This is a genomic window from Streptomyces armeniacus (assembly GCF_003355155.1).
GTDB lineage: Bacteria > Actinomycetota > Actinomycetes > Streptomycetales > Streptomycetaceae > Streptomyces > Streptomyces armeniacus.
The window spans coordinates 7,081,276-7,138,946 of record NZ_CP031320.1 but is presented as its reverse complement, the minus strand read 5'-3'; the positions used below and the strand labels follow the sequence as shown (position 1 = coordinate 7,138,946).

The following is a 57,671-nucleotide window of genomic DNA, read 5'->3' as shown; positions in this document are numbered from 1 at the left end:
TCGAGCCCCGTGTTCGCGGGCGCGACCGGCGGCACCGGCTTCAGCGGTGCCTCGGTCCGCTGCACGGTGATCCAGGCGCGCTCCACCTCGTACGGCACGAGGTTCACGAGGGCGGCGTCGCTGATGATGCCGAGCTGGCCCTTGGGCAGCCCGCCCGGCTGGGCGCCCGCGGTGCCCTGCGACTCGGGCGCCTGGAGCGCGCCCTCCACGGTGACCTCGCCGCGCGGCGGCGCGGGTACGCGGGCGGGGTCGGGGCTGCCGGGGAGCCAGCCCCGTACGACGGGGAGCGCCTTGCCGGAACCGGACCCGGGCCCGGAACCGGAACGCGAAGCGGAGTCCGGCCCGGAGCCCGAGGCGGAGTCCGGTGCGAGCAGGTTCAGCACGTAGAAGCCGCGCTCGCCGTCCAGCCGCCGGTCCGGGACGAGCAGTTGGTGCCGGGTGTCGTACCGTCCGGTGACCCGCGCCGTACGCCCGCTGGTCTCCTGCGTGACGGGCAGCAGCCCGGCCAGCGGCTCGGCCCGCGCGCCGGCGGCCTCCGAGGCGGAGCGCTCCTGCTGCTGGTGGTTCTCCACGCGCGCGTCGAAACGGCTGAGCTGCCAGCTGCCCATGAACAGGCAGACGGGGATCGACAGTACGGCGAAGAGGTTGATCCCCCACCACCGAGGGGTCAGCAGGAACCGGTACACAGGTCAACCGTACGGCGCCACCGCCCGCCGCCCGCCGCCGGGGCGGCCGTACGTACGGGCGCGGGGCGGGTCCGCCAGTGCCGGGCCCGCCCCGCGATCTCCTCCCCCACCGAGGTACTCGGTCGCTCGGGTACTCAGAGCTCCCGCGTCTTCGCCGCCGCCCTCATTGCCCGGCGAGCACTCCCGTGCGGTACACGGTGCCCGCGCACGCGCCCGGCAGGACGGTGCTGGCGGCGGCAGTGTTGCCGACGTCCGGCGTGTGGCTGAGGGCGACGCTGGCGCCGCCCGTCTCGCCGCCGCCACCGGTGTCCGTACCGGTGCCGGAGCTGGCGCCGCCGGTGGTCCCGGAGTCGCCGCCGCCACCGCCCGTGTCCGCGGTGCCGTCTCCGCCCTCCGCCGAGCCGCCGGGGTCGGGCGTGCCTTCGCCGCCCTCCGTGGTGTCGCCGCTGTCCGGCGGCGGCGTGGTGGAGGTGGAGCAGCCGGTCGGGCCGCCGCCTTCGCGGGGCACCCAGGCGAACTTCACGACGTACGAGGCGCCCGGCTCCAGTACGAGCTCCTCGGCCGCCATGCCGGGGTCGGGCAGCCCCGTCCCGTCACCCGGGGTGTGGTCCATGACCTGGATGTTGCTGCTGCTGGCCCGCCCGCGCGCGCTCGCGCCGACGATGCCCTCGCCCTCGACCGAGCACGGCTCCGCCGAGGTGTTGGTGACCTCGAACGAGCCGTAGATGCGGCCTTCGCCGTCCGGCTGCCCGACGTTCGCGGTGCCACGGCCCAGCTGGTCGCCGGCACAGGTGGGCGCCGAGGCGTACGTGTCGTCGCTGGGGCCGGGGCCCTTGGTGTCACCGCCCGCGCTCGGGGAGGAGGTGTCGCCGCCGCCGGACTTCCTGCCGTCCTTGCCGGCGTTCTCCTTGCCCTGGTGCGCGTCCTCGTCGTCGTTGCCGCCGTTACGGCCGCCCTGCTCGTCGTCCGGGCCGTGCGACTCGGAGTGGCTGGCCGCGTGCATGGGCTTGTTGCCGCCGCCGGGCACCAGGTCCGCGTGCAGCAGGGCGGGGATCGCCGCGCCGCCGAGCACGACGGCCGCCGCGGCGCCCACCAGCGCCTGCCGCTTGCGCGCCCGGCGCCGGGGCACGGCGCGGCGCAGGTGCTCGAGGGTGGCGGGGGACGGCTCCAGGTCACCGACGGTCTGGTGCAGCAGGCGCCGCAGTGTGTCCTCGTCGACGACGGGTGGGGTACCGGCAGAGCCGGAGTCCGTACCGGAATCGGCGTCCGCCGCGGCCGGTTCCTGCCCCGGACGGCCCGCTTCCGGGTCCCCGTCCTGGCCCTGGCCCTGGCCGGGGCTCAACGGCTCGCCCGGCTCACGGAGTTCATTCTCATCGCCCGACATGTCCCGTTCCCGGTCATGCCTGTTCGGGTCTTCACCACGGGCACTCACGACGCCGCCTCCATGGCAACTCTGAGCGCGGCGATACCGCGGGAACCGTATGCCTTCACCGAACCGAGGGAGAGCCCCAGCACCTCTGCGACCTGCGATTCTGTCATGTCCGCGAAGTAGCGTAGCACCAGCACCTCGCGCTGCCTGCGCTGCAGACCGCCCAGCGCCTTCTTCAGTTCGTCACGCTCGATCCGGTCGTACGCGCCCTCCTCCGCGCTCGCCATGTCCGGCATCGGCTTCGACAGCAGCTTCAGGCCGAGGATGCGGCGGCGCAGCGTGGAGCGGGACAGGTTGACGACGGTCTGGCGCAGGTACGCGAGGGTCTTCTCGGGGTCGCGGACGCGCTTGCGGGCGGAGTGCACCCGTATGAACGCCTCCTGGACGACGTCCTCGCAGGACGCGGTGTCGTCGAGCAGCAGGGCGGCGAGCCCGAGCAGGGAGCGGTAGTGGGTGCGGTAGGTCTCGGTGAGGTGGTCGACTGTGGTGCCCGCTGTCATCGCGTCGTCAGCGCCCCCGCGTTCCGTCGACACCGACGCGGGTTGCGCTGGGCGCGCCGCCGGCCACGGCGCGATCACGGGCATGCCTCCGCTGCCGACGCGTACGCCGTGCCCAGGAGCTGTCGCGAACTCGAGTACCTCTGCCACGCCTGTTTGACACACATCCCCCCGTCAGGGTTGTACGCGTGAGCGCCCTGATTGCTCTTCGCATTAAATGCCCTCATGCGTACCAGCTCTTCCCCAATGCCCCAAAACTCGCGGCGGCTTCGTGCCCTGACAACGGAGATTCCGGCGATACCAAAGACGCTCCCCCGCGGACCGCCGGTTGCGGAGTGGAGGAGCGAAATTCTCGTTCAGAGTACGCGTCGCCAGCCAGCGGCCTGGACCTTTGAACTGATTACAGTTCCTTCACAACTGGACGCGGTCCGCCACCGGCTTCCGACTCAGTGCCCGGATACGACGGCCTCGGCGATTTGCACCGTATTGAGCGCCGCGCCCTTGCGGAGGTTGTCGCCGCAGACGAAGAACTCCAGCGCCCGCGGATCGTCCGGCGAGCGCCGCACCCGCCCCACCCACGTCGGATCGGTGCCCACCACGTCGGCGGGCGTCGGGAACTCCCCCTCGGCCGGGTCGTCGCACAGCACCACGCCCGGCGCGTTCGCCAGGATCTCGTGCGCCGCCCCCACCGACACCTCGCTCTCGAAGCGCGCGTGCACCGACAGCGAGTGCCCGGTGATCACCGGCACCCGTACGCACGTCGCGACCACCCGCAGCCGCGGCAGGTCCAGCACCTTGCGCGTCTCGTCGCGCAGCCGCTGCTCCTCGGAGGTCCAGCCGTCCGCGGCGAGTTCGCCCGCGAACGGCACCACGTTGAGCGCGATCGGAGCCGGAAACGGAACGGTCCTGCTGACCGCGCGCCGGACATCGCCCGGCTTCGTCCCCAGCTCCGTGCCCGCCACCAGGGCGAGTTGCTCGCGCAGCACCCGTACGCCCTCCGTACCGGAGCCGGAGACCGCCTGGTACGAGGACATGATCAGCTCGTCGAGGCCCCACTCCGAGTGCAGCGCGCCCACCGCGACGATCATCGCGAGGGTCACGCAGTCCGGGTTCGCGATGACGCCGCGCGGCCGCACCCGGGCCGTGTGCCCGTTGATCTCGGGCACGACCAGCGGCACGTCCGGGTCCGTACGGAACGCCGCCGAACTGTCCACCACCACCGCACCCTTGGACGCCGCGATCGGCGCCCACTGCGCCGCCACCTCGTCCGGCACGTGCAGCAGCACCACGTCGGCGCCGTCCAGCGCCTCCTCGGTGAGCGCCAGCACCTCGACCTGCTCGCCGCGGAGCGTGAGCTTCGTACCGGCGGAACGGGCCGAGGCGATCAGCCGGATCTCGCCCCAGACGTTCTCCCGTTCGGACAGCAGCCCGCGCAGCACCGACCCGACGGCGCCGGTCGCACCGACGACCGCCAGGGTCGGCTTGCCGTGGAAGGCGTCTGAGCCGTCGGCGCGGACCTGGCCGCTGCCGCCGGGGCCGGAGTTCACCGGCCGGTGCCCCCATAGACGACGGCCTCGTCGCTGTCGCTGTCCAGGCCGAACGCGGTGTGCACGGCGCGCACGGCCTCGTTCACGTCGTCCTCGCGGGTCACCACGGAGATACGGATCTCGGAGGTGGAGATCAGCTCGATGTTGACGTCCGCGTTGGACAGCGCCTCGAAGAAGGTCGCCGTGACACCGGGGTTGGTCTTCATGCCCGCACCGACGAGCGAGATCTTCGCGACCTGGTCGTCGTAGCGCAGCGAGTCGAAGCCGATCTCGCCCTGCGCCTTCTCCAGCGCCCCGATGGCCTTGCGGCCCTCCGTCTTCGGCAGCGTGAACGAGATGTCCGTCAGACCCGTCGTCGCCGCGGACACGTTCTGCACGACCATGTCGATGTTGATCTCGGAGTTCGCGATCACCCGGAAGATCATCGCGGCCTCACCCGGCTTGTCGGGCACCCCGACCACCGTGACCTTCGCCTCCGAGGCATCGTGCGCGACGCCGGAGATGAGCGCCTGTTCCATCGACTGTTCCCCTTGTCCGCTCTGTCCGCCGCGGCCGCCCGGCGGCTCGCTGCTTACCCATGTGCCCCGCATGCCGGAGAACGACGACCGTACGTGAATCGGCATGTTGTACCGGCGCGCGTACTCCACGCAGCGGTGCAGCAGCACCTTGGAGCCGGAACTCGCCAGCTCCAGCATGTCCTCGAACGAGATCCAGTCGATCTTCCGCGCCTTCTTCACCACGCGCGGGTCCGCGGTGAACACACCGTCCACGTCGGTGTAGATCTCGCAGACCTCCGCGTCCAGCGCGGCGGCCAGCGCCACCGCGGTGGTGTCCGAACCGCCGCGGCCGAGCGTGGTGATGTCCTTGCTCTCCTGCGACACGCCCTGGAAACCGGCGACGATCGCGATGTTGCCCTCGTCCACCGAGCTCTGGATACGGCCCGGGGTCACGTCGAGAATCCGCGCCTTGTTGTGCACGGAGTCGGTGATCAGACCGGCCTGGCTGCCGGTGAACGACTGCGCCTCGTGGCCCAGCGATTTGATCGCCATCGCCAGCAGGGCCATGGAGATGCGCTCTCCGGCGGTCAGCAGCATGTCGAACTCGCGGCCGGACGCGACCGGGGACACCTCTCCAGCGAGATCGATCAGCTCGTCCGTCGTGTCACCCATCGCCGAGACCACGACGACGACCTGATGGCCGTTCTTCTTGGCTTCAACGATCCGCTTGGCAACGCGCTTGATGCCCTCGGCATCGGCAACGGAGGAGCCGCCGTACTTCTGCACGACAAGGCCCACGTGTGCTCGCTCCTCGAAACTCTCACCGGGACCCGTTTCGGCCGGGGTCCCGCGTTCGGCCCAGTTTACCGAGCGGGCGGGACAGTCCCCGCCGCTCTCACGCTGTGAGACGTACCGCGGCGCCGCTCGGATGACACCGCGCCCCCGGCCGCTCACCGGCCGGCGGCACAACCGCGGCCACGGCCCCGCGGGCCGGCCCCGGCACTCCGGGCCGAAGGCCCCACGGGCCTGGCTCCGGCCCGGCACGGCCCGGCACGGACTGCTCCGCCGTACGCCGGTCGGCCGGCCTCGGCCCATCCCTGGGCCGGCCCGCCACAGCGCGGCAGGCGAGCGCCACATCGCACCCGCCCAGCAGCCAACCCTGCCCGCTCCCCGGCCCGGCCCACGGAAACGTGCGACACCTCACAGGTGGCGCGGGGCGGGGGCGCGGGGCGCGTACGGCCGCGGCGCGGGGTCCCGTACGGCGGCGGCCCGGGGCGCGTACGGCGGCGGCGCGGGGTCCCGTACGGCCGTGCCCGTGCGGCGGCGCGCTGGCACAGACCGGCCCGTTCCGCTTCCCGTCCGGGCCCTTCGGCGACCCGAGGGCGCGGGCGCGTACGGGGCGGCGCGCGCGGGACCCACGTACGGAGGAGCAGGTCAGCGGCGTGCCTTCACCCGAATGGCCCTGCCTGGATGGCTGCTCCCGTGAATGGGGCGAACCGTGGCATTGGAGTGAAAACCCCGAAACTCCGGGAGGTTCCCATGCGTCTCCGTGTAGCCGCCGCCACCGGCGTACTCGCAGTTGCCGCCCCGCTGTCGCTGTCGGGGGTGGCGTACGCCGCACCCGAGGCGCCCGCGGCACCCGCCGAGAAGGACTGCAAGGACTACGGCTCCCAGCAGAAAGCCCAGAAGACGTACGACTCGGACAGCTCCGATCCCAACAACCTCGACACCGACAAGGACAAGAAGGCGTGCGAGGAATGGCCTCCCGGACCGGGCGACCCCTCGAACGCGGACAGCGGCGAGAAGCCCAAGGGCTCGGTCGACGCGGGCGGCGGCGGCACGGCCGGGCAGGACCCGGCCGGTGTCACGCTGCCGCTGGGCATCGCGGCCGGCGCGTCGCTGGCCGCGGCGGGCAGCGTGATCGTCGTACGCCGCCGCCGGGCAGGCTCGGATTCCTGAGCACCGCGCCCGCCTCCGGCCCCGGGACCCGGTCCGGTCCCGGGGCCGGACCGGCGCGCGTTCCCCCGCCCCGTACGGGTCGCCGCCCCGGCCCCCCTCCCGTGGCGTCACCGCGCTGTGCGCGTGGGTGTGCGCGGCCGCCTGCGCGCTGGCCGCCGCCGGCTGCGGCGCGGGCGGGGGCGCGCGGGGCGGCGGGCCGCCGGACGCGGCGGTACGTACGGAGGCGCCGGCCCCGGAGCCGCAGGCGGAGTCGGGCGACGGCGGAGGCGGGGACCGCGCGCACCGCCCGGCGCACCCGGAACACCGGGCAGCCGACCCCGTACGCGTCCGCATCCCCGCCATCTCGGTCAGCGCCGCCGTCGGCCCGCTCGCGCTCGGCACGGACCGTACGCTGGCCACCCCCGAGAACCCGGCCCGTACGGGCTGGTGGCGCGACGGCCCGGAGCCGGGCGAAGCGGGCCCGGCGGTGATCGTCGGCCACTACGACTCGGACACCGGCCCAGCCGTCTTCCACCGCCTGCGTGACCTCCGCGCCGGCGACCGCATCTACGTCGACCGCACCGACGGCACCACCGCCGCCTTCCGCGCGGCCGAGATCACCAGCCACCGCCAGTCCGCCTTCCCCACGGCCCGCGTCTACGGCGACACGAACGGCCGCGCGGCCCTCCGCCTCATCACCTGCACCGGCCCGTACGACCGCGCCGCGGGCCACTACCTGGAGAACCTCGTGGTGTACGCGGACCTCACCGCGTCCGGGGACGCCCGATCGCGGTGAGATCGACATCGACGGCGAACGGCACGGTCACCTTCAACTGCTCGTGGTGGATGCCGGTGACGGCGTACGTACGGGTGGCGGGCTCCAGCTCGAAGACGTACACGACCGGCCGACCGCCGTCGTCCTCCACCCGCCAGTAGTGCGCGATGCCCGCGGCCGCGTACTTGCGGGGCTTGGTCTCCCGGTCCCGGTCCACGGAGTCGGGGGAGACGACCTCCACGGCGAGCAGCACGTCCTCGGGCTGAAAGCTGGTCTGGTCATGCCGAGTGAGCGCCTCTGCCCGCACGACAAGGACGTCCGGCTCCGGGCGGTTCCGAGGCCCGAGAATCACCGTCATCTCCCGGAAGACATCCAGCTCCGGGGGGGCTGCCTCGAGCAGCCGATTCTCCAGTAGGCGCATGGCACGAACGTGGAAGGCAGACTGCGGACTCACGAAGACGAGGCTCCCGTCGATCAGCTCCGTGTGCGGAGGCAGATTGGGGAGCCGGTCCAGGTCGTCGGCGGTGTATCCGCCCACCGGCGGCTGGGGCCACTCATACTCGGGCTCGACACTCATCACTGCTCCCATGAGCTGGATACTCGCCGACGGCTTCAGGCTACCCGCACCGTATCGCCGGACGTTCGTCCGAACGGGTGAGGGCTTACGTACCGTGACCGCCGGCGCGGCTCGTCAGCGCGCCGCCCGCAGGGCTTCGCCCAGGGTGGTCAGGGCCGTGGTGATGTCCGACGGGGGGCTCGCCGCGTAGCCCATGACCAGGCCCGGGCGGTCCGGGTGCTGGTGGTGCCAGGAGAGCGGGTGGACCTTGACGCCGCGTTCCAGGGCCGCCGCGGCGAGGGCCGTGTCACTGAGGCCGGTGTCCGGGGCGAAGGTGATCATCAGGTGCAGGCCGGCCGCGGCGCCGTGGACGACCGCGCCCGGGAGGTGGGCGCGGATGCCGTCGATCATCGCGTCGCGGCGGCGCCGGTGGCGACGGCGGAGGTGGCGCAACTGTCGTTCCAGCGCGCCCGATTCCATCAGCCGGGCGAGCACGAGCTGGGTCAGGACGGCGTTGCCGAGGTCGGCGTACCGCTTGGCGTCGACGAGCGCGGCGCGGTGGCGCGGTGGCGCCAGCACCCAGCCGACGCGGAGGGCGGGGGCGAGGAGCTTGGAGACGCTGCCCGTGTAGCAGACCCGTTCGGGCAGCATGGCGTGGAGGGCGGGCACGGGGGCCCGGTCGTAGCGGTGCTCGGCGTCGTAGTCGTCCTCGACGATCAGCCCGCCGTCGCCCGACTCGGCCCACTCCATCAGCGCGCGCCGCCGCTCGCCGCCGAGGACGACGCCGGTCGGGAACTGGTGCGCCGGGGTGAGGAGTACGGCGGGGGCGCCGCTCGCGCGGAGCGCGTCGACCCGTACGCCCTCCGCGTCGACGGGCACCGGCGGCGTGTCCATGCCGCAGTACCGCAGATGCTGCCCGGTGCCGAGCGAACCGGGGTCCTCCACGGCGATCGCGCCGACCCTGTCGTCCCGCAGCACCCGCGCGATCAGGCCGAGCGCCTGCGCCACGCCGGACACGACGAGCACGTCGTCCGGTTCGGCGCGGATCCCCCGGTTGCGGGCCAGCCAGTTGACGACGGCGCGGCGCAGGGCAGGGGCGCCGCGCGGGTCGCCGTAGCCGAAGTCGGAGGGTGCGAGGCCGCCGAGGACGGCGCGTTCGGCGCGCAGCCAGGCCGTACGGGGGAACGCGGCCAGGTCGGGCACGCCGGGCGTCAGGTCGATACGGGCGGGGGCGGCGCGCAGGGCGTCGAAGACGTCCGCGGCGGGCCATTCTGTTTTCTTCTTCCTGCTTCCACTCTACTGTCTTCCCTGCTTTGCGTTTTTTTTTTGTAACGATCACGCCACCCCCGACATCCCCCCCTAAGCCTTCGTCGGCAGCTTCGGATGTGTATAAGAGCCACCCGCTACACTGTCGGGTGCTGCCGGACCACCGGCCGTATCCGCCTCCGTAGCTCAGGGGATAGAGCACCGCTCTCCTAAAGCGGGTGTCGCAGGTTCGAATCCTGCCGGGGGCACTTACAGCTTCCACAGGACGGCTCGTGGCCTTGCTGGTCGCGGGCCGTTTGGCGTGGTCCTCCGGCCCCGACACGGTGGCCGGTACGGTGGCCGGTACGGCGACGTCACGGCCGCATGTGCTTCGGGAGGGTGAGGATGTCGGCTCCGTCGGCGGTGATGGCGATCGTGTGCTCGCTGTGTGCCGTACGGCAGCCCGTCGCGCTCCGGAGCGTCCAACCATCCGCGTCGGTGACGAGTTCGGCGGTGTCCGCCATGACCCACGGCTCCAGCGCGAGCAGCAGTCCGGGGCGCAGTTCGTAGCCGCGGCCGGGGCGGCCGGTGTTCGCAACGTGCGGGTCCTGGTGCATCGTTGAGCCGATGCCGTGGCCGCCGAACTGAGTGTTGACCGCGTACCCCGCCTCGCTGAGGACCGTGCCGATGGCATGGGAGAGGTCGCCGATGCGGGCCCCGGGCTTGGCGGCGGCGATGCCCGCGGCGAGCGCGCGTTCGGTCGCGTTGATCATCGCGACGCTCTCGGGGTGCTCCCCGTCGCCCACGAGGAAGCTGACGGCGGCATCCGCGGCGACCCCGCCCTTGGAGACGGCGAGGTCGAGGGTCAACAGGTCGCCGTCGGCGAGCGCGTAGTCGCGGGGCCGTCCGTGGAGGACGGCGTCGTTGACGGCCGTGCAGATGTAGTGGCCGAACGGGCCGCGCCCGAAGGACGGCGCGTAGTCGACGTAGCAGGACAGGGCCCCCGCCTCGGTGATCATGGCTTTGGCCCACCGGTCGATGTCCAGCAGGTTCGTGCCTGCCGTGCTGCGGCCCTTCAGCGTGTGCAGGATGTCAGCGACCAGGGCGCCTGTGCCCGCTGCCCGGGTCAGCAGGGTGGGGTTCAGGATCTCGATCATGCGGCGCCCTTCAGGTGACCGGTAACTGTGACCAATAACTATACCGGCCATACTATACCGGCATTAGAATCGGCCCCATGGTCAGGTTGCCGCTCACCCCCGCAGACATCGAACGCGGACAGCGCCTCGGCGCCCTCCTCCGCCAGGCCAGGGGGGAGCGCTCGATGCTTGATGTCGCGCTCGCCGCCGGGGTCTCGCCGGAAACCCTCCGGAAGATCGAGTCGGGCCGCGTGGCCACCCCCGCCTTCCCGACGATCGCAGCCATCGCCGATGTGCTCGGGCTCTCCCTCGATACGGTGTGGGCCGAGATCAGCCGGCCCGGCGGCGCGCTCGCCTCGGCGGATTCGGCGAGTTCAGGCCGCCGCGGCGCACGCGAGCGGCTGGCCTCGTAGGTTCCGGACCGGCGGCCCGCAGAGAGGTCGTGCGCGGCAGAGAGGCCACAGAGAGGTCGTGCGCGCGGCACCCTTCGAAGACGAGACCTTCGGCCGCGCACACGACCTGCCGCACATCCGCCCGTAAGTGAGCCCGCCCCGGGCCTTCCGGCCCCGGGGCGGGCTCACCGCCGTCGCGGAGGTTCAGTCGTCGAGGGCGTCCAGGACGTCGGCGAGGTCGACGAACTTGAAGCCCGTGGCCTCCCGGTCGCCGTCCTCCGGTTCCGTGTGGCCGTCCTGTACGACCAGCAGGCCGTCCGGGTAGCGGGCGCCCAGCGGCTCGTTGAGCACGTCCGCGCCGTCGCACTCCTCGGAGCCGTCGAGGGTTCCGGACGCGGCGGTCACGCGGAAGCCGCCCTCGTACTCGTAGTCGTCGGAGGCCTCGCGGTCGAACGCGGCGAAGCTGCTGTCGCCCTGGCTGGAGGTGAGGAGGTAGCCGTCCCCCTCGTCCTGCCGCAGCAGCGTCAGCCCCTCCACGTCGGCGGACACATGCGTGCCTCCGAAGCCGGGGTCCTCCCCGGGCACGCACTCGTCGGACGGTTCGTCGTACTCGGCGGGGACGCCGTACTCGCGGACCTTGTCCTGAATCACCGGCCCGCCCGTCAGATCGGCCGGCATGCGCCAGACGCCGACGTCCTCCTGGCCGGCGAAGAGCGTGTCCGTCTCCGGGTCGACGACCATGCCCTCGACCTGCGGCCCCTCGCCGGGGTCGCCGCAGGGGGACCAGGCGGTGCCGTCGGGCATCGTGAAGGTGCCGGGCAGCTCGACGGTGCGGACGTGCCGGTAGGTGACCGTGCCGTTCGCCGTCGCGGTCAGTTCCAGCAACGCGATGGCGGTGGTCGCGTTCTGGCTGACCAGCGCGTACGAGCGGCCGGTCGCGGCGTCGGTGAAGGTGGCGAGGCCGTACGCGGTGCTCTCCTCGTTGACCTCGTCCTGCGAGCCGGAGAAGATCCACGGCGCGGAGGGGTCCGTGACGTCGGTGAGCGGGGCATCGGGCCGGTCGCCGTCGATGCGGTGGACACGCAGCTTGTCGCTGCCGCGGTCGCTGGTGACGGCCAGGTCGGCGGGGCCCGGGCCCAGCTTCATGCCGTGTACGAGATCGACGTTGTTGAAGCGGCCCGGGGCGTCGTCGGGGCCGGGCGCCTCGGGTGCGGGGATGGACTGCACCTCCTCGGCATCGAGGTCGTAGACGCGCAGGCCGCCTGTCTTGGCGGTGGCGATCACGAGGCTGGCGTCCGGGTCGGCGTCGTTGCGCCAGATCGCCGGGTCGTCGGCGTTGGCGTCGCCGCCCTCGTCATCGTCGAACATCGCGGCGGTCTCGGCACGGGGAGCGATCCCGGGCAGTGCGGCACGGTCGGCGGCGCCCGCGGTGGCGCTGTCGGCGCTGTCCGCGGAGCTGTCGTCGGCTCCCGCCGCGGGCACCGTCGCGGTGCCGGCGAGTACCGCCAGGAACGCGGCCAGTGCGACGGCACCGGAACGTCTCTTTCTGGTCATCGGCACGGACAATCTCCTTCTGGTCAAAGGGAGTCGGGCGGCACCCGGCCGGTCTTCGTACGCCGGTCCCACTATGGGCGGATGACATGCTCACGACCATGGGCGGGAATCAGGCGACATCCCGGTTGCCGGCTCATGACGGGCAGGCGGCCGGGCTTGGACAAGCGCCGTCTCCCGGCCCGTGCCGGATCAGCCCGGGCCCCGCGCCGGCGAGGCGTCCGGGCGCGGCGGCGCCGCGGCGGCGGCGCCGGCCGTACGGGCCCGGCGGCGCAGCAGTCCGGCGCAGGCCAGCAGTACGGCGGCGAGCGGCACCCACAGGAGCTGGTACCAGTAGAAGAACGGCCAGCCCAGCAGCCGGGGTTCGGTCCGCAGGCTCACGGGTGCGAGCAGCGGCCCGGCGAACGCGGCCGCCAGGCACAGCCGGGCGGCCGTACGGGCCCTCGTGCCGCGCAGCCATGCGGCCGTACGGGCCCTCGCGCCGCGCCTCCAGGCAGCCGTACGGGCTCCCGCACCGCGTGGCTGAACTTGCCCTGCACACATCCGGCGACGCCTCTCCCCGCCGGCCCGGCGGGCACTGTCAGGCCAGGTGGGAGCGGCACTCCGAGCGCGGTCCCACCACGTGACGAAGGTCTGTTCTTTGGCTGGAATCAGTGGTTCACTCCTGGACTGTCAGAGCTCCCTCCTCCACACCGGTGACTCGTACGGCCTCGTGACGGCCGCCCGGAAAGGGTTCTGCGTCCGGTAGTTGCGCGTCGGCCCGCGAGGGTTTACCGCGAGGCGGCCGGACTTCCGCCGACGGCGGCCGCGCGCCGCCGTCCGGGCCGCTGGAGGTCCGGTGTCCGCAGTCGGGCACCGGGCCGCAACGAGCATGGAGGAGCCATGAACAACCCCGCCGCCGTGACCGCGTGCGTCGCCGTCGTACTGGTGGCCTCCGTGGTCGCACTGGGGGGCGCCCGCCTCGGCAGGGCGGCCGGCGTCAGGGCGGACCTGGAGGACTGGGCCCTCGCCGACCGCGGGCAGCGGGGAGGGCTGATCTGGTGCCTGCTGGGCGGCACCGTCTACACCGCGTACACGTTCACGGCCGTGCCCGGCGCGGTCTTCAGCTCGGGCGGCATCGGGTTCTACGCGCTGCCGTACACGATCATCATCTGCACGCTCGCGTTCGTCCTGCTCCCGAAGCTCGCCTCGACGGCACGCGCGCACGGGCACATCACCGTCGCCGACTTCGTACAGGAGCGCTACGGGTCGCCGCTGCTCGGGCTGGCCGTTGCGCTCACCGGGATCTTCGCGACCATGCCGTACATCGCGCTGCAACTCCTCGGGCTGCGCGCCGTGCTGAGCGTGCTGGGGCTGCACGCGGACGGTGTGGCGGGCGACTTGGCGCTGACGGCGGTGTTCGCGGTGCTGGCCGTGTCGACGTACCGGTTCGGGCTGCGCGCCCCGACGGTGGTGTCCGTCGTGAAGGCGGTGCTCGTCGTCGGCTCCACGCTGGCCATCGGCGCCTTCGTGTTCGGGCGGGTGGGTTCGCCAGGGGAGCTGTTCGCGCGGGCCGACGCGGTGCTCGTCGCGCGCGACGGCGTCTCCACGCTGGTGCCCGACCCGTCGCTGGCCTTCGCGTACATGTCCCTCGCGCTCGGTTCGGCGCTCGCGCTGTTCGCCTTCCCGCACGTGCTGATGGTCGCGTTCTCCGCCCGCACGGGGTCGGTGCTGCGCCGGACGTCGGTGACGCTGCTCGGCTGGACGGCGATGCTCGGACTGTTCGCCGTGTTCGGGGTGGCGGCGCTCGCGGCGGGCGTCAGACCACCGCCGGGGCGCTCGGAGTTGGCGATTCCACTGCTGGTGCTGGACATCGCGCCGGGGTGGGCGGCCGGTCTGCTGCTGGGCGCGCTCGTCGTGGCGGCGCTCGTGCCCGCGGCGGTGATGTCGATCGGCGCGGCGACGCTGTTCGCGCGGAACGTGTACCGCGAGTTCGTCAACCCCAAGGCCACCCCGGCGCAGGTGACGCGTATGGCGCGGCTGATGTCCCTGGTCGTCAAGGTCGGCGCGCTCGTGTTCGCGCTGGGGCTGCGCGACCAGGCGGCCATCAACCTCCATCTGCTGGGCGCCGTGTGGGTGCTGCAGGTCCTGCCGGTGATCGTGCTGGGCCTGCTGCACCGGACGCCGCACCGGATCTCGCTGCTCGCGGGCTGGCTGGTCGGCATGGTCGTGGGGACGGCGCTGGTGAACGTGAGCGGCTTCACCTCGCTCGTACGGGTCCACGCCGGCCCGGTCGACGTGCAGGTGTACGCGGGCCTGGTCGGGCTCGCCCTCAACCTCGCCGTCGTCGCCCTCGCGAGCCCGCTGCTGGACCGGATCGGCGTTCCGCGCGGACTGTCCGGGGTGCTGCGGCCGGTCCGGACCGTACGCGGAGGGGGGACGCTGCGGTGAGGGGTACGGAGAAGCCCTGGCACCGGGACGGCGGTGCGGCGCGGAGCAACGGGGCCGAACTGACAGGGAGCAACGGACCCGGAGTGGCCGCAGAGAGCAACGGGCAGGGGGCGGCGGCGCGGGAGGACACCGCGCGGAGCGGTCCGCCCGGCACGTCCCAGGGCCCGTACGGCCCGGAGGCGGGCGCGCCGATCCCGCCGGACGCCGACCCCGGCGTGGACCTGCGGGACGTGGCGCGCGAGTCGGCGCTGATCAGCCTGTTCGACGGGTACCACGCCCAACTGGTGCGTCTGGCCGTGCTGCTGGGCGCGGAGCAGGACGCCGAGGACGTGGTCGCGGAGGCGTTCTGCGTGCTGCACCACCGCTGGTACCGGCTCCGTGCGCCGGACGCCGCCCCCGCGTACCTTCGTTCTGTGGTGTGCAACCTCGTACGGATGCGGATACGGCGCCTCCAGGTGTCGCGGCGCCACGCGAGCGTCGAGGTGTCCGACATCGACTCCGCCGAGTCCACCGCGATGCTGCACGAGGACCAGCGGCAGGTCGTCGACGCGCTCAAGCAACTGCCCGGCCGTCAGCGCGAGGCCCTGGTGCTCCGCTACTGGATGGACCTCAAGGAGAGGGAGATAGCCGAGGCGATGGGGATCAGCGCGGGCACCGTGAAGTCGCACATCTCCCGCGGGATGGAGGCGCTGTCGCGCGCGCTGGAGACGCACCGATGAGTGTGGACGACCCCGAGGTCCGGCTCCGGGAAACGCTCGACTCACTGGCGCAGAACGTCACTCCGTCCCCCGACACGTACGCCAGGGCGCGCGCGGAGTGGCAGCGGCGCGAACGGCGCCGTCGGCTGGTCATGCTGGTGCTGGCGGTCGTGATCGTGGCCGTGGCCGACCTGGTGGGCCTGTGGGCGCTGAACTCGCTGTCGGAGCCGGAGCGGCCGCCGCGCAACGAGCGCGTCGACGTGATCGTCCAGCCCTGACGCGTCAGCCCGGCTGACGCGTACGTCCGGCACTGACGCGTACGGAACCGCCGTACGACTCCGCAGGGAGTCGCACGGCGGTTCCGCAGGGAGTCGTACGGCGGCACCGTACGGCGGCGTACGGCGGCTCCGTACGGTTCAGCGCATCGTGCCTGACAGCTTCCACAGCGCGTCGACGACCCGCTCCACGTCCTTCTTCTGGTGGAAGAGGTGCGTGGACACCCGGACCACGTGGTGCGGCCTGTCCGAACCGGCCACCGGGAAGTCGCTGGTGCGGATGGTGATTCCGTGCTCGTCCTTGAGCCGCTCCACGAGTGCCGTCGTCTTCTCCCCGTCGTACACGTCGCCCGCGTCGCGGAACGGCGCGAACGAGGTCAGCGCGCACGTCAGACGGGGGTCGTCCTTCGGTGAGTACAGCGCCTTCACGCCCCACCGCTCGGCGACGAGCTCCTTCAGGTGGTCGGACAGCCCGACGACGCGCTTCTCGATGCGCTCGCGCCCGATGCGGTCCCACACCTCGCAGGCGCGGCGCACGCCCGCCATGATCGCCATGCTGCCGTTGCCGACCTGCTGGAGCTGGGCCGCGATGTCGTAGCTCTCCTTCGGCCCGTCGGTGCGGGGCGGCACGCCGCCCTCGGACGGGTAGCCGCTGGAGACCACCGGCCAGAACTCGGGCAGCGGGTTGGGGTTGTAGCGGTCCAGGACCTTGTTGCGGAGGTAGAGCAGGCCCGTGCCGCCGGGTGCGCACTGCCACTTGGCGCCCGCTCCGGCGAGGAAGTCCACCCCGAGCTGGTGGAAGTCGTACGCCATCATGCCGGGGATGTGCGCGCCGTCCACGACGCTGATCAGGCCGTGCTCCTGGGCGAGTTCGGCGAGCATCCGGATCGGCAGCATGGTGCCGGTCTTGTAGGTGGGGGCGGAGAACAGCAGCACCTTGGTGCGTGAGGTGATGGCGCCGCGGAAGAGTTCCACGTAGTCCTCGGCCCGCTGGTCGTTGCCGACGGGCAGCGCGACGCGCTTGATCCGTACGCCGTACCGGTCGCGCAGGAGCGCCATCGGCACGTTGCCGCCGGAGTGCTCGTGGTTGGTGGTGAGGATCTCGTCGCCCTCCTTGAGGGCGAGCCCGGCGAGGATCTTCGACATGCCGTCGCTGGTGTTGTGGGAGACGGCGAGTTCGTCGGGGTCGCAGCCGTGGCCCCGGGCGGCGACAGCCCGTACGTCGGCGAAGTCGCTGTACGCGGCGATGGCACCGGCGGCCACCTCGCGGTGCGTACGGTCGACGATCTCGACGACCTCGCGGGGCGGCGAGCCGACGGTGCCGACGTTCATGAACAGGACGTCCTTGTCGAGCATGAACAGGCGCTCCACCGCGTCCCAGTAGCCCGGCGACGAGGGCGAGGGCAGCCGCGCGGCGGTGAGTCCCTCCGGCGCGGCCGCATGCGCGAAGGGCGCTCCGGCGACGGTCCCGACCCCGGCCGTGGCGGCTCCGGCGCCGAGCAGCCCGACGAAGCCCCGGCGGGAGAAGCCGGAGCGGGCGGCGGGGGTACGGGTGGTCAGTCTCTGTGGTGCCATGTCGTGTACTCCTTCGAGAGTCACTGAGGGCGCGAAACAGGGATGAGTCAGGGCAAATCGAAGCGGCTGGGCGCGGCGTGGAACCGCGCCGGCCGGACGGCGGTTGATCGGGTCAGAGGTACGCCGGCGGGCAGCCGGCGGAAACGGAGGCCGGGGCCGCCGAGCCGGGCTCAGCGCACGGCCATGGCGGAGATCTCGACCTTCGCGTCACGCGGCACGCGCGCGACCTCGACGGTGGCCCGCGCGGGCGGCGCGGAGGTGCCGAAGAACTCGGCGTAGGCGGCGTTGAACCGCTCGAAGTCGTCCAGGTCGGCGACGTAGACGGTGGTGGACACGACCTGCTTCAGGGACATCCGGTCGGCCCTGAGGATGGCCTCGACGTTGCGCAGCACCAGCCGCGTCTGCTCCTCGATCGACGAACCGGCCGGAATCGACCCGGTCTTCGGGTCGATGGGCAGCTGACCGGAGACGAACGTGAGGTTCTTCGCGGAGATCCCCTGCGAGTAGGGGCCGATGGCCTCCGGCGCGTCCGGCGTCGAGATGACGCGGTGCCCGCCGCCTCCCCGGTGCCCGTCTCCCTGCCCGTCTCCCTGGTGGGCGACGGCCGTCGCCCCGCCGGCGCCTGCGGCCAGCAGCGCGGCCGCGGCGACGACTCCCAGTACGCGCCGGCGCCGACGGCCCGGCCACAGTCGTTCTCTCAAGTTCGGCATTCACTGTCCTCCCGCACACAACAGCACGTGGACACGCCCCGTTCGGGGCGCTGCGTGCTGGTTGGTTGCGGAAGGGCGGGCAGAGGTTTACGCGTTTGGCCGGATTCTTACGGCGCGGGCCGGCGTACGGGCGGCGTACGGCTCCACTGGAGGACCGCGGAGGCAGCACCGTACGGGGCCCGTGCGCGTACGGAGCCCGCCGGGCCCGCGCCGTACGCCAGTACGCTGGCGGCGATGCACACCGTCCCCGTACGCACCACCGGCCCCGCCCCGCGCACTCCGCGCGGGCGCGTACGGGTGCCCGCGGTCGCCGCCCTGCTGCTGGCCGGGGCCGCCGCCGCGGCGGGCTGCGCGGCGGAGGGGGGCGCGCGGGACGGCGGTCCCGCGCCCAGCCTGTCGGCGCCGCCGAGCGCATCGCCGCTGTGGCCGGAGCACACGCCGCCGACGGAGGACGAGAGAGAGCGGGTCACCGAGCCGTACGCGCCGGTCAAGGCCACCGTGCCGGCGGGCGGGCTGCGCGAAATGGAGGTCAGGGACCTGATCCTGAGGGACCCGAACGTGCCCGGCCGGTTCGCCGCGGGCCTCAAGCGCTGCCCGGGGCAGCCCTGCGGGCTGCGCGAGCCCGTGCACCGGGACCTGACGGGTGACGGCGAGGACGAGCTGCTGGTGGCGCTGGACGAGCCGGACTCGGGGCTCACCCTGATCGAGGTGTACCGGGCCGACGGGCGCACCGTGCAGCCGGTGCTGGTCTCCTGGGGGGTGTCGGGAATGACGTCCGCCGTCATCGGCCGGGACCTGGTCATCACCGGTCTGAGCGTGGGTGCCGGGCCGGGCACGGAGGGCCGGGTGACGACCCGGTACCGGTGGAACGGCACGCAGATGAGGCCCGTCCCGCCGGAAACCGGTCAGCGCGGCGCGCCCGACGGGGACATCGACAGCGTCGTCCCCGTACCGGAGGCGAGCCCGGCACCCCCGGAGACGAGCCCGGCACCTCGGGGGGCGAGCCCGGCACCATGACGTCCGCACACCCCGAGCACCGCCGCGGCGACGCCGCCGAGGCGCACCTGCTGATCGTCGAGGACGACGAGGTCATCCGGAACACCGTCCGCATGCTCCTGGAGCGCTACGGCTTCACCGTGTCCACCGCGGGCGACGGCCTCACCGGGCTGGAGATCTTCCGCGACGAGCGGCCCGACCTGCTGCTCCTGGACATCATGCTGCCCGAGCTCGACGGCATCGGGCTGTGCCGCCGTATCCGCGAACTGAGCCTGGCGCCGATCCTGATGATGTCCGCGCGCGGCGACTCCCTCGACATCGTGTCCGGGCTGGAGGCGGGCGCCGACGACTACGTCGTCAAGCCGGTGGAGAGCGCCGTCCTCGTGGCCCGTATCCGCTCGCTGCTGCGCCGTTCGGCCTTCGCGTGCGCACCGTACGGTGCCGGGGGCACGCACCGTACGGGCGACGGCACGGGCTGCGGCGGCGAAGGGGGCGGGTCCACGGTGGTGTTCGGCGATCTGGCCGTCGACAGCAAGGGGATGGAGGTGCGCCGGGGCGGCGAGGTGGTGGCGCTGACCCCGACGGAGCTGCGTTTGCTGCTGGAGTTCACGCGCTCGCCGGGCGTGGTGCTGGAGCGCCGTACGCTGCTCAACCGAGTGTGGGACCACGCCTGGCACGGCGACACCCGCGTGGTCGACCTCCATGTGCAGCGGCTGCGGGCGAAGATCGGCGCCGGACGGATCGAGACCGTCCGCGGGTTCGGCTACAAGCTGCGGCGCTGACGATGGCACTTCGATGGCGGATCGTCCTCCTGGTGGCGGCGGCGACGTGTGCCGTGGCGGCGGCGGTCGGCGTACTCGTACACAACGCCTCCCGCGACCACGAGCTGTCCCAGGCGCGGCAGACCGCCCGTACGACACTCGACCGCGCCGCGGCCGCCTACGCCCGCACCGGGGACGTGGCGGGCTCCGGTGCCGAACTCGACGCCCGGAACGTGCCGGACGAGTTGCGGGAGCTCGTACGGGACGGCCGGCAGGGCACCGAGTACACGGGCGGGCCCGGCGGGCCCTCGATGTGGGCCGCGCGCCCCGCAGGGGACCGGGTGCTGTCCGTACGCGTCGACATGCGCACCACCATGCGGGACATCGGCGCGCTCGACACCAACATCGTCGTCGCGGGGCTGGTCACCACCGCCGTCGTCCTCCCGATCGGCGCCCTGACGGCCGCGCGCATGAGCCGCCGGCTGCGCACCGCCGCGGGCACCGCGCGGCGCATCGCGGCCGGCGACCTGAACGCCAGGATCGGCGCGAAGCCCCGCCCGGACGACGAGATCGCCGAGATCTCCCGTGCGGTCGACTCGATGGCCGCGGCGCTCCAGGAACGGCTGCGCAGTGAGCAGCGGTTCACGGCCGACGTCGCGCACGAACTGCGCACGCCGCTCATGGGCCTGGTCACCGCGGCGGAACTGCTCCCCGGCGGCGAGGCCGCCGGATACGTACGGGACCGGGCGCGGGTCCTCAGCACCCTCGTGGAGGACCTGCTGGAGATCTCCCGGCTGGACGCGGGCGCCGAGGAGGCGGATCTGACGGCGTGCGCGGTCGGACCCCTGGTGGAGGAGGCCGTCGCGCGCGCCGCGCTGCCCGCCGAACTGCGCCTGGAGGGAGCCGGATCCGCGGAGGACGGGGACGGCAGGGACGGCGGGATCAGCGGGGACGGCGGGAAGGTGTGGACGGATCCGCGGCGGCTGGAACGCATCGTCGCGAACCTCCTCGTCAACGCCCACCGGCACGGCCGGCCCCCGGTCGAGGTGACGGTGGAGGTGTCGGCAGACGGCGGGACGGTGACCGTACGCGACCACGGCCCCGGCTATCCGGAGGATCTGCTCAGGGACGGCCCGAAGCGGTTCCGTACGGGTGCCAAGGAGCGCGGCCGCGGCCAGGGGCTCGGCCTGACCATCGCCCGCGGGCAGGCGGAAGTCCTCGGCGCCGCCCTGGAGTTCGGCAACGCGGACGACGGCGGGGCGATCGCCACCGTACGGCTGCCGATTGCGGACCCCGCGCCCGTACGCGACTGACCGCCGCCCGTACCCGCCGGACCGCCACCTGTACGCGCCGGACCGCCGTCCGTACGCGCCGGACCGTCGCCCGTACGCGACTGACCGTCGCCCGTACCCGACGGACCGATGGCAGACCGATACACGGCTGATACATCTCCGAGCACCGTCCGACATGCCGCCTTGCACCCGCCAAGATCTCCGTCTCCGAGGGTGGCGCCATGCGTACCAGGTGGCGGATCCCGGCAGCCGGGATCACGAACAGGATCACGAAGCAGAGGAAGCACCGGAAGCAGCGCACGCGCGGGACCCGGCCGGGCAGAACGGGCATCCGCAGACTCCTCACATGGAGGAAGCTGCTCGCCGCGCTCCTCGTGCTCATCCTGCTGCCGACCGGCGCGTTCACCGTCCTGTACTTCACCGTCGACGTCCCCGAGGCCAACCGGCAGGCGCAGGCGCAGAGCAACGTGTACCTGTACAGCGACGGCACCGTCGCCGCCCGCACCGGTGACATCAACCGCGAGTCCGTGCCGATCGGGCGGGTGCCCGAGGCGGTGCGGCACGCGTTCGTCGCGGCCGAGAACAAGTCGTTCTACGAGGACGCCGGCCTCGACCCGGTGGGCCTCGCACGCGGCCTGGCCAACACCGCGCTGGGCAAGGGCACTCAGGGCGGCTCGACGATCACCCAGCAGTACGTCAAGAACTACTACCTCAGCCAGGAGCAGACCCTCACCCGCAAGGCGCGGGAGATGGTCATCTCCCTCAAGGTCGACCAGCGGAACTCGAAGGACGAGATCCTCGCCGGATATCTCAACACCAGCTACTTCGGTCGCGTCGCGTACGGCATCCAGGCCGCGGCACGCGCGTACTACGACCGGAACGTCGAGGACCTCACCGTCGCCCAGGGCGCCTACCTCGCGGCGCTGCTGCAGGCACCCAGCCAGTACGACTGGTCCGCGGCCGAACCCGCCGTGAAGAAGCAGATCAAGGCGCGCTGGAACTACGTACTGGACAACATGGTGGACAGCGGCTGGCTCGACGGCGCGGAACGGCGCCGCATGCGGTTCCCCGCGCCCGTGGCGCCCAGTCCCGCTCCCGGACTGGGCGGGCAGGCCGGCTACTTCGTGGACGCCGCCCGGCGGGAGCTGCTCGAATCCGGCGTCAGCGAGCAGGAACTGGCCGCAGGCGGCTGGACGATCACCCTCACCATCGACCGCGCCCGGCAGCGGGCCCTGGAGAAGGCCGTCGCGCGGCACCTCGACGGCGAGGACGGCGAGGCCAAGGGCGCGGGCAGGGACGTACAGGGCGGCGCCGTCTCCGTGGCACCGGAGACCGGCCACGTGGTCGCCCTCTACGGCGGCCGCGACTACACCCGGCACTACCTCAGCAACGCCACCCGCTCCGACTACCAGTCGGGCCCGGCCTTCCAGCCCATCGCGGACGCCGCGGCGCTGCAGCGGAAGGTACGGCGGTACTCGGACGGGGAGCAGGCCGCCGTGAGGCCGACGGAGGGCAAGGGAACGGCGCACGTACGGAAGACCGCCGTGGACCTCGGCGTGGACCCGGACACCGGCGGCTACGGCGCCCGCGGCGCCGTACGGCTGGGCCTGGTCGGCGTCAGCCCCATGGAGCTGGCGGGCGTCTACGCGACGCTCGGCCGCGAGGGCACGAAGGTCACCCCGTCGGTCGTGAAGTCCGCGGTCCGCGGCGGCGAACGCGCCCGGCTGCCGGACTCCGTGGGCGGCCGTGCCGTCGAGCGCGAGACGGCCGGCCTGGTCACGGACGGCCTCACGGACCCGTACGGATGGCAGGGCGCGGACGGATGGCAGGGCGCGGACGACAGTGGCGCGGGCGGCGGAGCTGACAGGGGCCGCGGCGTCCCCGGCGTCCCCGCGAAGCTCCCGTACGGGCTCCCCGTGGCCGTGGTGTCCGGGCCCTCGGACGACAGGAAGGCCGCCTGGCACGTCGGCTACACGCCCGAACTGGCCACCGCCGTCGGCGTGTTCGGCGAGCGGCACGGGACGTCCGAGCAGACCGCGCTCGACGGCCCCGCGCGCGGCATACCCGACCGCATCTGGGCCGACTACACGGGCGAGGCCCTGTCCGACACCTCGTCCGCCGACCGCGCCGCGGAGGCGGCCGGGTGACCGGCACCGTACGGCAGACCCGTACGCACCGTACGGTCGCGTCCGCGGCCTACCGCCTCGGTCCCGCGAGGGCGTACGCGGCGGTGCCGGCGGCCGCGAGCACCGCGGCCGTCCAGGTGGCCGCCGCCGTGCCGGGCGGCACCAGCATCCACGTCGCCATCTGCGCCGGCACACCCGACGGCGGCGGGGCGAAGAGCGCGAACGACAGCCAGCCGAACGGCAGCGTCCACGCGTACCTCGCCCCGCACACCGCCGCCCCCGCCGCGGCGAGCCCTGCCAGCCCCGCGCCGTCCCGTACGACGAACGCCAATGTCGCCAGGTCCTCGCCGAGGGCCTGCGCCGCCAGCAGCGCCGCGCAGACGGCCGTACCGATGAGCACGACGTGCGCCGCCCTGCGCGGCGCCCAGCGGATCGCGGCCGTACGGTCCAGCGCGAGGTCGTGCCCGCCGAGTCCGGTGGAGGCGGCCATCGCCCCCGCCGCGAGGGCGAGTACGGGCAGCCGCGGGTCGCCGGGCCCCCGGCCGCCGTCCCCGGCGAGCGCCCACACCGCCACCGCGCTGAGCACCACGGCGGCGAGCGAGGCGGGCACGTGCCGCGCACGCGCGTACAGCGTCAGCCATCTCACCGGGTCGCACCGCCGTTCAGCACGTCGAGTGTGAAGCCCTCGCAGCGGAGGGCGGCGTCTCTGGCCGCGGTGATCCGGGCGAGCTGTTCGGCGCGTGGCAGCGCCGTGAGCCTCTTCCACACGGGGCGGGCGAGGGCGAGTTGGTCGTCCGCCGCGTGGACGGTGCCGCCGAACGGTTCGAGGTCCCCGAGGACCCAGCCCGCCGCGACGCTCTGCGCCGCGAGCTCCCCGGTGATGCCGCTCTCGCGGTCGCTGCGGGCGAAGCACGCCGGTGCCAGGGCCTGGGCGATCAGGGCGCGGGTGAGATCCTCGCCCTTCGCACCGGCGATCATCCCGTCGTCGAAGTCGACGAGCACCGTACGGGAGGACCGTTCCGGCGTGTCGCCGATTCCCCGCAGGGCGGTGCTTTCCCGGACCGTTGCCGGTGCGCCGTCGCCGAGGGCGGTGCGCAGCAGGCGCAGTGCCCTGCGGGCAGGGCCCGCGACGTCGGCGAGCCGCCCCTGGTGCATGGCCGTGACGCACACCGGGCCGTCGCACACGCGCTCCGCGGCGGCCTCGTCGACGACGTACGTGTGGCGCGGGTCGGAGGGGAGGACGAGCAGGGCGAGCGCCGCGCCCGCCAGTACGGGTGTGAGGGCGAGCAGCCGGGCCCGCCGGGACACGGCCGTCAGCAGGGCGAAGCCCGTCGCGGCCATGCCGAGCAGCCAGAGCGCCTGCCCGGTGTGCGCGGAGGCGGAGAGGGTGAGGAGCGCCTCGCGTACCTGTGCGGCGGCAGGTGACAGCAGCGACAGCCGGTTCGGCGCCAGTGGTGTCGGCACCGCCTCGTCCGGTGACGGCTGGCAGAGGACCGTCACGGCGAAGGCGGCCACGGCCAGCGCGGGCGGGGTCAGCGCGGACGGCAGGGCGCGGGCCGCCCCCATGCCCAGGACGGCGCCCGCGACCAGGGCGAACGCCCCCACCAGCGACACCGGCAGCCAACCGGCGTGCCCGTACGAGGTGTTGGCGAACACCTGGACGCCGCCCAGGAGGACGAGGAGCGCGTAGGCGGAGACCAGCGTGAGCGCCGTCGTACCCGCCACCGCGGCGCCCCGGTGCCAGGCGGGCCGCGGAGTGCTCGCCAGCAGCTCGGTCATACGCGAACGGTGGTCGCGCAGCCCCTGGAGCGCGCCGAGGCCCACGGCGAGCGGCCACAGGAACACCAGCAGGGAGCGCGTCCACAGGGCCATGGACGTCCACTGCTCCGTCCACGCGGCGGTGCCCCGCCACCACGGTCCGCCGCCCAGCGCGTACAGGAACGCCAGCGCCGTCCCCAGTACCAGGGCGCCTGCCCAGGGGGCGGTGGAACGCCGCAACTCCGTAGCCGGCACACGTACGTTCACCAGGCGCCCCTTTCCCGGCCGGGGCTCCGGAGCAGCGCGGAGTAGCCGCGCTCCAGCGGGCTGTCGCCCTCGTGCCCGTCGCCGCCCGCCGCGGCCAGGTCGTCCGGGGTGCCCTGGAACACCAGCCGGCCCTCGGCGAACAGCACCACGTCGGTGCAGGCGGCGGCCACGTCCTCCACCAGGTGGGTCGAGACGACCACGCAGGTGTCCGCGCCCACTTCCTGGAGCAGTTCGCGGAACCGCAGCCGCTGCGCCGGGTCCAGTCCGGCCGTCGGCTCGTCCAGCAGCAGGACCGACGGGTCGTTGACGAGGGCCTGCGCGATGCCGGCGCGCCGTACCATGCCGCCGGACAGCGCCTTCATCCGCTCGTCGGCCCGGTCCGCCAGGCCAACCCGCTCCACGGCGCGCTGCACGGCCGCGGGGATGTCCGCCTTGGGCACCTCCTTCAGCCAGGCCATGTACTCGACGAACTCGCGGACCGTGAAGCGCTTGTAGTAGCCGAACTCCTGCGGCAGGTAACCGATCCGGCGGCGCACCGCACGGTGCTCACCGGCGCCGCCCGCGGACTTGCCGAACAGTTCGAGGGTGCCGCCGGCCGGGCGCAGTACGGTGGCCAGCGCCCGTATGAGGGTGGTCTTGCCTGCCCCGTTGGGGCCGAGGAGGCCGTGTACGCCGGTGCCCAGGGACAGGTCGAGCCCGTCGACGGCCATCCGTTTCCGGCCGGCTCTGACCTTCAGCCCTTCGGCCCGGATCTCCCAGGCGTAGGGGGTCGGTGCGAGGTCGGCGGTGCTCACCGCGGGCGTCATGCGGTTCCTCTCGGGGGGGTGTGCCGTTGTACCGGGGGTTCTGGCGGGTTGTGCCGGGGGTTCTGGCGGTGCGTGCCCGGGTGGCGGGCGCGGGGAGCGCGGAACGGGAGCCGGGGCCGGGGGTGGGGAGGATCGAGGAGGGGTCGGCGGGCGAGAAGACCATGCAGGTGGACAGCAGGCCCATCAGCACGGTGGCGATGGCGAGGCGGCCGAAGCCGCCCTGGGCGAGGCGGAAGTTCCAGCGCGCGTAGTCGCCGGAGACGACGTACGCGACGCCGAGCCCCGTCAGCAGCAGCCAGCCCGCGCTGCCCCGGCGCAGGGTGCGGCGCTGGAGGTACGCGTCCTCCTCGGACCCGCCACCTCGGCGGCCTGCACGCGTACAAACAGATCCTCCCGGCCCCCGAGACCCCCCGGCAGTCCCGGCCCGAGCAGGGCATGCACGAGGGCTACGAGTGGCTCTACGTCCTCTCCGGCCGCCTGCTCCTCGCCCTCGGCGAGCACGACCTCGTCCTCACGGCGGGCGAGGCGGCGGAGTTCGACACCCGCGTCCCGCACGCGGTCGCCAACGCGGGCGACCGCCCCGTCGAATGGCTCGCCCTCTACGGCCCGCAAGGCGAACGCCTCCACGTCCGCGCCCGCTCCACGCCCACCGCGTGACTCCCGGCTCCCCTACGAGGGGCGGGACCCGGTCAGTCCGTCGGCAGCGGGCGCATGCTCTCGAAGTGCCTTTCCCGGTACGTTCCCAGGCCCCGCTCGTGCATCGGCCACCGCGGGTTCACGCTTTGCCGCGCCGCGAGATCACGACTTCGCGCACCCGCTCGGCGGCCTCTGTCGGGCTTTCGTGCTCCCAGACCCGTACGGCGAGCCACCCCGCCGCCGCCAGCTTTGCGTCCGTGTCCGCATCGCGCGCTCGGTTGCCCTCGATCTTCTTGCGCCAGAAGTCCGCATTGTTCTTCGGCCACGTTGCGTGGTCCGGGCATCCGTGCCAGAAGCAGCCGTCCACGAAGACCGCGACGCGAGTCGGCCCGAACACGAGATCCGCCTCTCGCCGCACGCTCTTCAGCGGGCGCTTGTGCACCCGGTAACGCAGCCCCGCGGCATGCAGGGCACTCCGCAGGCTCAGCTCCACCTGCGTGTTCCGACTCTTCTGCTTGCTCATCCGGGCACGGACGGCCGCCGTGGTCTCCATGGGTTCCACCCCGCCATTGTGACGGTCGCGTCGATCACGCACGACGCCGCACCGACCGCGAACCGCTCCGTACGCGCATGCCGGCTGCCGGCCTCGCCCCGGAAACGGCCGCGCATGCGCAGACCCGCGACGTCGTGACCTACGAGCCGCGTACGTCCGTGGCGCCGGAGCCCAGCAGCGGTGTTCCCTCCGACAGTTCGAAGTCCTTGGGGGTCAGCGAAACGGCGTCCTTCTCCGGCACGGCCCCGCCGGTGCCGGGAATTACCCACAGAGCACCGCGCATCTCGTTCCTGTCGGGGTCGCCGAGCGTGACGTCGCTCTTGCCGTCCCCGTCCATGTCGAGCAGGTTGACGGCGCTGCCGAAGGCACCGGAGGAAGAGGAGGGAGACGCGCCGAACGACTTCGCCGTGAAGCGCTGCGCGCCGTTGCCGGAGAGGCCGTTGGGGCCCCCGCGCAGCAGCGTCGCCGCCCCCTTCTGCTGACCTGACCCGAAATCCAGGGTCGCGCCGGCGAGGACGTCGGCGTAGCCGTCACCGTCGACGTCGCCGCCGTCGAGCGAGGTGTAGTCGCAGGCGCCACCCGCCTCGCCGGGCACGCCCGGGCTGTCCTTGGTGACTGTCGTCTGCCGCGAACCGGGCCCGTGGGACGAGCCGTGGACGACCGTCACATCGCCGCACTCCCGCTCCGCTCCGCGGCGGCCGACGATCAGGTCGCCGTAGCCGTCGTTGTCGACATCGCCGACCGTGGCCGCCCCGTTGCCGGGGATGTGTGACTTCACGGGTTCGGCGAAGCCGTCCTTGCCGCCTTGGAGGTAGCGGCTCGCCCAGACGACGTGATTGGTGTTGTCGTCGGTCTCGTTGGTGGTGAGGGTGACGAGGTCGTCGGTGCGGTCGCCGTTGAGGTCACCGGCGGCCTCCAGCGAGGGGTTGGGAATGTCGTCGCCCTCCTCGTCCTTGATGCGCGGCTCGGGCACGGAGGCTGTGCCCGCGGCACCGCCGGCCCGGGTGAACGGTCCCTTCACCAGCCCCTTCGCCCCGAACCCGGTCACGAGATCGGCCTTCCCGTCGCCGTCGAAGTCGCCGCCGACCGCCGCGATCGGTGAACCGGAGGCGTTCTTGAGGTACGTACCGCCGCGGAGCCCCTTCTCCGACCCCCACAACAGGATGACGGAAGCTTTGCCGCGCCCGGCGGTGACCGCGAGATCGGTGTAGCCGTCGCCGTCGAAGTCGCGGGCGGTGGAATCGGCACCGAACTGGGCGGCACGGACAGGCTTTCCGGGCACATCCGAGGTCGTCTGGTCGACCACTTGGCGGCGCCCTTCGCCGGGCTTGTCCGACCCGTACGTGACGGCGAGGAACCCGGCCTGGTTACTGCCGGACACCTCGCCGTTCGGGGAAGGGGACACCTGGTCGGCGCGCCCGTCCTTGTCGAAGTCGGCCTGCGGGTGGGTGCCCGCAGGGCCCTTCAGCGCGGTCCCGGCGGCCTCCGCCTCCGCCCGATCGCTCAGGCCGGACCAGACAAGGGGAGCGGACACCGCACTGACCGCGGCCACGGCCGCCACTCCCGCTGTCCACTTCCCGCGCTTTCCGCTGAGCGCGCTGACTATGCGGTGCTGAGGCACGAACTCCTCCGTCAAACGGCATTACAAAGGTCCACGGGCACCCGGGAGGAACATCAACCGGTGCATCAACCGGTGCATCAACCGGAGCAGAGAGCCTTTCGGCTCAGCCCGCTCCCGTCCGACCGCTGCCTCCCTGCGGCGACTTGGAGGGTAGGACTCATTCCGGCAGGCACCAGTTCCTCGATGATGACGATTTCTCGCGGTGCCGAACGGCTCAGGGGGCGGTGGGTGCGGGGCCGACGAGTTCCTCCAGTACGTCTTCCATGGTGACGAATCCGAGAAGGGTGCCGTCGTCGTCGGTGACGGCGGCAAGGTGGGTGCCGGTGGAGCGCATCGCCGTGAGGGTGTCGTCGAGCGGTGTGTCCCGCGGCACCGTGGTGACCGGGTGGAGCGCGTCGCGGGGGAAGGGCTGGTCGCGTTCCGCGACACCCAGAGTGTCTTTGATGTGCAGGTAGCCGAGGATGGCGCCGCCGGGCGCGGTGACGGGCAGGCGGGAGAAGCCGGACTCGGCGCAGTGGCGCTCCAGTCGGCGCGGGGTGATGCTGTCGTCGACGGTCACCATTGTTTCCAGCGGGGCGAGGATGCCGCCGACGGGCCGGGTGCCGAGGCCGAGAGCGTCCCGCAGCCGTTCGCCCTTCTCGGGTTCCAGGAGTCCGGCGGCGCGGGAGTCCTCGACCATGCGGGCCAGTTCGTCGTCGGTGAAGACGGCGGCCACCTCGTCCTTGGGCTCGACGTGCAGCAGCCGGAGCAGGGTGTTGGCGAAGGCGTTGATGCCGAAGATCAGGGGGCGGAGGGCGTGGGTGAGGGCCACCAGGGGAGGGCCCAGGAGCAGTGCGGTGCGTTCGGGTGCGGCCAGGGCGATGTTCTTCGGCACCATCTCGCCGACGAGCATGTGCAGATACGTGGCGATGGCCAGAGCGATCACGAACGCGATCGGGTGCACGAGGCCGTGCGGCACGTGGGCGGCGTCGAAGCCGGGCTCCAGGAGGTGGGCGATGGCCGGTTCGGCGACCGCGCCGAGGACCAGGGAGGAGACGGTGATGCCGAGTTGGGCCGTCGCCATCATCGCGGAGACGTGCTCGATGCCCCACAGCGTGGCGCGGGCCCGCTTCTCCCCGGCCTTCGCGCGGGGTTCGATCTGGCTGCGGCGTACGGAGATCAGGGCGAATTCGGCGCCGACGAAGAAGGCGTTGGTCAGCAGGGTGAGTGCGCCGATGGCGAGTTGCAGGGCGGTCACCGGGTCTCCTCCGCTCCGTGGTGCTGGGATACGGCGGCCGGGGCGGTGATCCGTACGCGTTCGGCGCGGTGGTGGCCGACCTGGACGACATCCAGTCGCCAGCCGTCCAGTTCGACGGCGTCCCCGGCGGCGGGAATGCGGGCGACCCGGTCGGCGACGAGCCCGGCGACGGTCTCGTACGGGCCCTCGGGTGCGTGCAGGCCGATGGCGGCGAGCTGGTCGAGGCGTACGCCGCCGTCGGCCTCCCACGATGAGCGGCCGTCGGGACCGCCGTCGAGGGGCAGCAGGCCCGGGTGCTCCTCGGGGTCGTGCTCGTCGCGGACCTCTCCGACGATCTCCTCGACGATGTCCTCCATGGTGGCCACGCCCGCGGTGCCGCCGTACTCGTCGACCACGACGGCCATGGTGCGGCTGTGCCGCAGCCGGTCCAGCAGGCGGTCCACGGGGAGGCTGTCCGGCACCAGCAGCGGCTCGGTCATCAGGGCGGTGACCGGGGTCCCGGCGCGCGCGTCCTCGTCCAGGGCGAGTACGTCGCGGATGTGTACCGTGCCGACGACCTCGTCCAGGGTGTCCCGGTAGACGGGGTAGCGGGACAGGCCGGTGGCCAGGGTGAGGGTCGCGGCGTCGGCCCCGGTGGCGTGTGCTTCCAGGGCGGTGACGTCCACCCGCGGCGTCATCACGTTCTCCGCGCTCAGCTCGCCCAGATGCAGGGTGCGCACGAAGAGTTCGGCGGAGTCGGACTCGATCGCGCCCTGCGCGGCGGAGTGCCGGGCCAGGGCGATCAGCTCCTCGGGACTGCGCGCGGAGGCCAGTTCCTCGGTGGGCTCCAGGCCCAGGCGGCGCACGAGCCGGTTGGCGGAGCCGTTGAGATGGCGGATCAAGGGTCCGAAGGCGGCGGTGAATCCGCGCTGCGGCGCCGCGACGACCCGTGCGACGGCGAGCGGCCGGGAGATGGCCCAGTTCTTCGGTACGAGCTCGCCGATCACCATCAGCACCACGGTCGAGGCGGTCACACCCAGGACGACGGCGAGGGTCGAGGCGCCGCCGCCGGGCAGGCCCGTCGCCTCCAGCGGGCCGCGCAGCAGGGCGGCGAGGGACGGTTCGGCGAGCATGCCGATGATCAGGGAGGTGACGGTGATGCCCAGTTGGGCGCCGGAGAGCTGGAACGTGAGCTCCCGCGCCGCACGGAGTGCGCTCGCGGCGCCGCGTTCACCCGCTTCCGCCGCCTGCTCCAGCTCGCTGCGCTCGACGGTGGTCAGGGAGAACTCGGCGGCGACGAAGACCGCGCAGGCCAGTGTGAGCGCCAGGGCGACCAGCAGAAGCAGCACCTCGGTCACCGTGCCACCCCCGTTCGCTGACCGGCGTGCTGCGGGTGCGGGCGGGGCAGGGCACGGCAGGTACTCGGAGGATCGTCCATCGCGGTACTGCGACTCCTTGTGGGCGTACGGGCGAGGGCCGGCGGCCGCAGGGGGCGCCTGCGTCTCATGCTAACCGTTCCTCTACAAGCCTGTAGAGAGGAGTCCGCCGGGCACATACGATACGTATCCGCGTGAGCGCGCGAAGTGATCTCAGGGGAAGGAAGTGGGCTACCGTCATGGTGTTCAAGCGAGTGCTGGGAGCCTTCGGAGTCGGCGGCCCGGACATCGACACTGTCCTCGACGGCGACCCGGTGCTGCCGGGTGGGACGCTGACCGGGCAGGTCCACCTGCGCGGCGGCTCGTCCGACCTGGAGATCGAGCACCTCACGCTCGAACTCGTCGCTCACGTCGAGGCGGAGCACGCCGAGGGAGAGACGCACGGCGCCGTCGTCTTCGACCGTACGACGCTCGCGGGCGGCTTCCGCCTCTCGGCGGGCGAGGAGGCGAGCCGGTCGTTCAGCGTCACCGTGCCGTGGGAGACCCCGGTGACCGAGCTGTACGGGCAACCGCTCGGTGTCGTGCTCGGCCTGCGTACGGAGTTGGCGGTGGCCGGAGCGAAGGACGCCGGTGACCTCGACCCGCTGGCGGTGCGTCCGCTGCCCGTACAGGAGGCTGTTCTGGAGGCGTTCGGGCAGCTGGGGTTCGGCTTCACCTCCGCCGACCTGGAGCTCGGCCACATCCGCGGCACATGGCAGCAGCTGCCCTTCTACCAGGAGATCGAGCTGGCGCCGCCGCCCGGGTACGTGTACGCGGCCGGCGAAATCGAGCTGACCTTCCTCGCCGGACCGCAGGAGGTGGAGGTGGTACTGGAGGCCGACAAGCGCTGCGGGCCCTTCGGCGACGGCCACGACGCCGTGCACCGCTTCACCGTCGCCCATCACGGTGTGGCGCAGGTGGACTGGGCCGCCGAGGTGGAGGGCTGGCTTCGGCAACTGCTCGGGCACCGCGAGCCGGCACCGTCCAAGGACGGACACGAGCACGGGCACATGGACCACGGGCATGACGGGCGGCACCGCTCCGGACCCGGCGCCGGTGCTGTGGCCGCGGGTGCGGCGGCAGGTGTCGCCGTGGGTGTCGTCGGAGGCATGGTCGCCGCCGAGGTGGTCGACGAGATCGGCGACGCCTTCGAGGGGGACGAGGAGGAAGACGGGGAGGAGTGACCCGGGGCTCCGGCTCCGTGAGCGGCCCGTCACGAGCCGTCAACTGCGGGCTGTACACTGCTCGTCCTGTCAACTTCTACACGAGTGTAGAAGCAAAGTGCGGCTCGGAGGTTTGGCTTATGGCACTGTGGGACCGGATCAAGGAATCCGCCTCGACGATGCAGACCCAGCTCAACGCGAAGAAGAACGATCTCAAGAGCGGCGGCTTCCGTGACGCCAGCATGGCGATGTGCGCGCTGGTGGCCGCGGCCGACGGAAGCATCGACCCGTCCGAACGCCAGCGCGTCACCTCGCTGATCACCAGCAACGAGGTACTGCGGAACTTCCCCTCCGACGAGCTCCAGCGGCTGTTCGACGACAACTGCCAGAAGCTGACCAGCGACTTCGAGTTCGGCAAGGTCAGCGTCATGCAGACCATCGGCAAGGTCGGCAAGAAGCCCGCCGAGGCGCGGGCGGTAGTGCAGATCGGCATCGTCATCGGCGGCGCCGACGGCGACTTCGACAAGGACGAGCAGGGCGTCGTACGGGAGGTCTGCTTCGCCCTGGGCATCCCGCCGGAGGAGTTCGACCTCTGATCCGGTAACACGTCGCGGTGCCGGGCCCCGCCCCTGTACGTACGGACCCGGTGCCGGCTACAGCGGGGTGGCGGCGACCAGGATCGCGGTCAGTGCGGCGGCGGCGGTCAGTGATGACAGGGCGGATGCCGCCGTGCCCGCCGCCGCCACCCACGCGGCCAGCCCCGCCGCCGTGCCGGTCGGCGGCCAGCTGCGCGCGGGCGGTTCGGGCGCGAGCAGCGCGGCGACTCGCCGCGGCACCGGGCCGGGCTCGGCGAAGGCCACCAGCCCGGAGGCGGGCGTACGGCGGGTGACGAGCGCTGCCTTCGCGACCGCGCGGGCCACCGTGCGCCTGCTGCCCACCTCTCGCGCCGCTTCCTCGTCGGCCCAGCGCTCCGCGCTGTAGGTGACCGCGTCGCGCAACGGGCTCAGCAAGGGGTTCGCGCGCGCCGCCAACTGGGCCAGAAGCAGGAAGCGGTGGTGCCGGGCGGCCAGGTGCGCTTGCTCGTGGGCGATCAGCACCCGGCGTTCCTCGGCGTCGAGATGCCCGAGCATCGCGGTGGAGACCACCACCCGCTCGCGTCTGCCGCAGGCGCCGGGAAGGGCGTACGCGTACGGGTCGGCGTCCGGCAGTACGGCCGGCTCCCCGTCGTCCGGCAGTCCCGCCAGCGACCGGTGGGCGCGCCGCCGTACGCGGAAGTGGCCGGCGAGCGTGAGCGACCAGGCGATGAGCACCGCGAGGAGCGCGCCGATGGAGATCTCGCCGACGTACTCCTCGTGCGGCACGGCGTCGCGTACCTCCGGGTCCGACCAGCCGTCCGGCAGCGGGTTGCCGGGCAGTTGCGCCGTGCCGACCACCATCAGCAGCACCAGGCACAGCGTGCTGCACACCGCCAGCAAGCCCCCCACGACCGTCAACAGGCGGGCCGCGCCCCGAGGATGCAGATGCTGCTCGGCTAGGCGCACGATCGGCAACGCCGTCACCGGCAGCACCAGCGGCAGAAAGACGAAGATGCCCATGCGGCTATTCCTCCGGCTCCTCGGCCGCTTCCCGGAGCAGCTCGCGCAGCACCACTTCGTCGTCCGAGGACAGCCCGGTCACGAACCGGGCGAGGACCGCGCCCCGGTCGGATTCGCTGTCCAGGACCCGCCGCATGCGCAGCGCGGCCAGCCCCGCCTCATCCGAGGTGGCCAGCCACGCGAAGGCGCGCCCCTCCCGTTCCCGGGACACCACGCCCTTGGTGTGCAGCCGGGTCAGGATCGTCATCACCGTGGTGTACGCGAACTCCATCCCCAGGCGCTCCTGCACCCAGCCCGCCGTCACCGGGCCGGGCGCCTGCCGCAGGGCAGACAGCACGAGCGCTTCCAGCTCCCCCTGCCCCCGCCGGTGACCGCGGGGCGAGGAGGGGCCCTGCCGGCTCTGCTTTCGCCGTTGCGTCACTTCGGCGCCCTCCCGCTCTCGTCGTCCAGGGCACATCCTACTGACGCGATCCCCTCTCCCTGTCTACTACATTTCTATAGATCAAGCGGGTGCCCCTCGCTCCGCCCCGACTGCAACGAACTCGCGCGCTACGACCTCACTGAGGGACGCCGCCACCGAGACGGCCGTGGCCTTCGGCGAGCTCTGCCGCAGCGGCGACGAGTGGAAGTTCCGCGCGGTCGGACAGGGCTACACCACGGGCCTGACCGGTATCGCCTCCGGCTTCGGCGTCAACCTCTGACACCGCTCGGTCCCGTGCCGAGGCGGCGGCCCCGCTGCCGCGGCACGGTTCAGCCCGGCCGACGGGCGGCGGCCTTGCGTGCTCCACACCCCGTACTACTACTCTGCTGTAGATGAAGTGTTCCGTGCCCGCCGCGCACCACCGTCGCTCGTGCCGGAGGCAGCGCTCGTGAGCGGCAGACCCCACCCCCACGCCCCCCTTCCCGAGACCCGGACGCACGCCGCGGCCCCGCGCCCGGAGCAGACTCCCGGGAAGGAAACCCGCAGCCCCGGCCCGGACACCGAAACCCGGCACCATGCGCGGGCGCGGGACCCGTACTTCGACAACGCCAAGTACCTGGCGATCGTGCTGGTGGCCATGGGCCACGCCTGGGAGCCGCTGCGCGGCGAATCGCGCGCCGCCGCCGCGCTCTACATCTTCGTCTACACCTTCCACATGCCCGCGTTCATCATGATCGCCGGATACTTCTCGCGCGGCTACGAGGGAACCCCGGCCCAGATCAAGCGGCTGATCACGGGCATCGCCATCCCGTACGCCCTGTTCGAGACCGCGTACGCCCTCTTCAAACGGTGGGCCGACGACGACCCCGGCTACCCCATCAGCCTGCTCGATCCCTGGTATCTGACCTGGTTCCTCGTCGCGCTGTTCCTGTGGCGGCTCACCACTCCCGTATGGCGCGCGGTGGCCTGGCCCGTCCCACTCGCCCTGGCGATCGCGGCGCTCGCTTCCGTCTCCCCGGAGATCGGAGACGACCTCGATCTCCAACGGGTGCTGCAGTTCCTGCCGTTCTTCGTGCTCGGACTGCGGCTCAGACCCGAGCACTTCACCAGGCTCCGCACCCGTACGGTGCGCATCGCCTCCCTGCCCGTCCTCGCAGGAGCCCTCGCGGTCGCCTACTGGGCGTGCGAACGGATGAACACCGCGTGGTTCTACCGCCGCGACAGCGCACCGGAACTCGGCGCCCCGGCATGGACCGGCGTCACGATGACCCTGGCGCTCTTCGGCTGCTCCCTGCTCCTCACCGCCTGCTTCCTCGCCTGGACGCCGCACCGCCGCACCTGGTTCACGGTGCTGGGCGCCGGCACGCTGTACGGCTACCTCCTGCACGGCTTCCTCGCAAAAGGCTCCCGTTTCCGGGACTGGTACGGCCCGGACTGGGTGCACACCCCCGCGGGAGCGATCGCAGTCACCGTCATCGCGGCCACCGCGATAACCGCGCTGTGCACACCGCCCGTCCGGCGAGCCTTCCGCGTCGCCGTGGAACCCACGATGGACTGGGCATTCCGGCCGGACAGGCGATGATCCGGAAGGATCCGCGGACCGCGGACCGCGGACCCTCGACTGAGGGCGCGGGCGCGGGCGCGGCTGAAGTGGACAGGCAGGCGGCCAGCATGTTCTCGGTGGGGTCGGCCGGGGGATGTCCTTGACGTGGACGGCCAACTCGCAGCCGTAGGAGGCGGCCGAGGAACGCCCTCTCGGCCCGCCGAACGGGGAAACCTCTTCGGCGCACTCGGTCCGGCGGTACGGCGGTGGATCGGGCCGACCGGCTATCCGCGTGATCGTGCGGTCAGCGAGGACGCCGCAGCCGGACGGGCTGCTTCCACGCGTTGCTCCGCCCGGACGGGGTGGTCTTGCACGCGGGTGCGTAGCAACGCCAGTGCCACGTATGGTCCTTGTGCCGCCGGATCTCGATCTCGTCGCCGCCGCACCGGCCGCATTTCGGCGGCCGGGCGAAGTCCTCGGCGTGCTCGTGCTCCAGCATCGTGCGAGCGAAGTGGGCGCCGCGCATGGTCAGCATCACCTCCCGGGTCCACCGCTGGGACAGCGGATTCAGGCTGCCCAGCAGCACTGTCCGTTCGTCGATCACCACGATCTTCTGGTGCATCATGTTGATCGGTACGACGGTCTGGACGACGGCACGCAGGTCGTTGATGAGCGCCTGATTCTGCGGCTTGCGCTGCATGTCGTCGGTGTCGTCCCGGATGAAGACCGTGACCCGTACGCCGCGTGCGACCGCGGCCTCCAGCTCGGGCAGCAGGGACCGTACGCGCTGGGCCACCCAAGGTGCCCAGATCCACAGGGAGGTGCGCGCGCCGCGGATCTCCCGCTCGAAGCCGGGGAAGAAGCCCTCTTCGCCCACGATCTCGTCGACCCGCACGTGGCGCCCGAGGACTTCGGCGAGTTCCTGCCCGAACCGCCCCATGTGCGGCCCGTGCTCCGTCGGGGGCGTGACGAGGTGCCGGGCGTGCAGGACGCGTACGCCGGGTGTGCCGACCAGGGAGTGGAGGCGGGCCAGCGCCGTGCCCGCGTGCGCGTGCGCGAGGCGCTGTCCGCTGGCGATGACGTACAGCCGGGTCTGCACCCGCGTGATGGCCACGTTGAACAGCCGGACGCCTTCCCGCTCCCACTGCCCGGTCTCCGGATGGGCGCAGCCCATCCAGAGCGCCCGGCCGGCCGCGCTCTCCACCGTGTCGAATACGACGACCGGGAACTCCCGGCCCTGGAAGCGGTGTGCAGTGCCGACATCGGCCAGAAGCTGTCCGCCGCCTTCGACGTCCCGCAGCGCCTCCAGCGTGGCGGCGGCCTGCACTCCGTACGGGGTGACCACTCCGGTCGCCTCGTCCCCGTCGCGGTGGAGGTCGGCGATGGCCCGGGCAATCAGCGTCCCGGCGGGCCACCAGCCCTTCCGCTTCCCCGTCAACCGCGGGATGGCCAGCTCGTGAAGACCGTCGGTGTCGACGATGACGATCTCCGGATCGTCGTCCGGCTGGGCGGGCGGTGGCCGGTCCGCGGCCTGGAGCACGCCGCCGTACGCAAGGTCGTTGGCCAGCCGCATGACCGCCGGGCCGAAGCGGTGCTGCTGGACCAGGGTGACGCAGGCGGGGTGCCGCTGGGCCTCGTCCGGGCTGGTGATTCCGCAGTGCCGGAACACGTCCGGCAGCAGCCAGCGCTGCACATCTGGCCGTTCCAGCTTCTTCAACTCTGCTGGGATAACGGCCCCGAGCTGCATGAAGTCTCCGAGTAGCACCGCCGCGCGGCCCGCCTTCGCCGTCGCCAGCAGCGCCTCGGGCAGGGTGGCCGCGCTCGCCTCGTCGAGCAGTACCACGTCATACGGGCCCTCGAAGACCGGCTTGTTGGTGCGGAACCGGGCCAGGGTGGTGGCGACCAGCTTGGCGCCTCTGATGATCTCGGCCTGGGCGTTGCGGGCCAGCCGTTCGTACTCTTTCTGCGCGTTGTCGTAGCGCTGCTCCAGGCCCGTGCGTTGCGCGGTGTCTTCGGCTACGCGGGGCCGGAGTTGCTCGGCCTCGGCGTGGCAGTCGGGCCAGGCGTTCTGTACGGCGCGACCGGTCAGCTCGACGGCCTCCTCCGCACGGAGTACCGCCTGCTCCCAGCGTTCCACCTCACTGCGGCAGGCGTGCAGGTCCTCTCGGGCTATCCGGGCCCCGGCCTCCGCCGAGGCAAGCCGGTCGGTGTGGCTGCGTATCTGCTCCCGCGTGTACGGGATGGTGGCGGTCAGCTCTCCCAACCGCGTGTCGATCTGGCCGATCCGCGCCTCGGCGGTGGCCCGCGCGGACGCCGCCTCGCCGGACTCCCGCGCGGCACGTTCTTCGGCCTGGTCGACTCGCCCTTGCAACTGCGCGCGCCGCTCCCGGGCCCGCCAGCGGGCCACGGAGCCCTTTCCGTCCAGCTGCCGCAACTCCTCGCGGAGTTCGCGGAAGTGGTCCGCGGTCAGTAGTGCCTCGGCTTCGCGGCGTTCCGCAGCCTGCCGGAGACGAGCCCGCTCCTGAAGCAGCGCGTCCGCATCACTCCAGGCCCGTTCCCACTGTTCCGCCCGGGCGGCCTCCCGTCGTGCCTCTTCTACCTCGGCGAGCGCGACCTGCTGTACCCGGACCATATGGTCCTGTCGCGTCCGGGCGGCGTCCACTTGGGCTCGGGCGGACTCGGGGTCCTGGCCCGGGGTACGCAGAAGTTGCAGCGCAGCCGCGTACGCCGCAGCGTCGAAGCCTGCCAGCGCGGCGTCCAGTTCCGTCAACTGCTGGGCACGGTCGCGGATCGCCACGAGGTCCCGCTCGACGTCCCGGCACCGTGCCGCTGCCTCGGTGAGCCGCTCGCGCACCAGCAGCGGTAGTGCGACCTCCGGGTCGTCGGCCACCTCCCGCAGCTGCGGAGGGCCGACCCGGACGAGGTCGCCGCGTGAGTGCCGCCGCTCCTTGATGACCCCGAGCAGGGCGTTGTCCACTGCGATGTTGGTGGCGGACACCAGGAGCACCCGCTCACCTCTGCCGATCAGTTCGCCGATGGCCCGTCGGAGCACGGTGGTCTTCCCGGTACCGGGCGGCCCCCACACCAGCCGTACGCCCGTGCCCAGACAGGCCCGGTACGCGTCGGCCTGCGCGGGGTGGAAACCGGGGGGCGCGGGGGCCGCGGCGGAGGCGCCGCCGATCCGTCCGGTGGCCAGCGCCGCGGCCAACGGCGCGTCCCCTAGGGCGGCGATGCCGTCCCGGAGGGCTTCGACGAGGAACGTCGGCGGCTGCTTGAGCAACCACAGGTAGGGGTCGGGCAGTTCGGCGAACTCGGCCACGTGCACCGTGAGCAGCGAGCCGTCCTGCGCCACGCCGGAGACGGAGAACCCGGACCTCTCGACGTCTTTCGGCTCCGGGCCTGCGAGTCTCAGCGCGTCGAGCTGATCGGGGCCCAACTCCACGCCGCGGACGTCGACGGCGTAGCCGCCGGGCTCGGCGGTACGCACCGCCCGGCCCAGGCAGTGCCACCGCGGCGCCTTTCCTGTTCCCCCCTCGGTCCTGATCCACTCATCGAGTGCCGCAGCGATCTCCTCGCGCCACCCCACCTGTCGCAGCCCCCTGTCCGGCGCGCGTCCCGAGCCCGTACGACTCTACCCAGCACCGCGCTGGTCGTGACAGGTCACTGCGCGGTACGACCGTGCGCCGGGGCGGGGCCCCGGCGCACATGGGAACCGGGTAAGCCGTCGGTCGGGCGCAGGCGGCTAGTGATTCAAGGTCGTCATCGAGTATGTCGTTGTGGATGACTCCGAACGACAACAGCGGGACATGATGCAGGGTGCAGCCATCCGCGAGGTTCTGGCACGGCTCCACATGCACCACCGCCCCATGGAACGCGACAAGGAACCAGACAGCAACACACAGTCACCGCCCCACCCTCGGGCCGAGCCCATAAATCAGCGTTCACGACGCGTGACAGCGTTCCCATGCGTTGTGGCCCTCCGGGGTAGCGACCTGTGCGGAACCGCGAACCGGCCCCGACCTGCGCAAAGGGCGGAACAGCTGAGGGTGGTCAGGAAAACCTGACTACCCTCAGCTGTCGAGTTACTCGAAAAAGCGCACTGACCTGCAATTAAGCCACGCAGGCGAGTGCCCCCGGCGGGGCGCTCGGAACATGGAAATCGGGTGTTGCCCTAGTAAGGGAGCTAGCATCTAAGTAAGATTCAATCTACGTAAGAACAGAACTACGTTCACTGGGGCTGGATGGGGATGGAGTTCAAGGGCAGGGCTGTCGATCTCGACCTGCTGGCCAGGCAGCTGCGCCTTGTGACCGGGGGTGCGGGCGCCACGCGCGGGCAGGCTGTGATCATGACGGGGCGGCGCCGGGTGGGGAAGTCTCGCCTGGTCCAGGAGTTCTGTGACCGGTCCGGCGTTCCGTACGTGGTCTTCCAGGCGACCCGGGGTCGTAACGCCGTTGCCGAGCGGGCGGACTTCTCCGCGGCGCTCGCGCAGTCGCCGCTGCCCGGGGCGGAGCTGGTGGGTGGGCTGCATGCCGCGGACTGGAATCAGGCGCTGCGTTCCCTGGCCGTCGCGGTGCCGGACGATGCACCGAGTGTCGCGGTGATTGACGAAGTGCCGTGGCTGGTGGAACAGGACCCGGAGTTCGAAGGGGCGTTGCAGACGGCCTGGGACCGTCATCTGTCCGCCAAGCCGGTTCTGCTGATCCTGGTGGGCAGCGACATGTCGGTGATGGAGGCGCTGCAGTCGTATGGCCGTCCGTTCTTCGGGCGGGCCACGAAGATGACCGTACGGCCGTTGCACCTGGCCGATGTGCAGGCGGCGACGGGTCTGGACGCGGCGGACGCGGTGGACGCGCTGCTGATCACCGGGGGCTTCCCGGAGATCGTCCAGTCGTGGCGGCCGGGTATGGGGCGTGCGGATTTCCTGCGCGAGGCTGTGTCCAATCCGCTTTCACCACTGCTCGTGGCGGGCGAGCTGTCCCTTCTGGGGGAGTTCCCAGAGGCCTCGCATTCCCGGGCGGTGCTGGAAGCGGTCGGCAGTGGCGAGCGGACCTTCTCCGCCATCGCCGCGCAGGCCGGCGGCGCCGGTGCCCTGCCCTCCGGAACCCTGTCGCCGTTGCTGCACACCCTGCAGACCAAACGCGTACTCGCCACCGACCTGCCGCTCTCCGCCAAGGCCGACACCAAGAACAAGCGCTACCGGATCGCCGACCCATACCTTCGTTTCTGGCTGGCCTTCCTGCAGCGGGGAATCCCGCTCATCGAACGTGGCCGCGGGGATCTGGCCCTGGAGCGCATCGAGCGGTCCTGGCCCACCTGGCGAGGACGAGCGGTCGAGCCGGTCATCCGCGAGTCGCTGCTGCGCCTGCTTCCCGATGACAGGTGGCCGCACACGGAAGCGATCGGCGGCTGGTGGAACCGTCAGAACAACCCCGAGGTCGACCTGATCGGCGCCGACCGCGAACCGGTGGCGGGTGCTGTGCACTTCATCGGCTCGGTCAAGTGGCTGGAGTCCCAGCCGTTCGGTCGACGCGAGTACGACGCCCTGGCCCGGGACATGCTCGCGGTGCCCGGCGCCGAACCCGACACCCCGCTTGTCGCCGTCTCCCGCTGCGGCGTCCAGGACGGCCTGCCGCTCGCCGCGCACTGGGGCCCGGGAGACCTGGTCCGGGCTTGGCAGTAGCCCGGGCCAGAGCACGGCTGGATTGCTGCCACCGTCCACGGGACCGAGGCGTACGCGGCCTCGGCCCCTTACGCTGACGGAGTTCCACGGGCACCACCACGACAGGGCGGAAGGGCCGTGCGCGGTCGACCAAGCCGAGCAGGCGGTCTCCGCGATCGGCGCGCTCACCGGTACGGGCCGGGCCGGGGACGTGATCACCCTGGCGCGGGGAGCGATGCGGCTGCTGGCCGAGGCCGTGGAGAGCGTCGACGACTCCGACGGTTGGCTCGGACAGGTCGGTGCGGACCTGGCCGGCGTCCATCTCGACGCGTGCCGTGCGGCGCGCCCCGACCCGGAGGAGCTCGCGCGCTGGCTGGTGGGCCATGCGCTCGGCGACGTGGACGACGGCCTCACGGACATCGATCCGCTCGACTACGGCGACGTCCTCGGCGCAGAGGGGGTGGCCGTCCTGCGGAAGCTGGCGGTCGAGGCGTGGCAGGGCAACCGCCGCGGCTGGCCGGAGAAGTACCTGATGGAGCGTGTGGCCAAGGCGGGAGGCGACGTCGATGCGGTGATCGCCGTGCATGCGGGCGACCTCTTGCCGAACGGTCACACGCACCTGGTCATCGCACGCGAGTTGGACACCGCCCGGCGCCCGGACGAGGCCCTGTACTGGGCGGAACGCGGTATCCAGAACGCCCGGGACCTCGCCGCCGTCGACACAGCCCCCGTCGACTACCTCTGCGACCGCTGCACGCAGGAGGACCGGCTCCACGATGCCGTCACCCTGCGCCGCGACCACTTCGGCGCCCGCCACACCCCGCCGACGCGCTCCACACCTACCAGCGCCTGGTCGAACCGCTCACGAAGCAGACGGGCAACGCGGTGTACCAGCAGCTCACGAGCCTCCTGCTGAGCATGCGCGACTGCCGCCGCCGCCTCGGAACCGGAGGAGTTCACCGCATACGCCACCGCCCTGCGCACCGACCAGAAACGCAAAACGCAACCTGATGCGCCTGATGGACAAACACGGTCTGTGAGCCGGACCGCGTCTCGCACCCCTCCCGACAGATCGGCCACCGTCGTACAACGAAACCTCTCTGGTGGTAAGCCATTCTGTCGACGTCAAGTACGGTCCCGACGCGCCGCGACTCTTCCAACCCCCGCGACCGGGGATCGCGACGGTGGAGGGTACGGGCGTGAGTCGGAGAGAACCGCCCAAGGTCGTCATCGAGTACGTCCTCGTGGATGGACCCGAAGGTGAGCAGCCGGCGATAAGGCAGGGTGCAGCCATCCGCGAAGTCCTTGAACGGCTGCACACGCACCACGGCTCTGTGGAGTGCAACGAGGAAGCGGACGGCAACACAGAGTCACGGCCCCGTCCGTCACGCCCGAGCGTATGAATCACGGGCAAAGATGCGCGAAGGCAGTGTTCCCATGTCCTGAATGCCCCCGGGGAGACCGTCCTGCGCGGAAACCCAGACCCGCCCCGACCTGCACAAAAGACGAACAGCGGAGGGCCAGTCAGGGAAAACTGACTGCCCCTCAGCTGCCGAACAGCACCAAGAAGTGCACTGACCTGCGTTTATGCTGCAGGTGAGTGCCCCCGGCAGGATTCGAACCTGCGCACACGGCTCCGGAGGCCGTTGCTCTATCCCCTGAGCTACGGGGGCGCTTGCCGCCGTGGTGGGCGACGGGTGAAACCTTACCAGCACCCACGTAGTGATCCCGAACAGGTTTCGCGGGCCGGCGGCGAGGCGCTGCCGCGGGGTGGCCGGGGCAGGGGCCCCGGGTGCGGAGTGGGGTGGGGCTGGGGTAAGTGTCTAGTTTTGTATTATATCGACGGACGCATCTGAGAGTAACCCATGAGCGTTGGTCGGCAGCGTAAGATGGTGATAAGGGACAGGTCCCCTTCGGGTGGCCGAGTTGTGCACAACCGGTCGGTATTCCACAGGTTCGAGCTGATTTAAGCGGAACCTGGCGTTCTCGTACACGCTGGTGTCTCCGCTGGTCCCCGCGGTACGAAGACGGGGCCCGGCGCCGACTTGTGGGGAGGCGTGACGCATGTACGGGGTGCAGGTGACGGTGGCGGGGAACGCGGTCACACCGATCGAGTACCAGACGGCGGGGCCGGGCTATCCGACGGCGCGGTTCCGGCTGGCGGGCACGGTCCGGGAGTTCGACCGGGCGCGGGGGCGCTGGACGGAGGCGTACACGGACTACTACACGGTCTGGGCGCAGCGCACGCTCGCGCAGAACCTCGCCTCGTCGGTGACCATCGGCGAACCGCTCATCGTGCGGGGGACGTTGCGGGTGCGGGAGTCCGAGGGCGGCGACGGACGCGGGCTCGCCTCGGTGGACCTGCTCGCGACGGCGATCGGGCACGACCTGTCGTACGGCACCTCCGCGTTCGCTCGGGTGAGCCGGGCCAAACCGGGGCTGACGGCGGACGGTTCGGACGCCGGCCGGAGAGCGGTGCAGACGCGGGGACAGGCGCAGGGACAGGGACAGGGGCAGGCGCCGCGACCGCACACGGGCGCGGACGCGGGCACGGGCAGGGGCATGAGCACGGGCACGGGTACGGGTACGGACGCGAGAGGGTACGGGCCGCGGCGAAGTGGCGCCGCCGGCGCGGACGCGAGAGGGCCCGGGCGGACAACCAGCAGGTCGGAGGCGGGCGTTCCGCATGAGGACGCCCCCGTCGTGAAGATCCCAGTCCGTCGGATTCCGGGATAACGATTCCGAGTCGGAACGCTTGCCGGGCGGGATTCCTGGGGACCGTGGTGCGCTTGGTCTCTACGATCCCTCGGGTACTCACGGGGTCTTGGATCAGTTGTTCGGCGATGCCGGTTCGGGTTTCCCGGCGCCCGCGGGCATCGTCCAGAGGGGAAGAGCATGACTTCTGTACGCGGACGGGCAGCAGTCCGTCTGGCCGCCGCTCTGCTGGCCCCCGGGCTGCTGGCGGCGGGGGCGATAGCGGGCGCGGGGCCGGCTGCCGCCGACAGCGGACCCTCCCCGCAGGGGGGTGCCACCGCGACGCTGAACGGACTGAAGACCTCCGACCAGGCCGTCGTCCGGCAGGACGGCGCCGAGGATCTGAAGACCGGCGCGGGCCTCTTCGAGATGTCGGTCGAAGACGGCGGGACCCTGCAGACCTACTCTCTCGATGTCCACAATCCGGCCCAGGAGCTGGCGCGTTACCAGGAAGTGCCGTGGCGCGCCTCCTCCCTGCACGACAACCGCGACGCGGGCAGAATCCGCTGGATTCTGCAGCACTCCTACCCCCAGGTGAACGACCTGGAGAAGCTGGCGTCCGAGGCCCGCACCGGGCCGCTCACGCCGGGCACCGCGGCGGCCGGCACCCAGGTGGCGATCTGGCGGTTCTCGGACGGCGCCGACGTACGGGCCGTGGACCCGGCCGCCGAGAAGCTGGCCGACCATCTGCGGAGCGCCGCCAGGAAGATGGCCGAGCCGAAGGCTTCGCTGGCGCTCACACAGCCCGCCGTCTCGGGCAAGGACGGCGGCCGGCTCGGGCCGGTCACCGTGCACACCAGCGCCCGGAACGTCACCGTCACGCCCGGTGCGGACGCCGCCGCGTCGGGCGTGCGGATCACCGACAAGAAGGGCAGGCCGGTGACCACGGCGCGGCACGGCAGCGAGCTGTACTTCGACGTGCCCGCGGGCGCCGAGCCGGGCACCACCTCGCTGACCGCGCAGTCCGCCACCACCATCCCGGTCGGCCGCACCCTCACCGGGACCGGTGAACTCGCCAAGAGCCAGACCCAGATACTCGCCGGGTCCAGCGGCTCGACGGTCTCCGCGACGGCCACCGCGCGCTGGGCCGACCAGGGCGCCATACCCGCGCTCACGGCGGAGAAGAACTGCGCCGACGGCGGTGTGGACGTCACCTCCGAGAACAAGGGCGACGGCCCGTTCCGCTTCACCCTCGGCGACGTGGACTACGAGATCGCGCCCGGTGAGACCAGGACGGTCACGGTGCCCGTGGCGGAGGACCAGTCGTACAAGATCGAGATACCCGTTCCCGAGGGCACGGGTGACGGCGGCGACTACGGTTCCGGCGAGGACTCCGGCCGGACCTTCACCGGCGTGCTCGATTGTGAGCCCGGGGCCACGGGCAGTGACGAGGCGGGGCTCGCCCCGCAGACCGGTGCGGAGACGCCCCTCGACGGCGGCGACGACACCGCCACCACGGGTGGCGAGCCGGACCTGGCCGAGACGGGGAACAGCAGCAACACCCCGCTGATCATCGGGCTCGCCCTGGGCCTGGTCGTGGTCGGCGGAGCGGCGATGCTGCTCGTACGGAAGCGGAAGCCGGGCGGCGCGTCCGGGGCAGGCCCGTCGGGCCCGTCGGCCCCGTCGGCCCCGTCGGCCCCGTCGAAGCCGTCGGAGCCTTCGGACTCCGGAGAGTGACGGACGGACCCGCGAACGGGGCGGTGCGGCCGCTGCGCTGAACCGCCCCGTTTCCGGGTTCGCCGGGGCGTGCGGCAAGATGGATCCATGTGCCCGCCGACGGTGGAGCCACATGCCGACCGCGCGGCGCAGCCGCCTCTCGACACCTGCAGCCGCCTCTCGACCCCTACTGATTGCCGGACGGTTTCTCTTGGCTGAGTTCATCTACACCATGCGCAAGGCGCGTAAGGCGCACGGCGACAAGGTCATCCTTGACGATGTCACCCTGGACTTCCTGCCGGGGGCGAAGATCGGTGTCGTGGGCCCCAACGGTGCCGGCAAGTCCACGGTGCTGAAGATCATGGCCGGCCTCGAGCAGCCGTCCAACGGCGACGCCTACCTCCTGCCCGGCTACAACGTCGGCATCCTCCTGCAGGAGCCCCCGCTGGACGAGACGAAGACCGTGCTGGAGAACGTGCAGGGCGGCGTCTCCGAGATCAAGGGGAAGCTCGACCGCTTCAACGAGATCGCCGAGCAGATGGCGACCGACTACTCCGACGCGTTGATGGAGGAGATGGGCAAGCTCCAGGAGGACCTGGACCACGCCAACGCGTGGGACCTGGACGCCCAGCTTGAGCAGGCCATGGACGCGCTCGGCTGCCCGCCCGGCGACTGGCCCGTCACCAATCTGTCCGGTGGTGAGAAGCGCCGCGTCGCGCTGTGCAAGCTGCTGCTCGAGCAGCCCGACCTGCTCCTCCTGGACGAGCCCACCAACCACCTGGACGCCGAGTCCGTGCAGTGGCTGGAGCAGCACCTCGCCAAGTACGAGGGCACCGTCGTGGCCATCACGCACGACAGGTACTTCCTGGACAACGTCGCCGAGTGGATCCTCGAGCTGGACCGCGGCCGCGCGCTCGCCTACGAGGGCAACTACTCCACGTACCTGGAGAAGAAGCAGGCCCGGCTCAAGGTCGAGGGGCAGAAGGACGTCAAGCGCCAGAAGCGCCTCAAGGAGGAGCTGGAGTGGGTCCGCTCCAACGCCAAGGGGCGGCAGGCCAAGTCCAAGTCGCGGCTGACCCGTTACGAGGAGATGGCGGCCGAGGCGGAGAAGACCCGGAAGCTGGACTTCGAGGAGATCCAGATCCCGCCGGGCCCGCGCCTGGGCAACGTGGTCGTCGAGATCGAGCACCTGAACAAGGCGTTCGACGACAAGGTGCTGATCGACGACCTGTCGTTCACCCTGCCGCGCAACGGCATCGTCGGCGTGATCGGCCCCAACGGCGCGGGCAAGACCACGCTGTTCAAGATGATCCAGGGCCTCGAGGAGCCGGACTCCGGCTCGATCAAGGTCGGTGACACGGTCAAGATCTCGTACGTGGACCAGTCCCGGGCCAACATCGACCCCAAGAAGACGCTGTGGGCCGTGGTCTCGGACGAGCTGGACTACATCAACGTCGGCCAGGTCGAGATGCCTTCGCGGGCGTACGTGTCGGCGTTCGGCTTCAAGGGCCCGGACCAGCAGAAGCCCGCGGGCGTGCTGTCGGGCGGCGAGCGCAACCGGCTGAACCTGGCGCTCACCCTCAAGCAGGGCGGCAACCTGCTGCTCCTCGACGAGCCGACGAACGACCTCGACGTGGAGACCCTGTCCTCGCTGGAGAACGCGCTGCTCGACTTCCCCGGCTGCGCCGTGGTCGTCTCCCACGACCGCTGGTTCCTGGACCGCATCGCGACGCACATCCTGGCGTACGAGGGCGAGAGCAAGTGGTTCTGGTTCGAGGGCAACTTCGAGTCGTACGAGAAGAACAAGATCGAGCGGCTGGGTGCTGATGCCGCCCGCCCGCACCGCGCCACGTACAAGAAGCTCACGCGCGGCTGACCGATGGCGTATCCGACGACAGCACCGGCCCTGCCGGCTCCGAGAGTGATGGTCTGAGCGTGCGGCACGTATTCCAGTGCACCCTGCGCTGGTCGGACATGGATGCCTTCGGGCATGTCAACAACGTGGTCTTCGTCCGTTATCTGGAGGAGGCCAGGATCGACCTCATGTTCCGGCTGGCTGAGGAGGCGGCGGCCGGATCGTCGTCCCCCGGCGGGTCGTTCAGGGGCGGTTCGGTGGTGGCCCGGCACGAGATCGACTATCGCCGGCCGCTGGTGTACCGGCACACCCCCGTGACCATCGAGACGTGGGTGACCAAGGTCAACGCCGCGTCGGCGACGCTGGACTACGAGATCAAGGACACCGAGGAGGTATACGCGCGGGCCCGGACCGTCATAGTCCCCTACGACCTGGAGCGGGCCCGTCCCAGGCGGCTGACGGACGAGGAGAAGTCCTTCCTGGAGGGGTACTTCGATGACAGTGCCGCGCCTGGTCTTCGCTGACTTCGGCGAGGCCGCCGGGCTGGCCGCCTTCCTGGGCCGCCTGCTGCGCTGGGAGAAGGGCGCGGCCGTACGGCTCCAGGCGGGCGACAGCGTGCTCGGTGTCTTCGCCCGCCCCGCCCGTTTCGAGGTGCTGGCCGTGGTGACCGCGCGGCTCCTCGAGCCGGTGGAGCTGGACGCCACCGTCTCCGCAGGCGAGCTGCTGGAGGGTGTGGACGAGGCGAGCGAGTCGGTGCGCGTGCCCGCGGCGGTCACCGGGCCGTCCTGGGCGGGCCTGCTGCCGCCGCGCGGCGGCTGGCAGGCGCGGGCCGAGCTGCGGCCCGGCACCGTACGGGAGGCGGCGACGGGGGTCATCGCGGAGTTCCGGGAGCGTACGGACCGGCTGGCGCCGGAGGAGCGTACGCGCGCCACGCTGGACGACCTGGCCGAGGAGATCTGGCGGCGGCAACTGAACGGCACGGGGCTGCCGTTGCGCGCCGTGCACGCGGCACACGCGCTCGGCTTCCTGCGCGACGAGTCGGCCCCGGTCGCGCTGTACGGCACGGGGCCCTGGCTCCGGCTGCGTACGGCCTACGGCTCGGTGATCGCACGCGGCGGGGACGGCGGTCGTGCGGCCGGTGCGGGGCTGAGCGTCACGCCGGTGTGACGTCCGGCTGGTCCTGGAACGGCTGGTCCCGGGCCGACTGGCCCTGGGACGGCTGGCCCTGGGACGGCTGGCCCTGGGCCGGCTAGTGCTGGAACGGCTAGTGCTGGAACGGCTGGTCCGGCGTCGGCTGGTCCGGGACGGTGTCGTCCGTTGCGGGCCCGTCCTCGTTCGCCGGCGCGGCGCTGTCCGGGCGTACCTCGATGTGGTCCGGCTGGAGTTCGAGCAGCACCCGGTCACGGATCGCGAGCGGTTCGGTGAACTCCGGCGGCAGTTGCAGCCGCCCCGAGCGGTCGATGGTGGTGTATTCGCGGCTGACCGTCGACTCACCGCCGTCCGCGTCCGTACGGGTGTGCCGCAGCGTCTCCGTGCTCGTACGCCCGTCGCGGATCGAGACCGTACGGCTGACCTCAGAGGACACGGCCTCGTCGTGCGTGACGACCAGGATCGTCGTCCCCAGCTCGGAGTTGGCCGTGCGGAGTGCCGCGAAGACCTCCTCGGCGGTGGAGGTGTCGAGTTCGCCGGTGGGTTCGTCGGCGAGGACGACCGACGGCTGGTTGGCCAGCGCGACGGCGACGGCGACCCGTTGCTGCTCGCCGCCGGACAGACCGGTGGGCAGCCGGCCGGCGCAGTGGCCCATGCCGAGGAGGCCGAGGAGTTCGCGTGCGCGCTCGGCGCGTTCGCGGGCGCGCGCCCGCTGCCCCCGCACGCCCCGCCGGTGGCCGTCCCCGCTCCCGCGCAGCTGCATGGGCAGGGCCACGTTCTGCTCGGCGGTGAGGTACGGCAGCAGGTTGCGCGAGGTGCGCTGCCAGATGAAGCCGACGCTCTCGCGCCGGTAGCGCAGCCTGGTCTTCGCATCCATGGACAGCAGGTCGCAGCCCGCGACGACCGCACTGCCCGCGGTGGGCGCGTCCAGGCCGGCGAGGATGTTGAGCAGCGTGGACTTGCCGCTGCCCGACGCGCCGACTATCGCGGTGAGTTCGCCCTCCTTGACCAGCAGGTCGAGCCCCTGGAGCGCCTGCACCTCCACGCCGTCCGCGTGGAAGACGCGTACCAGCCGGTCGCAGACGATCAGCGCGTCCGCGCCGTACGCGGGACCGCCGGAGGTGGCGCGCCGTTCCAGTTCGGAGAGGGTGGGCGGCGGGGTGTGGTCGGTGTTCACAGCGGCTCCATGCGGAGGTCTGTCTTGCGGGCGGCGAGGTGGGCCTGCGCGAGCAGCGCGGCGCAGGCGAGGGTCAGCAGGGCGAGGGTGGGCAGCGCCAGGGACAGCGGGTCGGCCCCGAGCGTGACCGGGGCGGAGTCGGGCGTTCCGGCGAGGGTGGTCAGGTCGATGCCGGGCCGCAGCAGCGGTACGGCGGCGAGCGCGGTCAGTACGCCGGCGGCGGCCGTCAGCACGTACATCGGCAGCGACTCGATCAGCAGCAGCGCGCGGCTCTGCCGCCGGGGGAGGCCCATCGTGCGCAGCCGGGCGAGGAGCGTGATGCGGTCGGGGGCGGTCTGGAGGAGGGAGAGCAGGACGGCGAGTGCGCTGTAGGCCGCGGCGGCGAGGACGGCGCCGAGGTAGAGGCGTTCGGCGCCGGACTGGAGGACGGAGTCGCTGTAGGAGGCGCGTTCGTCGGCGCGGAGTTGCAGCGTGAGCTCCGCGGCGGCCTGCGCGCCGGCGCTCGCGCCGTCGCCTGCCCGCGCCTCGCCGCTCTCGGTGACGACCTTCCGTAGCGCGCCGCCGTCCAGCGAACCGCCCGTGAGCAGCAGCGTGTCGGGGGCGACGAGGGCGGTCCCGGCGGCCTCGGGATGCGCCCGTTCGACGGCCGTACGGGACAGGACCACGAAGTGGTCGCCCCGTACGGCGGGGGTGGTCTCGCGTACGAGCTCGGGGCGCACCGTGAATTCGAAGCCCGGTACGGAGACGGAGGCCGTCGCCCCCATGCTGTCCGCGACCTCGGGTGACACGAGCGCGGGAACGGCGCCGCCGCGCCGGCCGTTCTGGCTGCTCTGGCCGTTCTGCCCGCTTCCGCTCAGCCGGGCCTCCGGGTAGCCGCCGAGCCCGGTGTGCGCGGCGAGGCGGGCGTACGCGCGGGGTTCCGCGATGACCACGGTGACGGTCTCGGAGGCGCCGTCCACCGTGCTGCTGTCGACCGTACGGAGCGCGCTGACCTCCCGTACGCCGGGCACGTCCCGTACGGCGGAGGGGAGTTCGCCGGGCAGCGAGTCCGCTGCCTCGATACGGGCGTCCGCGCCGACGGCGGTCACGGCCGCCCGGTCACGGCCCTCCTGGATGCCGGTCAGGACCGTGCCCCCGAAGGACGCCACGGTCAGCGCGACGAGCAGGGCGAGCAGAGGCAGCCCGGCGACGGCCGCGGAGGGCGCACGCGCGGCGCGCGCCAGGCCGAGAAACGCGACCGGGCCGCGCCCGCGCGCGGCGGGCCGGGAGAGGAGCCGGAGCGGCAGCGGGTAGAGCCGGCCGAGCAGCAGTGCGACGGCGACGGCGAGGAGTACGGGCGCCGCGGCCAGCAGCGGGTCGCCGGTGTCGCCGTCCGAACCGGACCCGGACCCGGAACCCGAGCCGGACCCGGAACCGGAACTGACCCCGCGCTGCCGCAGTGCGACGACGGCGCCCACCACCAGGACCAGAACGGTGAGTTCGAGGACCGTACGCCGCCGGGAGCGCTTGCCGTGCAGCAGGTCCGGACGCCCGCTGTGCGCCTGCGGGCGGCGGTGCGCGAGAGCCGCCCGTACGGGCAGAGTGAGCAGCGCGACCGCCGTGACCGCGGTGGCCAGCAGCAGCGCATGGCCGGTACGTCCGGACGGGGTCAGCAGCAGCCCCAGGCCGGTGCCGGCGAGCGCGGCGGGCAGCCCCACGGCCGCCGTCTCGGCCAGCAGCCGCCCGGCGATCCCGGCCAGCGAACCACCGCGGGCACGCAGCAACTCCAGCTCCGCACCCCGCCGTTCGGCCGCCAGCACACCCCACAGCAGCATCACCGTGAGCACCGTCGTGGCCAGCCCGAGCGCGGCCATGAGCAGCAGCGGGGCGACGGCGGCGCGTTCGTCGTCCAAGCGGGTGAGCAGCTCGGCGGCGCCCGGGTCGACGCGTACGGGCCCGGAGTCCACGGCCTTCTCGAGCCGGGTCGCTTCGGGGCCGGTGGCCAGGGAGGTCAGGGCGTCCTTCAGGCCGGGGATGTCGTATGCGTGGAGGTCGCCGGTGGCGAGCGGCTGGTGCCAGTAGAGCTCCGCGCCGCCCTTCAGGTCGAGCAGCGCGGGGGCCGCGGCGCGGTCGATGAACACGCTGAAGTGCCAGAAGTGCTCGGGCTCGGAGCCGGGGCCGGGCGGCTTCATCGAGATCAGGGTGGGGCGGCGCAGGCTCTCCTCGGCGTTCCAGTAGACGGAGCCGGGTGCGCGCGGGGCGATCAGCCCCGTCACCTTGACCGTCATGTCGCCGGAGGGGCCGCGGAGGGCGAAGCTGTCGCCCGTCGCGAGCTTCATCCTGCGTGCGGTGGGCTCGGTGAGAACGGCCTCCACCTGACGTTCGCCGGGCTTCCCGGCCAGCCGCGGCGACGGCATCCGGCCCTCCAGCAGCCGGCTGTGGTCCGCGAGGCCCTGCTGGGCGACGAGCGTCGTCTGCGGGTTGCGCAGCGGCGTGGGCCGCGGGAAGCGGCGGTCCTCGGACTCGGCGCCGTAGCGGTTGTGCACGCCGTACGCGGCGTCGGCGCGGTGCGTACGCAGGGGAGGGCGGATCGCGTTCTGGAAGGCGCGCGCCGACGAGTCGACCGCGGACGGGCGCACTTTGGCGTCGGCGTCGTTTGCCATGGCGTCCGGCTGCGCGTCAGCGGTGCCGCTGACGAGGCGGTCCCGGAGCGGGGCGGCGGCGAACGCGTCGCGGAGGGCGTCCGTTTCGTACGCGTCGACGGCGCGCGGCAGCGCCGCCGCCGTGCAGGCGGTGACCAGCAGGAGGGCGGCGAAGGCGAGGGCGGCGCCGGGGGCGGAACGCAACCTGGTCCAGATCCACGGTGCGTGCGTCATCCGTGCGACGCGCAACGTTGCATCCCGCGGGGTTTCCTGCCGCGCCGTTTCGCCCTGCGCCGTTCCGTCCCGCGGTGTTTCCTCCTGCGGTGTTTCCTCGGGCACCGTTCAGTCACCCCGTTCCGTACGGAGCGCCGCCACCGGATCGGCCCCGCGCAGCACCGTGCCCGCGATCACCAGCAGCGGCGCCACGAGGACGGCGGCGAGCAGCAACGACAGCCTCCCGGGCGGCAGTTCCACCAGCAGCTCCGGCACCGGCCGGGTGGCCTCGCCGGTCAGCACGATCAGCGGGACGACGAGCCGGGTCAGCAGCACGCCCAGCGCCAGCCCGACGGCCAGGGACACCACGACGAGCGCGCTCTGCTCGGTCGCCAGCACCTGCGCGAGGCGCCGCCTCGGCGCACCCAGCGCGCGCAGCACCGCGAACTCGGAGCGGCGCTCCCGTACGGCGCCCGCCGCGCTCACCGCGAAGCCGACGGCGGCCAGTACGGCGGCGGCGACGGCGATCGCCGTCAGCGCCGTACGCGGGCCCGCGCTGAGCGGGTCGCCGCGCAGCTGCCCGGCGAGCTCGTCGCGTACCAGCACGGAGCCGAAAGACGGGTGTGCGCGCAGCTGTTCGGCGACCTTCGCGGTCTGCCCGCGCCGCGCGTCCACCCACCAGCCCTCCGGTTCCATCGTCTTGCCGTTCTCGGCCAGCAGGGCGCGGTCGAGCGCGGCGATGTCGAGCAGCATGGCGCCGCCGTCCGTCCTCCCGCCGCGCGCGGCGGTCGTCGTCGGCAGGGCGCGCAGCGCACCGGTGATCCGTACGGTCAGGTCGGTGCCGGAGATCTGCGTCTTCACGGAGTCGCCGACCCGCGCGCCGCTGGCCGCGAGGAAGGCGTCGGTGACGACGGCGTTCAGCGGGGCCGCCGCGCCGGGTTCCGGCCGGTCCGCAAGCAGCCGCATGTCGACGGGGACCGGGTCGACGTCCCACGGTTCGGAGGACGGGGCCGAGCCCGTCGTGTAGCGGACGACCAGCGGCTCGCCGTCCGGTCCGTGCGCCGCGGACCGCAGTTCGGGCTTGGCGTGGCGGCCGTTGCCGAGGAAGCCCTGGGAGTTGTCGGCGTGCAGCGTCGAGCCCCAGCGCAGTCCGGAGGGCACCTCGACGGGGCGGGCGGCGGCGCCGCGGCCGGTGGCGGTCAGCCCGGTGAGCGTCAGTCGCCGCTCCTGGGAGGCGGTGGGCGCGAGGTGCGAGACGCTGAGCCGGGTCAGCCGGAGCGGCCCGGCGGGCGCGCCGCCGGTGCCGCCGGCCGCGGTGGCGAGCGGGACGGTGAGGGTGTGGGGGCGGCCGTCGGCGGAGAGCTCGTCGACCGTGAACTCGTACGGGATGCCGAACCGGTCCTCCACCGTGACGGCGACCGTGTCACTGGTGCCGCCGCCTTCCGTACGGGCGCCTCCCGTGTCGCCGCCCTTGCCGCCGAGCACCTCCAGCCGGAGACGGAGCCGGAGTTCGCCGGTGTCCTCGGGCAGCGTGATGCCGCCCGCGTGTGACGAACCGGAGCCCTCGCCGGAACCGGAGCCCTCGCCGGAACCGGAACCCGAGCCGGAGCCCGCGCCCGGACCGGCCAGCGGCCGCAGCAGCTCCTCCGCCGGCCCGTCCGCCAGGTCGCCCCGCAGCCGGAGCAGCCGCGCCGCCGCACGCGTGTCGGTGGCGACGACCTGCGCCGTACGCTCCCCCTCCACCGCGAACTCGTCGCGCGCCACCGGCGCCACCCCGCTGATCCCGTCCACCTCGTCGTACAGCCCGCCCTGCCCGAACGCGGGCGTGCCCGCCCCCGACACGTTCAGGTCGGCACCCGCCCGGAAGTCCGCCTGATCGCCCTGCGAGCGGTCCCAGCTCGCGCCCTGCCCCCCCGCGAACACCCCCATCGCCACGGCCAGTACGAGCAGCAGCGCGGGCCCCGCCCCGCGCATCGGCCGCCGGCTGAACTGCCAGCCCGCGAGCGCGCCCGCCAGCCCGCGCGTACGGGCCGCACGCCGCTCGCCGAGCCGCGCCACGACGGGCAGTAGCCGCAGCGCCACGACGGTGCCCGCGAGCAGCGCCAGCGCGGGCGCCGCGACCAGCACCGGGTCGATGCCCAGGGGCGTACCGGCGCCGTCGTCCGCTCCGGAGAGCACGCCGGAGCCGGCCGCGCGCCGCTCCAACTGCCAGTACGCCACCGCCGCGACCGCCACCAGCGCGAGGTCGGCGCCGCCGCGCAGCAGCGTGGCCGCCTTGCGCCGCCGCGTGCTCAGGACCTTGTCGGACTGCCCGCGCAGCGTCGGCGCGACCACCGTCAGCGCGCACACCAGCGCGGTGCCGGCGGCGACCCACCAGGCAGCGGCCGGCAGCCGTACGGCGGGGTCCACCCCGGCGCGGGCCAGCGCGCCGCGTTCCATCAGCCAGCTGACGACCGGCCCGGCGAGCAGCGGCGCGAGGAGCGCACCGGGCAGGACGAGGAGCAGCGCCTCGGCCGCCGACAGGGCGGCGATACGCGCCCGTGAACCGCCGCGTGCCCGCAGCAGCGCGGTCTCCTCGGAGCGTTCGGCGGCCAGCAGTTGGGCGACGAGGAGCAGGGCGAGCCCGGCGAGCACCGCGAGTTGCAGGGCTGCGATGAGGAGGGTGGAGCGGCCGACGAGCAGCGTCCGCTCCAGACCGTCGAGCAGGGCGGGGAGTTCGCTGCTCGCCACCGGACTGCCCGCCTCCGTGGACTTGCCGAGGTCGGCGACCGCCTCCCGTACCCCGTCGCGCAGCTCGCCGAGCCGGGACGTGGAGACGGTGGAGAAGTCGGCGCGGCCCTGCCAGTGCCGTTCGGCGGGCTCCAGCCGCCCGCCGGTGAAGGCGTCGCCGTCGACGGCCATCGGCCCGTACGTGGTGAAGGCGAGCGTGCGTACGGCGTCGCCGCCCAGCGGGTCCAGCCGCCAGTACGGGTCGGCGCGGTTCTTCGGCACGTACAGGCCGGTGATCTCGGCCCGTACGGGCGGCGGCCCGTTCAGTCTGCTCGTCAGGTCCACGCGGTCGCCGGGGCGCAGCTGCAGCCGTTCGGCGGCGGCCCGCGGCAGGGCGACGGGGACGGTGACGCGCTCGGTGACGCGCTCCTTGGCGCGTGAAGTGGCGCCCTCGCGCCCGCCGTTCTGCCCTGCCTCCGCAGCCCGTTCGCCGCCGGACGCCGGCCACGTGCCGTCCGTCATCCGCACCCGGTCGCGGTCCAGCGACGCGAAGAGCGTCAGGTCTGGCTCGCCGCTCTCCGCGGCGTCGTCGGGGCGCAGCGCGCGCGGTAGCGCGTACGCGCCGGAACGGGTGCTGGCCTCAACGGTCGTGGGCAGCCCCGCGTAGGCGCGGCGGGCGGCGGCCCGTACGGAGGCGTCGGCCTCGTCGACGCTGTCCTCCGCCACGTCCGACTGGACGTCGAGCACGGTGCGCGGCGCCGACTGGTGCTCCAGGCTGCGGCGCAGCCCGGTGTCGCCGATGGTGGCGGCGAAGGCGGCGAGCGCGGCCAGTACGGAGGTCGCCAGCAGAACGGTCAGCAGCGCGGCCGCGATCAGCCACCGGTGCGCACGCACCCGTGCCAAGACGAAGCCGCCCAACGCGCTTCCCCCGTCCCCCCGGCACCCCCTGTGGCGGCCCCCCGGCCGCGAAGGTGGCTCAGCCCGTCACTCCGGTCGTGCGGTCAGTCCGCGGAGTTGACCATAGTGCGTGCCGCGTACACGAGGTAGTCCCAGAGCTGCCGTTCGTGCTCGGGGGCGAGCTCCAGGCTGTCGACGGCGTCCCGCATGTGGCGCAGCCACGCGTCGTGCGCGGCCTGGTCCACCTTGAACGGCACGTGCCGCATCCGCAGCCGCGGGTGGCCGCGCTGCTCGCTGTACGTACGGGGGCCGCCCCAGTACTGGATGAGGAACAGCGTCAGCCGCTCCTCCGCCGGGCCCAGATCCTCCTCCGGATACATCGGGCGCAGCAGTGGATCCTCGGCCACGCCCTGGTAGAAGCGGTGCACGAGCCGTCGGAAGGTGTCCTCGCCGCCGACCTGTTCGTAGAACGTCTGCGTCTGCAAGGTGCCGCGTGGAATCTCCATCACCTCACCATGGTCGCAGATGGCCCGGCGGAGGGTGCCGGGGCTCGTTACCCGGGGGTTCGCCGGGCCCCGGCCCGTTGTCAGTGCGAGCGGGTACGTTCGGACGACCATGACTGGCAACCGACAGACCCACGCCCTGATCGGCCGGGACCACCCGGCCGGAGTGCTGCGCGCCGAGATCGGCCGCGCGGCGGACAGCCACGGCGGTCTCGTGCTGGTCACCGGAGAGGCGGGGATCGGCAAGTCCACCCTGGTCGCAGGGGCGGCGGAGGACGCGCGGCGGCTGGGCGCGCTGGTGCTCAGCGGATCGTGCTGGGACTCGGAGAACGCCCCGGGTTACTGGCCGTGGGTGCAGGTCCTGCGCGGCC

At 72.5% G+C, this 57,671-nt stretch carries 44 protein-coding genes, 2 tRNA genes and 6 pseudogenes (2 of these 52 only partly in view); 24 read left to right on the top strand and 28 right to left on the bottom strand.

From position 1 onward, the window contains the following. The 5 genes and pseudogenes from DVA86_RS31045 to DVA86_RS31025 form a co-directional block, all read right to left on the bottom strand. A pseudogene (locus DVA86_RS31045) lies at positions 1-686 on the bottom strand (SURF1 family protein); its annotated part reaches 229 nt to the left of the window's first position; the annotation flags it as partial. A 163-nt stretch (positions 687-849) separates the two neighbouring features. Next, positions 850-2,070, bottom strand: a complete 1,221-nt coding sequence (locus DVA86_RS31040; RefSeq protein ID WP_208883315.1) for a DUF4232 domain-containing protein — start codon at positions 2,068-2,070, stop codon at positions 850-852. A 44-nt stretch (positions 2,071-2,114) separates the two neighbouring features. Next, positions 2,115-2,699, bottom strand: coding sequence for a SigE family RNA polymerase sigma factor (locus DVA86_RS31035; protein ID WP_208885386.1), 585 nt, complete (start codon positions 2,697-2,699; stop codon positions 2,115-2,117). 359 nt (positions 2,700-3,058) lie between these two features. Then, entirely contained in the window at positions 3,059-4,159 is a 1,101-nt protein-coding gene (locus tag DVA86_RS31030) for an aspartate-semialdehyde dehydrogenase (RefSeq protein ID WP_208883313.1), read from the bottom strand. Next, entirely contained in the window at positions 4,156-5,454 is a 1,299-nt protein-coding gene (locus tag DVA86_RS31025; RefSeq protein ID WP_208883312.1) for an aspartate kinase, read from the bottom strand. The genes DVA86_RS31030 and DVA86_RS31025 overlap by 4 nt, the downstream gene beginning before the upstream one ends. Before the next feature lie 741 nt (positions 5,455-6,195). Between DVA86_RS31025 and DVA86_RS31020 the strand changes: the two genes are divergently transcribed. Next, complete coding sequence (locus DVA86_RS31020; protein WP_208883310.1) at positions 6,196-6,615, top strand: hypothetical protein; 420 nt, start codon at positions 6,196-6,198, stop codon at positions 6,613-6,615. Positions 6,616-6,742: 127 nt separating this feature from the next. Further along, positions 6,743-7,390 (top strand): class F sortase, encoded by a 648-nt coding sequence (locus tag DVA86_RS31015; protein WP_222623385.1) that lies wholly within the window; start codon positions 6,743-6,745, stop codon positions 7,388-7,390. Here the strand turns inward: DVA86_RS31015 and DVA86_RS31010 are convergent. Next, positions 7,359-7,946, bottom strand: a complete 588-nt coding sequence (locus tag DVA86_RS31010) for a Uma2 family endonuclease (RefSeq protein WP_208883309.1) — start codon at positions 7,944-7,946, stop codon at positions 7,359-7,361. The genes DVA86_RS31015 and DVA86_RS31010 overlap by 32 nt on opposite strands. 114 nt (positions 7,947-8,060) lie before the next feature. Continuing rightward, positions 8,061-9,191: pseudogene (locus tag DVA86_RS31005) on the bottom strand (aminotransferase-like domain-containing protein); the annotation flags it as partial. Between the two features lie 175 nt (positions 9,192-9,366). Here DVA86_RS31005 and DVA86_RS31000 point away from each other — a divergent pair. Further along, positions 9,367-9,439: transfer RNA gene (locus tag DVA86_RS31000), tRNA-Arg, on the top strand. A 105-nt stretch (positions 9,440-9,544) separates the two neighbouring features. Here the strand turns inward: DVA86_RS31000 and map are convergent. Then, entirely contained in the window at positions 9,545-10,327 is a 783-nt protein-coding gene (gene map / locus DVA86_RS30995; protein WP_208883307.1) for a type I methionyl aminopeptidase, read from the bottom strand. A 77-nt stretch (positions 10,328-10,404) separates the two neighbouring features. Here map and DVA86_RS30990 point away from each other — a divergent pair, with 77 nt between their 5' ends. Then, entirely contained in the window at positions 10,405-10,719 is a 315-nt protein-coding gene (locus tag DVA86_RS30990) for a helix-turn-helix transcriptional regulator (RefSeq protein WP_208883305.1), read from the top strand. Positions 10,720-10,902: 183 nt separating this feature from the next. On the opposite strand, the gene DVA86_RS30985 is transcribed toward DVA86_RS30990, so the two are convergent. Further along, positions 10,903-12,252, bottom strand: coding sequence for a phytase (locus tag DVA86_RS30985; protein WP_208883303.1), 1,350 nt, complete (start codon positions 12,250-12,252; stop codon positions 10,903-10,905). Positions 12,253-12,441: 189 nt separating this feature from the next. Continuing rightward, positions 12,442-12,792, bottom strand: coding sequence for a DUF3311 domain-containing protein (locus DVA86_RS30980; RefSeq protein ID WP_208883301.1), 351 nt, complete (start codon positions 12,790-12,792; stop codon positions 12,442-12,444). A gap of 339 nt (positions 12,793-13,131) precedes the next feature. Between DVA86_RS30980 and DVA86_RS30975 the strand changes: the two genes are divergently transcribed. From DVA86_RS30975 to DVA86_RS30965, 3 genes are all read left to right on the top strand, one after another. Continuing rightward, the gene (locus DVA86_RS30975) at positions 13,132-14,679 is read left to right on the top strand and encodes a sodium:solute symporter family protein (protein ID WP_208883300.1); all 1,548 of its coding nucleotides are present in this window, start codon (positions 13,132-13,134) and stop codon (positions 14,677-14,679) included. An 83-nt stretch (positions 14,680-14,762) separates the two neighbouring features. Then, complete coding sequence (locus DVA86_RS30970) at positions 14,763-15,398, top strand: RNA polymerase sigma factor (RefSeq protein ID WP_245997388.1); 636 nt, start codon at positions 14,763-14,765, stop codon at positions 15,396-15,398. Continuing rightward, entirely contained in the window at positions 15,395-15,655 is a 261-nt protein-coding gene (locus DVA86_RS30965; protein WP_245997386.1) for a hypothetical protein, read from the top strand. The genes DVA86_RS30970 and DVA86_RS30965 overlap by 4 nt, the downstream gene beginning before the upstream one ends. 138 nt (positions 15,656-15,793) lie before the next feature. Here the strand turns inward: DVA86_RS30965 and DVA86_RS30960 are convergent, their stop codons facing one another. After that, the gene (locus DVA86_RS30960) at positions 15,794-17,227 is read right to left on the bottom strand and encodes an aminotransferase class V-fold PLP-dependent enzyme (RefSeq protein WP_208883298.1); all 1,434 of its coding nucleotides are present in this window, start codon (positions 17,225-17,227) and stop codon (positions 15,794-15,796) included. A 170-nt stretch (positions 17,228-17,397) separates the two neighbouring features. Next, positions 17,398-17,937, bottom strand: coding sequence for a Rid family detoxifying hydrolase (locus DVA86_RS30955; protein ID WP_208883296.1), 540 nt, complete (start codon positions 17,935-17,937; stop codon positions 17,398-17,400). Positions 17,938-18,171: 234 nt separating this feature from the next. On the opposite strand from DVA86_RS30955, the gene DVA86_RS30950 reads away from it, so the two are divergent. The 4 genes from DVA86_RS30950 (at position 18,172) to DVA86_RS30935 (ending at position 23,133) form a co-directional block, all read left to right on the top strand. Next, entirely contained in the window at positions 18,172-18,954 is a 783-nt protein-coding gene (locus tag DVA86_RS30950; RefSeq protein WP_208883295.1) for a hypothetical protein, read from the top strand. Continuing rightward, positions 18,951-19,715: a two-component system response regulator CseB gene (gene cseB, locus DVA86_RS30945; RefSeq protein WP_208883293.1), complete on the top strand. Its 765-nt coding sequence runs from the start codon at positions 18,951-18,953 to the stop codon at positions 19,713-19,715. Before DVA86_RS30950 ends, cseB begins: the two co-directional genes overlap by 4 nt. A gap of 2 nt (positions 19,716-19,717) precedes the next feature. After that, on the top strand, positions 19,718-21,007 hold the full coding sequence (locus DVA86_RS30940; RefSeq protein WP_208883292.1) for a HAMP domain-containing sensor histidine kinase: 1,290 nt from the start codon (positions 19,718-19,720) through the stop codon (positions 21,005-21,007). A 200-nt stretch (positions 21,008-21,207) separates the two neighbouring features. Beyond that, entirely contained in the window at positions 21,208-23,133 is a 1,926-nt protein-coding gene (locus DVA86_RS30935; RefSeq protein ID WP_208883290.1) for a transglycosylase domain-containing protein, read from the top strand. Positions 23,134-23,182: 49 nt separating this feature from the next. On the opposite strand, the gene DVA86_RS30930 is transcribed toward DVA86_RS30935, so the two are convergent. From DVA86_RS30930 to DVA86_RS35675, 4 genes and pseudogenes are all read right to left on the bottom strand, one after another. Then, the gene (locus tag DVA86_RS30930) at positions 23,183-23,758 is read right to left on the bottom strand and encodes a hypothetical protein (protein WP_208883289.1); all 576 of its coding nucleotides are present in this window, start codon (positions 23,756-23,758) and stop codon (positions 23,183-23,185) included. After that, complete coding sequence (locus DVA86_RS30925) at positions 23,755-25,137, bottom strand: hypothetical protein (RefSeq protein WP_208883287.1); 1,383 nt, start codon at positions 25,135-25,137, stop codon at positions 23,755-23,757. The genes DVA86_RS30930 and DVA86_RS30925 overlap by 4 nt, the downstream gene beginning before the upstream one ends. Continuing rightward, positions 25,134-25,943, bottom strand: a complete 810-nt coding sequence (locus DVA86_RS30920; protein ID WP_208883285.1) for an ABC transporter ATP-binding protein — start codon at positions 25,941-25,943, stop codon at positions 25,134-25,136. Before DVA86_RS30920 ends, DVA86_RS30925 begins: the two co-directional genes overlap by 4 nt. Positions 25,944-26,052: 109 nt before the next feature. Then, positions 26,053-26,295: pseudogene (locus DVA86_RS35675) on the bottom strand (ethanolamine permease); the annotation flags it as partial. Between DVA86_RS35675 and DVA86_RS30910 the strand changes: the two are divergent. Next, positions 26,274-26,600, top strand: a pseudogene (locus DVA86_RS30910) (cupin domain-containing protein); the annotation flags it as partial. The pseudogenes DVA86_RS35675 and DVA86_RS30910 overlap by 22 nt on opposite strands. A 118-nt stretch (positions 26,601-26,718) precedes the next feature. Here DVA86_RS30910 and DVA86_RS30905 read toward each other — a convergent pair. The 4 genes from DVA86_RS30905 to DVA86_RS30890 form a co-directional block, all read right to left on the bottom strand. After that, the gene (locus DVA86_RS30905; RefSeq protein ID WP_208885381.1) at positions 26,719-27,132 is read right to left on the bottom strand and encodes a very short patch repair endonuclease; all 414 of its coding nucleotides are present in this window, start codon (positions 27,130-27,132) and stop codon (positions 26,719-26,721) included. Between the two features lie 139 nt (positions 27,133-27,271). Then, a complete protein-coding gene (locus tag DVA86_RS30900) occupies positions 27,272-28,753 on the bottom strand; it encodes an FG-GAP repeat domain-containing protein (RefSeq protein WP_208883283.1) in 1,482 nt (493 codons plus the stop codon). 214 nt (positions 28,754-28,967) lie between these two features. Further along, positions 28,968-29,990 (bottom strand): hemolysin family protein, encoded by a 1,023-nt coding sequence (locus DVA86_RS30895; RefSeq protein ID WP_208883282.1) that lies wholly within the window; start codon positions 29,988-29,990, stop codon positions 28,968-28,970. Next, positions 29,987-31,327 (bottom strand): hemolysin family protein, encoded by a 1,341-nt coding sequence (locus tag DVA86_RS30890; protein WP_208883280.1) that lies wholly within the window; start codon positions 31,325-31,327, stop codon positions 29,987-29,989. Before DVA86_RS30890 ends, DVA86_RS30895 begins: the two co-directional genes overlap by 4 nt. Before the next feature lie 257 nt (positions 31,328-31,584). Here DVA86_RS30890 and DVA86_RS30885 point away from each other — a divergent pair, with 257 nt between their 5' ends. Further along, on the top strand, positions 31,585-32,568 hold the full coding sequence (locus DVA86_RS30885; protein WP_208883279.1) for a sporulation protein: 984 nt from the start codon (positions 31,585-31,587) through the stop codon (positions 32,566-32,568). A 119-nt stretch (positions 32,569-32,687) separates the two neighbouring features. Further along, entirely contained in the window at positions 32,688-33,143 is a 456-nt protein-coding gene (locus tag DVA86_RS30880) for a tellurite resistance TerB family protein (protein WP_208883278.1), read from the top strand. Between the two features lie 57 nt (positions 33,144-33,200). Here the strand turns inward: DVA86_RS30880 and DVA86_RS30875 are convergent, their stop codons facing one another. Both DVA86_RS30875 and DVA86_RS30870 read right to left on the bottom strand, forming a co-directional pair. After that, positions 33,201-34,142, bottom strand: coding sequence for a M56 family metallopeptidase (locus tag DVA86_RS30875; RefSeq protein WP_208883277.1), 942 nt, complete (start codon positions 34,140-34,142; stop codon positions 33,201-33,203). Between the two features lie 4 nt (positions 34,143-34,146). Beyond that, positions 34,147-34,599, bottom strand: coding sequence for a BlaI/MecI/CopY family transcriptional regulator (locus DVA86_RS30870; protein ID WP_208883276.1), 453 nt, complete (start codon positions 34,597-34,599; stop codon positions 34,147-34,149). An 81-nt stretch (positions 34,600-34,680) separates the two neighbouring features. Between DVA86_RS30870 and DVA86_RS30865 the strand changes: the two are divergent. After that, positions 34,681-34,843: pseudogene (locus DVA86_RS30865) on the top strand (TerD family protein); the annotation flags it as partial. A gap of 168 nt (positions 34,844-35,011) precedes the next feature. Beyond that, positions 35,012-36,145, top strand: coding sequence for an acyltransferase family protein (locus DVA86_RS30860; RefSeq protein ID WP_245997383.1), 1,134 nt, complete (start codon positions 35,012-35,014; stop codon positions 36,143-36,145). A gap of 265 nt (positions 36,146-36,410) precedes the next feature. On the opposite strand, the gene DVA86_RS30855 is transcribed toward DVA86_RS30860, so the two are convergent. After that, on the bottom strand, positions 36,411-39,593 hold the full coding sequence (locus tag DVA86_RS30855) for an AAA domain-containing protein (protein WP_245997380.1): 3,183 nt from the start codon (positions 39,591-39,593) through the stop codon (positions 36,411-36,413). Positions 39,594-40,353: 760 nt separating this feature from the next. On the opposite strand from DVA86_RS30855, the gene DVA86_RS30850 reads away from it, so the two are divergent. Next, positions 40,354-41,787, top strand: a complete 1,434-nt coding sequence (locus DVA86_RS30850; protein ID WP_208885379.1) for an ATP-binding protein — start codon at positions 40,354-40,356, stop codon at positions 41,785-41,787. 106 nt (positions 41,788-41,893) lie between these two features. Further along, positions 41,894-42,806: pseudogene (locus DVA86_RS30845) on the top strand (hypothetical protein); the annotation flags it as partial. A 561-nt stretch (positions 42,807-43,367) separates the two neighbouring features. Here the strand turns inward: DVA86_RS30845 and DVA86_RS30840 are convergent. After that, positions 43,368-43,439 (bottom strand) — tRNA-Arg (locus DVA86_RS30840). A 391-nt stretch (positions 43,440-43,830) separates the two neighbouring features. Here DVA86_RS30840 and DVA86_RS35670 point away from each other — a divergent pair. The 5 genes from DVA86_RS35670 (at position 43,831) to DVA86_RS30815 (ending at position 49,198) form a co-directional block, all read left to right on the top strand. After that, positions 43,831-44,502 carry a single-stranded DNA-binding protein gene (locus DVA86_RS35670; RefSeq protein ID WP_208883273.1) on the top strand — a complete coding sequence of 224 codons (672 nt, stop codon included), beginning with the start codon at positions 43,831-43,833 and terminating at the stop codon, positions 44,500-44,502. A gap of 159 nt (positions 44,503-44,661) precedes the next feature. After that, positions 44,662-46,197 (top strand): TQXA domain-containing protein, encoded by a 1,536-nt coding sequence (locus tag DVA86_RS30830; protein WP_208883272.1) that lies wholly within the window; start codon positions 44,662-44,664, stop codon positions 46,195-46,197. A 190-nt stretch (positions 46,198-46,387) separates the two neighbouring features. Then, positions 46,388-48,052, top strand: a complete 1,665-nt coding sequence (gene ettA, locus DVA86_RS30825; RefSeq protein ID WP_208883271.1) for an energy-dependent translational throttle protein EttA — start codon at positions 46,388-46,390, stop codon at positions 48,050-48,052. 59 nt (positions 48,053-48,111) lie between these two features. Continuing rightward, on the top strand, positions 48,112-48,555 hold the full coding sequence (locus DVA86_RS30820; RefSeq protein WP_208883270.1) for an acyl-CoA thioesterase: 444 nt from the start codon (positions 48,112-48,114) through the stop codon (positions 48,553-48,555). After that, a complete protein-coding gene (locus DVA86_RS30815; RefSeq protein ID WP_208883269.1) occupies positions 48,527-49,198 on the top strand; it encodes a DUF8010 domain-containing protein in 672 nt (223 codons plus the stop codon). Before DVA86_RS30820 ends, DVA86_RS30815 begins: the two co-directional genes overlap by 29 nt. A gap of 97 nt (positions 49,199-49,295) precedes the next feature. On the opposite strand, the gene DVA86_RS30810 is transcribed toward DVA86_RS30815, so the two are convergent. From DVA86_RS30810 to DVA86_RS30795, 4 genes are all read right to left on the bottom strand, one after another. Continuing rightward, complete coding sequence (locus DVA86_RS30810; protein ID WP_208883268.1) at positions 49,296-50,357, bottom strand: ATP-binding cassette domain-containing protein; 1,062 nt, start codon at positions 50,355-50,357, stop codon at positions 49,296-49,298. Continuing rightward, positions 50,354-53,212 (bottom strand): FtsX-like permease family protein, encoded by a 2,859-nt coding sequence (locus tag DVA86_RS30805; protein ID WP_208883267.1) that lies wholly within the window; start codon positions 53,210-53,212, stop codon positions 50,354-50,356. Before DVA86_RS30805 ends, DVA86_RS30810 begins: the two co-directional genes overlap by 4 nt. Positions 53,213-53,320: 108 nt before the next feature. Continuing rightward, the gene (locus tag DVA86_RS30800; protein WP_208883266.1) at positions 53,321-56,818 is read right to left on the bottom strand and encodes an FtsX-like permease family protein; all 3,498 of its coding nucleotides are present in this window, start codon (positions 56,816-56,818) and stop codon (positions 53,321-53,323) included. 83 nt (positions 56,819-56,901) lie between these two features. Beyond that, entirely contained in the window at positions 56,902-57,306 is a 405-nt protein-coding gene (locus DVA86_RS30795; protein WP_281279335.1) for a globin, read from the bottom strand. A 106-nt stretch (positions 57,307-57,412) separates the two neighbouring features. On the opposite strand from DVA86_RS30795, the gene DVA86_RS30790 reads away from it, so the two are divergent. Next, on the top strand, positions 57,413-57,671 hold the 5' end (the start) of the coding sequence (locus DVA86_RS30790; protein WP_208883264.1) for an AAA family ATPase. 3,221 nt of this gene lie beyond the right edge of the window; 259 of the gene's 3,480 nt are visible here — the first part of the coding sequence; its start codon is at positions 57,413-57,415; the stop codon falls past the right edge of the window.

Bases quoted from the DNA above. Each gene is read 5' to 3' on its own strand.
- DVA86_RS31040 (WP_208883315.1), bottom strand. From the start codon at position 2,070: ATGTCGGGCGATGAGAATGAACTCCGTGAGCCGGGCGAGCCGTTGAGC.
- DVA86_RS31035 (WP_208885386.1), bottom strand. From the start codon at position 2,699: ATGCCCGTGATCGCGCCGTGGCCGGCGGCGCGCCCAGCGCAACCCGCG.
- DVA86_RS31020 (WP_208883310.1), top strand. From the start codon at position 6,196: ATGCGTCTCCGTGTAGCCGCCGCCACCGGCGTACTCGCAGTTGCCGCC.
- DVA86_RS31010 (WP_208883309.1), bottom strand. From the start codon at position 7,946: ATGAGTGTCGAGCCCGAGTATGAGTGGCCCCAGCCGCCGGTGGGCGGA.
- map (WP_208883307.1), bottom strand. From the start codon at position 10,327: ATGATCGAGATCCTGAACCCCACCCTGCTGACCCGGGCAGCGGGCACA.
- DVA86_RS30990 (WP_208883305.1), top strand. From the start codon at position 10,405: ATGGTCAGGTTGCCGCTCACCCCCGCAGACATCGAACGCGGACAGCGC.
- DVA86_RS30985 (WP_208883303.1), bottom strand. From the start codon at position 12,252: ATGACCAGAAAGAGACGTTCCGGTGCCGTCGCACTGGCCGCGTTCCTG.
- DVA86_RS30980 (WP_208883301.1), bottom strand. From the start codon at position 12,792: ATGTGTGCAGGGCAAGTTCAGCCACGCGGTGCGGGAGCCCGTACGGCT.
- DVA86_RS30975 (WP_208883300.1), top strand. From the start codon at position 13,132: ATGAACAACCCCGCCGCCGTGACCGCGTGCGTCGCCGTCGTACTGGTG.
- DVA86_RS30965 (WP_245997386.1), top strand. From the start codon at position 15,395: ATGAGTGTGGACGACCCCGAGGTCCGGCTCCGGGAAACGCTCGACTCA.
- DVA86_RS30960 (WP_208883298.1), bottom strand. From the start codon at position 17,227: ATGGCACCACAGAGACTGACCACCCGTACCCCCGCCGCCCGCTCCGGC.
- DVA86_RS30955 (WP_208883296.1), bottom strand. From the start codon at position 17,937: ATGCCGAACTTGAGAGAACGACTGTGGCCGGGCCGTCGGCGCCGGCGC.
- DVA86_RS30950 (WP_208883295.1), top strand. From the start codon at position 18,172: ATGCACACCGTCCCCGTACGCACCACCGGCCCCGCCCCGCGCACTCCG.
- cseB (WP_208883293.1), top strand. From the start codon at position 18,951: ATGACGTCCGCACACCCCGAGCACCGCCGCGGCGACGCCGCCGAGGCG.
- DVA86_RS30940 (WP_208883292.1), top strand. From the start codon at position 19,718: ATGGCACTTCGATGGCGGATCGTCCTCCTGGTGGCGGCGGCGACGTGT.
- DVA86_RS30935 (WP_208883290.1), top strand. From the start codon at position 21,208: ATGCGTACCAGGTGGCGGATCCCGGCAGCCGGGATCACGAACAGGATC.
- DVA86_RS30920 (WP_208883285.1), bottom strand. From the start codon at position 25,943: ATGACGCCCGCGGTGAGCACCGCCGACCTCGCACCGACCCCCTACGCC.
- DVA86_RS30905 (WP_208885381.1), bottom strand. From the start codon at position 27,132: ATGGAGACCACGGCGGCCGTCCGTGCCCGGATGAGCAAGCAGAAGAGT.
- DVA86_RS30885 (WP_208883279.1), top strand. From the start codon at position 31,585: ATGGTGTTCAAGCGAGTGCTGGGAGCCTTCGGAGTCGGCGGCCCGGAC.
- DVA86_RS30880 (WP_208883278.1), top strand. From the start codon at position 32,688: ATGGCACTGTGGGACCGGATCAAGGAATCCGCCTCGACGATGCAGACC.
- DVA86_RS30875 (WP_208883277.1), bottom strand. From the start codon at position 34,142: ATGGGCATCTTCGTCTTTCTGCCGCTGGTGCTGCCGGTGACGGCGTTG.
- DVA86_RS30870 (WP_208883276.1), bottom strand. From the start codon at position 34,599: ATGTGCCCTGGACGACGAGAGCGGGAGGGCGCCGAAGTGACGCAACGG.
- DVA86_RS30850 (WP_208885379.1), top strand. From the start codon at position 40,354: ATGGAGTTCAAGGGCAGGGCTGTCGATCTCGACCTGCTGGCCAGGCAG.
- DVA86_RS35670 (WP_208883273.1), top strand. From the start codon at position 43,831: ATGTACGGGGTGCAGGTGACGGTGGCGGGGAACGCGGTCACACCGATC.
- DVA86_RS30830 (WP_208883272.1), top strand. From the start codon at position 44,662: ATGACTTCTGTACGCGGACGGGCAGCAGTCCGTCTGGCCGCCGCTCTG.
- DVA86_RS30815 (WP_208883269.1), top strand. From the start codon at position 48,527: ATGACAGTGCCGCGCCTGGTCTTCGCTGACTTCGGCGAGGCCGCCGGG.
- DVA86_RS30805 (WP_208883267.1), bottom strand. From the start codon at position 53,212: ATGACGCACGCACCGTGGATCTGGACCAGGTTGCGTTCCGCCCCCGGC.